Raw genomic sequence first — 57671 nt, 5'->3', positions numbered from 1 at the left:
AAACAGCCATGAAGGGGAGGGCTGTGGTTGCCATAGCTGCGCTAGCACGCGCGCCAACTGCACCCTTTGTTGTTCACCGCCAGAAAGCTGGCGATAGTCCCGCTGTGCCAGCTCAAGGCAATCGGTCTGCGCCATAACCTGTTCTATCGCCTGCTGCCTGTCACGCTGACCATGTGGAGAGCGCCCCATGCTAATCACTTCTTCCACGGTGAAAGGAAAAGCCAGATCGCTATATTGGCGCATCACCGCCCGTACTTTTGCCAACTGTTGTGGTAGCCATTGCTCCAGCGGGCGATCGAGCAGCCAGCATTTGCCGCAGCTTGGTGTCAGGTAACCGGTCAACAGACGCAGTAATGTCGACTTACCCGCACCGTTCGGCCCGATAATCGCCAGCATTTCACCGCTAGCGATGCTGAGTGAAACATCGTTGATTAACCAATGTGAACCTAGGCTATAGCACAAATGCTGGGCTGTCAGGCTTGCGGTTCTATCCATTTATTGGCTCCCGCTGGCGCATCACCAACCATAAAAAGTAAGGCCCGCCGATCAGGCTGGTCATCAGCCCTACCGGCATTTCGGCCGGGGCCACCAGAGTGCGCGCCAACGTATCGCTGACCAGCAGCAAACATGCGCCACCCAGTGCGGAGCAGGGAAGCAGCCAACGGTGATCACCGCCGAGGCGCATGCGTACCAGATGCGGCACCACCAGGCCGACAAAACCAATCACGCCACTGATCGCCACTGCTACGCCGATCAGCAGTGCGCTCAGCAACAGCAACTGCAATTTGGTACGCTGGACATCCACTCCCAGATAGTGGGCTTCTTCATCGCCCAACTGCAACAGGTTCAATCGCCGTGCCTGCCGCAGTGTAAGCAGCGCAGCGGGCAGGATCAACGAGACGGCGATGATCAACATCGGCCACTGCGATTGGCTAAGGCTACCCATCATCCACAGGGAGAACTGACGCAACTGCTGATCGCTACTGACATAAGACAGTACTCCGATGGCTGCCATGCACAAGGCATTGATGGCGATGCCTGCCAGCAGCAGGCGTGACAGGTTGCCGCGCTCGCTACGGCTGATGGCGTAAATCAGCAGCAAGACCAGCAGACTGCCAATGAAAGCCGCCAGCATCTGACTGTATAAGCCGATAACGGTCGGCAGCGCCAGTGGCATCACGATAATTAGCGCCACAAATAGTGCGCCGCCACTGCTAATGCCCAGCAGGCTGGGATCGGCCAGCGGATTGCGGAACAACCCCTGCATTACCGCGCCGGAAACCGCCAGTGCACAACCGATCACCACTGCCAGCAGTACACGTGGCAGGCGGATGTGCAGCCAGATATGCCACGATCTCTCGCTGAATGGCTCACGCCACAGGGTGAGGAATGACAATGTCAATGCCCCCATATTGGCGGCGACCAATACCAGCAAAGTCAGCAACACCAGTAGGCCGGCGATAGCCAACGGAGGGGAAGGGCGGCTGCGCATTACTTTTGCTCCGCCGCTTGGCGCAGCTTGGCCAAGGTCGCTGGCATTTCTAGGCCAAAGCCCAGCAACGCCATGTCATCAACGATCAGCACACGGCGATTTTTACCCGCCGGCGTTAGCGCCAGACCTGGCAAAGACCACAGTTGTTGCCAACCGCCGATCGAACGCACGCTATCGGTGGTGATCAATAACAAATCCGGCGCGCTGGCGATGACGCCTTCTTGCGACAGCGGCCGATAACGTTCGAATCCCTGCATGGCATTTTTCAACCCGGCGGCGGTGATCACCGCATCGGCGGCGGTATGCTGCCCGGCGGCCAGCGGCGTCATGCCACCATGGTTCATCACAAACAGCACCTTGACGGGTAAAGGGCTGGTGTTGACCGCCGTCAATTGTTGCAGGTAGCGGATGCTCAGTTGCTTACCCTGTTCGCTGCGCTGCACTGTATCAGCGATCACGGCGATTTTTTTTGGCACCGTTTGCAGGGTCGTGTCGCCTGGCACGCTGACCACCTTAACGCCGCTTTCGGCCAACTGTGTGAGCACTAGCGCCGGCTGTGCCAGTTCAGTGGTCAGCACCAGCGTTGGTTTTAGCGACAGAATGCCTTCAGCATTCAGTTGGCGCATATAGCCGATGTCCGGCAGCTTTTTAACCGCTTTTGGCTGCAAGCTGATGCTATCGCGGGCGATCACGTCATCACCCGCGCCAAGTGCGAAGACAATTTCAGTAACGTCACCGCCTATCGAGACAATACGTTGCGTTGCCGCAGTGGTTAGTGGCAGTGTCAGCGTGATCACCAGCACCAGACAACGGGTCAATGAAGGTTTCATGCGGCAACGTCCTTGGCTTGCAGCGCGGCGATCTGCTCACGCCAGTGAGTTTGTTCCGCTTGCCCTTCTGTACGTTGTCCGTAGAGCTGGGCGATCTGCGTACCATCGGCGGCAAACAGTTCCAGGCTGGTGACGATGCCGTCTTTGGTCGGTTTACGAGTGACCCAGCTTTCGGCGATCGCATTTTCGTCCAGGTGTAAGTTGAAGCGGCGGTTAACTACATTGATCCAGCCTTTCAGCGACATCAAGCGTTCGATCTGGCCGGTGAAGATTTGCACACAGCCACGGTTACTGACAAAAATCATAATTTCGTTTTGCCACTGTTGAGCGGTATTTAATAACTGCGTCAGCGCACCGTTATCCACCTGAAAGGCCAAATCGTCGCCAACGGCGCGAAACGCCTGTTGACGCGTCAGCTTATTGCGGTTTAGCAGCGGGAAAAACTGGTGAACGTCGGTCATTTCACGCCATTCGCGGTCGATTTTTTCGGCGTCCAGTACTGTGCTGAGCGTAACGACCTCAGCCGGGTGCAGTATCAGGGGCGGGTTTTCCTCGTTCCTGTGGCGTTCAACCAACGCCATCCAGCCTGGCAAATCAGTTTCGTCGGTGGTGTACACTTTATGTAACGCATCGCCCTGATGGTCAAAGAACTGAATGCTATGGCGCACGCCGCATTTGCTCGTCTCGCTCATGGAGAAGGCACTGGCCCACTGGTTGAAGAACAGACGCAAGTCCAGTTCACGCGGATTGAGGATCAGACCGGCATGGCCGTTGAGATGCTGGTTATGGTAGCGCCCCATCAGCTCATGCACTGCATAATGGTTGCGAGTAATGGATTGGGTGACGCCGATGTGTTCGAGGTCGGCGAGCAGGATGCGGGTATTAGCCTGCAAGCGGTGAGCATCATGGCCGACGCGGGCATGGATCAGCTCCGCTTCGCTTACGCCAAGGAGCCTTGCCAAATCGCGCGCGTATTTTCCCGGATGATCGATTTTGGCCTGTTGGTAGCGTTCATAAAGGGTATTATTCATCAATTAATTTCCTCTGCCGTAAATAGGGGAACGGGGCGTCATTTGCCCCGCCAGATGCTCAAAATTACCACTGGTAACTTACCAGCAATTTGGCATTGCGCCCCTCCTGCGGGATGCCTTGTGGTGAATAGTATTCTTTGTCGAAAGCGTTGCTCAGCATGAGGGTAGAAGTGAAATTTTTCGCGTGACCACGCCCTTTATAGCTAAGATAAAAATTGTTGACACCATAGCCAGCTTGTTCAGTTGTGGCGGTCGTCACAGAGGTCATTCGTTGGGCAAAGGTAGCGACTTGGCCGATCGACAAGCCGGTTGCACCCAACGGAACATCCAGTCTGCTGGTGATGGTATCGGGGTTGATGTTGCTCAACCAACCACTGCTTGCCTGGTCTTTACCACGGGTGCGGTTATAGGTTAAATCCCAATCAAATAGCGGCGTGTGGTAGCTCAACACCGCATCCCAACCCCAAATTTTTGCGTGATCTATATTGATGGAAGAAGTAGTGCAACTGATGCAATAAGGGCCTTGCGGGCCAAATCCCAGCTTCATGGTGACATTGGTGGTGATGTAGTCTTTGGCCTTGGTGTCGAAATAGCTGGCTTTGAACTGCAAGCTATCGTCAGCCAACAGTAAATCGTCAAAGCGCAGCCCAAAACCATACTCCTGGGTTTCGTTGGTTTCGGGTTTCAAGCGCGGGTTTGGCACCCAGTAGTTGGTTAAGGTCGTCGGTCCCCGAGATTTCGAAAAATGTTTGGAATCGTTATACATTTCACCCATGGTTGGTGCACGGAAGGCTTGCGAATAGGAAGCGAACAGCATCAGCCAATCGGTCGGGGTGATGCTGATTGCGCCGCGCGATGACCATTTGTCGGCATCAACATCGGGGTAACTCTGGCTGGAGCCTTTGTAATTATCATAACGCGTGCCAGCCAACAACGTGATAGGCAGATCGCGTAGCGTAACCTCATCTTGCAGCCAGCCAGAGGCGAAATGGATTTTCGCCTGTGGAAAGCCTTCGGCAGCACCATCTGGCGTTTGCGCCTGCTTATAAGCCTCAGTACCGTAGGTAAATAGGTGAGAGGCAAAGGTATCGGCAAACAGGTGAGTATGGTTCTTTAAGCTGGCACCGTGAGTAGTTTGTTGGCGACTTTGGTCTCCGTTACCTAGGGTATGCGCATTTATTTCTACTTGGGAATAATAAATTTTGGCGTCAGCATCCAGCCAATCCTGGCCAACCGGGTTTAGCCTGTAACTCAGTGCCATATCATGCAAAATAGTTGAGCGGTCGGTCATCAGGTTGTCGTGCCCACTGAAGGATTGCTGAGGGTTATTCGGTTGTTGAGCACGGTTGTTGTAATAGCGCAGGTTACCGATTAATGATTGGTTATCATCGATCTTCCAGGTGCCTTTGGCCAGCAGGTGGCTGATGGTTTCATCGTTTGGTGCATCGGAACCGTTACCCTGATGCAGGTTACCGACATCACTGATGCCGAACGACAATAAGCCGTCAAGGTGGTCAGTCTTGCCGTAGGTACTAGCACCCATGCCCAGACTGTGATCACCGCTGCCTGCGGTAGCGTATACCCGGTAGCCGGTATCATGGCTCGGTAACAGCAAGTCTGCGGCATCGACGGTTTCATAAGATACTACGCCGCCCAACGCACCATTACCGTACAGCAGGGCTGAAGGGCCACGCACGACTTCAACGCGTTTCACCAATCTTGGATCCAGAAAGATCCCGTCGATATGGCCGGTATCGGTACCCTGGCGAATGCCATCCACCAGCGTTAATACGCCACGGCGATCATAGCCACGCATCATGAAGCCCTGGCCGTTGCTGCGGCCAGTGCCAGTAATGCTAATGCCTGGCACGCGTCGCAGCATATCGGCTGCAGTGCTGGCGCTTTGGCTTTCAGGGGTGTTGCTTTCGATCACCGTTACCATCATTGGCACGTCAAAACTGCGGCGCGGATTGCCAGTGGCGTTCACGGTTATCGTGTCGTCAGTGGCTGGGTTCCTTTTGGCTGAGGCCGGGGCGGAAGAAGAGGTTGTGTTGGTGTTTTGTGCAAAGGTCACCGTAGGCAGAGTGCAGGCAATGGCCAGACTCAATGCGGAAAAACGTAGCCGGGTGGAAATGGTTAAGGGCATTGGGCAACTCTCCGTGTGTTTGAACATATCAATAGTTATGTCTAGCTATCTGGATCACAGTCAACGGGATGGCTGACATTTAAAGGATCTTGCGTTATTTAGAGCTTATCCCAGCACAGGAACATTGTTGCAGCCCGCTTGGACACTGACAGCGCACAACAACCGATGCATACCGGGAGTCCGTGAGGATGGCGAGCACTGCACAGGGCCACATGGCAAATAAAACAGCCTAATGGGATAGGTTCTTAGTCAGGAAGCATTTCCCGGCTTTAATCTGCCACAACTGATAGCGTTGATCTTGATGGATAAACTGCCAGACCATCGGTATCGAGCAATAGTGCACTGTTATAACAAGGGAACGTATCCACGCTGCACCTGCCGGTGGAGGGTGGAGAGCGGCTGAGATTGTTTATCGTTATCCACCTCAAATGAAAATTATTATCAAATTGATAATTATTATCATGTGGTTGGAAAAAGACATCAAGGAAAATTTTTTTATTGAGGATCACCCAACCACCATCACCATGGCGCTGGAACCTACACGGATCTTGTGGCAGATATCGATCCCTTTCTCTTCGCTGATAAAGGTGTCATGCCCGGCCACTGACAATATTTGTTTGATAAATTCCAAAGGCAGGACTTGGCCGTGAAGCAGGAAGAACAGGTAAAGCTTGGCGTATCTCCGGGTAGAATTTCCATCGATAAAGAACTGACTGGTTCAACCGGCAGCGGCGTTCCCTTTGTTGTACATAGCCATTATCCCCTGATACCTGGCGCTTATGCCGCGCCAGTGTTTCGTTAAGGTGTCATCCGCGATCTAAAAAGTGACAGTTATATTATTACAGACGAGCAGAAAAGAATGACCTGATTTCCGCCCGGGTGCAGTATCTGGTGTCTGGGGCAAATGACAGCAAGGATTTTGAGTTCTGGCTGCGGTTCAAGGCTGCCGGAACGCCTGTGGTCATCGCTCACTTGGACAATAACGATGGTGATACTAATCGCATAAAACGGGAACTGACAGCCGAGAAAAATCCACGAATAGCAGAACATATAAAAGAATACTGTGCATTTGAGGAAGAAGTACTAAATGCCAGAGGAGAGAATGAAGGGAACTGCTTTTATTCCAGGTTCAGCGTGCCGAGAACCCGTTCCGAATTATTTATGATAATACGGATGGCTGCCCCTCTCCTGAAGGCAGGGGGGGGGGGTGCTGATGGGATGAATATCTCTGCTGACAGTCTTACACTGGGGCTGAAAAATAATTATATTGGCGTAAGAAGAATAAAAAAAACCCACCATAAATGATGGGTTAAAGACTACACACAGCAATTAATACAACTATATTACAATAGTAAGTTACTATGAGTCATTAGGAATCATCCCAATAAATAGCAGCATTTTATTTTATGACTCATAGCGACGGGAAGTAATAAGACAGACATAATAGAAATACTGCCCGGCGAACTGGGCAGTAGTGGGAGGGTTAGCTCTCTTCCAGATTTCTCGCCACATCTTGCAGCGTAGTGGTCGGCTTAGCTGCTTCATCCATCCAGGCGGTGAGTAGGCGGTAGGACACCGCGAGTACCACCGGGCCGATAAACAGGCCGATCAAACCGAAGGCCAGCAGGCCGCCGATCACCCCTAACAGGATCAGTAGCGTTGGCAAATCAGCCCCCATGCGGATCAGCATTGGCCGCAGCACGTTATCCAACGTGGCGACCACGCAACTCCATATCACAAGTACCGTAGCCCAAGTGGTATCACCGCTCCAGTACAGCCAGATGATGGCTGGCACCAGCACCAGCAGCGGTCCCAATTGTGCCACGCAGCAGATAAAGATCAGCACCGTCAGCCAAGTGGCGGCGGGGATACCACTCAGTGCCAGGCCGATCCCTCCCAACACTGACTGCACCAGTGCTGTCACCACCACACCCAGCGCCACTGCACGAATCGCTTGCCCGCCCAGCAACACCGCTGCATCGCCGCGCTCAGCGCCCAAACGCACCGCAAAATGGCGGATACCCAGCGCCACCTGCTCACCACGCGCATACAGTATCACGCTAAACAACAGCATCAGCGTGCAGTGCAGCAGCAGGCGGCCGATATGTGCCGCCTGCGTGACAAACCAGGTGGCAGTTTGGCCAAAATACGGCTGCATTTTTGCCAGCAGCGCGGCACCGCCAGCATTGACCAAGGCATGATAACTGTTATAGATCTTGTCACCGAACATCGGTAGGGATTGCAGCCAGACAAACTCAGGCATATGCAGCTTGCCGAGCGTGCTGGCCCAAGCGATAACCGGGCCGCTGTTATCCACCAGGCTCCCGATCATCAGAGAAATTGGCAGGATGAACAGCAAGATCAGTAGCATCGTCATGGCCATCACTGCCAGCGAGCGTCTCCCCCACAGCAGCTTTTGCAACTTGATCAGCAATGGCCAGGTTGCGATCACCACCATCGCGGCCCAGGCTAAGCCGAGAATAAACGGCTGGATGACCCAAAAACTGGCGATGATCATGGTGGCGATAAACAACACACCAAAAATAATCCGTGGTAAATCGTATCGGTGTTGCGGTTGTGTCATCAATGGGTCTCTTTCTCGTAAGTTAATTCCGTGGCACTGCATTATCATGGTTCATCTTCGCCAATTTTCACAGCGCACTGCACATTTTTGCGATGGAATTGGGAATAATGTGTATGCCTACACTAACCGAGTAGGTCAGCAATAAAAATAGGGTGGGTCTGAATAACGACCTGATGTTGTGCCTATCCCAGTAGGTAGTAGGCCTACATTATTGTAGCCAGTTTGCACACCGACAGCGCGCAACAACCGCAGCGTACAGGGAGCATGTGAGTATGGTGAGTATTGCTCAAGGCCAGAATGGCAAATAAAATAGCCTAATGGGATACGCTCTTAACGTGCTTTAGCGCATAAAAATAAGTAGCCAGGGTTAAAAAGCCAATGATCCCAGCGATTTCTCAGACACCCCGCCTCGTTAAACGGGCGTGCGATTTTTTGGACGCACTGAAGCAACATGGATTTAACGGCGATACTGCCACCCGCTACGCTGATCGGCTGGCGATGGCCACCGATAACAGCGTTTATCAGATGCTGCCCGATGCTGTGGTGTTTCCTCGCTCTACCCACGATGTGGTGTTGATCGCCCGTCTTGCGGCGGAAGAACATTTCACGGCGTTGACCTTCACCCCACGAGGCGGTGGTACCGGTACCAACGGCCAGTCGCTCAATACTGGCATAGTGGTAGACATGTCGCGCTATATGAAGCGCATTATGGAAATTAACCTCAAACAGGGTTGGGTGCGAGTTGAAGCTGGGGTGATCAAAGACCAGCTGAATCAGTATCTGCGGCCATTCGGGTACTTTTTTGCACCGGAACTCTCCACCAGTAACCGCGCCACGCTAGGCGGCATGATCAATACCGATGCCTCCGGGCAAGGTTCGTTGGTCTATGGTAAAACGTCCGACCATGTGCTTGGCCTGCGGGCGGTACTGCTGGGCGGCGAATTGATCGACACCTGTGCGATGCCAACGCCGCTGGCGGAGATGACGGCTCTGGAAAAAACCGCTGAAGGACGCATCTACCATCAGGTACTGAAGAGCTGCCGTGACCAACGTGCGTTGATCCTGGAGAAATTCCCCAAACTCAACCGATTCCTGACGGGGTACGATTTGCGGCATGTGCTGAGCGACGATCTGCAAACCTTCGATCTGACGCGTATTCTGACCGGCTCCGAAGGCACATTGGCGTTTATCACCGAAGCGCGACTGAACATAACGCCGTTACCGCAGGTGCGTCGGCTGGTTAACGTTAAATACGACTCCTTTGATTCAGCGCTGCGCAACGCGCCCTTTATGGTCGCCGCCAAGGCGCTGTCAGTGGAAACCATCGACTCTCAGGTGATGAACCTGGCACGTGAGGATATCGTCTGGCATTCGGTGAACGCGCTGATCACCCCGGTGCCTGATAAAGCCATGCTGGGTTTGAACATCGTCGAATTTGCCGGTGACGACCAGGAACGGATCGACAGACAGCTAAAGAGGCTGTGTCGGCGGCTTGATGAATTGATCGCTGAGCGGCAGGGAGGCGTGATCGGCTATCAAGTCTGCGACGATCTGGCAGGTATCGAACGCATCTACCACATGCGTAAAAAGGCAGTCGGCTTATTGGGCAATGCCAAAGGGCAAGCCAAGCCGATCCCATTTGTCGAAGATACCTGTGTGCCACCGCACTGTCTGGCGGATTACATTGCTGAGTTCCGCCAACTGTTGGATAGCCATAACCTGAGTTACGGCATGTTCGGCCACGTCGATGCTGGTGTGTTGCATGTTAGGCCAGCGCTCGACCTATGCGATGCACAGCAGGAAGTGCTAATGAAGCAGATTTCCGATCGGGTGGTGGCGCTGACCGCTAAATACGGTGGCCTGCTGTGGGGGGAACATGGCAAAGGGTTCCGCGCCGAATACAGTCCAGCGTTTTTCGGGGAAACGCTGTATGAAGAATTACGCCGTATTAAAGCGGTATTCGATCCAAATAATCGACTCAACCCAGGCAAAATTTGTGCGCCAATGAATGAAGACGCGCCATTGATGAAAGTAGACGCCATCAAGCGTGGTACGTTCGATCGGCAGATCCCCATCGAGATCCGCACATCAATGCGCGGCGCGATGGCGTGCAACGGCAATGGCCTATGCTTCAACTTTGACGTGCACAGCGCGATGTGCCCATCGATGAAGATCACGAGTAACCGAGTTCACTCGCCCAAAGGGCGAGCAGCGCTGGTGCGTGAGTGGTTGCGCTTACTCTCAGAGCAGGGTATTAATCCGTTGTCGCTGGAGGAACAGTTGCCGCAGCAACGTTTCAGCTTCCGCACCCTGATCGAGAAAACCCGCAATAGTTGGCACGCAGCTAAGGGCGAGTACGATTTCTCGCACCAGGTGAAAGAGGCGATGTCCGGCTGTCTGGCTTGTAAAGCCTGTTCTACCCAATGCCCGATCAAAATTGACGTGCCTGACTTCCGTTCACGTTTTTTGCAGTTGTATCACACCCGCTATTTGCGACCGCTACGTGACTATGTCGTCGCCGGGGTGGAGAGCTACACGCCGCTGATGGCTAAAGCACCGAAGGTGTTCAATTTTTTCTTGCGCCAGCCTTGGGTGCGCGAAATGAGCCGCAGTGCCATTGGCATGATCGATCTACCGATGCTGTCCAGCCCTACGTTGCGTCAGCAGCTCTCCGGCCATAGCGCCATCACCACAACGTTGAAGCAATTGGCAGGGCTGAACGCCGCACAACGTGCACGATATGTGCTGATCGTACAAGACCCGTTCACTAGCTACTACGATGCCAAGGTGGTGGCAGACTTTGTCCAACTGGTGGAAAAACTCGGCTTTAAATCGGTGCTACTGCCGTTCTCACCGAACGGTAAGGCGCAACATATCAATGGATTCCTGACGGGCTTTGCCCGCACTGCACGCCATACCTCCGATATTCTTAACCGCGTGGCGCAACTTGGCATGCCGCTGGTGGGGGTCGATCCGGCGTTAGTGCTATGCTACCGCGATGAATATCACGAGATCCTAGGTGAAAAGCGCGGCGACTTCCAGGTACAGTTGGTGCATGAATGGCTACAGCCGTTGCTGGCTGAACGCACCATGCAGCCAGCAACGGGTGAACCTTGGTATCTGTTTGGTCACTGTACTGAAACCACCGCTCAGCCAGTCAGCGGTCAGCAGTGGGCGGCGATTTTCGCCTGCTTTGGTGCCAAATTAGAAAATGTCAGCGTTGGCTGTTGTGGTATGGCTGGTACTTACGGCCATGAGGTGAAGAATGTGCTGAACTCGCGTGGTATTTATCAGCTATCGTGGCATACGGCGCTACAGCACCTACCGCCACAACGCTGTTTGGCGACGGGCTATTCCTGCCGTAGCCAGATAAAGCGCCTTGAAGGCAGCAGCGTGCGCCATCCATTACAGGCACTTCTGGAGATCATTGTGTGAAATTGTGGAAACGTGAAACGTCTCTGGAGCAGTTAAACCGTATCAGCGAAGGCTGCATGATCAGCTACCTGGGAATTGAATTTACCCAACTTGCAGAGGACTTCCTCGAAGCCACCATGCCGGTGGACAAACACACTCGCCAGTCGTTCGGGCTGTTGCACGGCGGAGCCTCGGTGGTACTGGCGGAGTCGATCGGCTCAATAGCGGGTTATCTGTGCAGCGCGGACCCGCAAAAAGTGGTAGGGCTGGAAATCAACGCCAGCCATCTGCGCGCGGTATTTGATGGCCATGTGCGTGGCGTATGCCGGGCGCTGCATGTTGGCCGCCGGCATCAGGTGTGGCAGATTGAGATTTTCGATGCGTGCGGGCACCTGTGCTGCACATCGCGTCTGACTACGGCAATAATTGACTGATTTTCGGGCCACCAAGGGCCAGACAAGGCCGATTACTGTCGCTGAACGCATTTTATGACAGACGAGAGGCTAAAATGAGTATTTTCTATGAATTTTTTGTTGGCAATTTTTTGCAGAGCTGTAAAGCTTGCACCCCAGTGGGGTAAGCGCTACGCAGATACAGGGTATGGAGTAAATTCAGAGGGATAAGATCGACGCCTTTGCACCAAACTGCGCAAAGCACCGTGACTGTCACGGGGGCTTGCCGTGCGAGGTCACGAAAACCTCGCTTAAGGCTGGTACCCCTGTAAAACAAACGGTTGAAGTGACACGCCTTATCACTAACATATAATCCACCTGACTCAGTGGTGATCAGACACAAATGTAAGGTAGACCCTATGCAAACGGAAAATGTTGGCACTTTTTCTTTGAATGACAATGTTTGGCAAGGCATTACGCTCAGCGACAGCGCCGTACAACAAATTATTAAACTAATGCAGCAGAAGCCACAGGCGAAAGGGCTACAGCTAGGGGTGAAGCAATCCGGTTGTGCCGGTTTTGCTTATGTGTTGGATCTGAGCTGTGATCCGGCCGATGACGACCTACTGTTTGAACGCGGTGGTGCCAAACTTTACGTGCCATTAAAAGCCATGCCGTTTATCGATGGCACCACAGTGGATTTTGTTCGCGAAGGGTTGAATCAGATGTTTAAATTTAATAATCCTAAAGCTCAGCATGCTTGCGGGTGTGGCGAGAGTTTTGGTATTTGAGCGATGTAATTAACATGACACGAAGCAATGTAGAAATACCTAATGAAATGCAAGCTTGGGTCAGCGAAGGTGGTTATAAAGAAGGTTTCTTCACTCAACTGGCTACCGATGAGTTGGCCAAAGGTATCAATGAAGAGGTAGTGCGCGCCATTTCGGCCAAGCGCAACGAGCCTGCGTGGATGTTAGAATTCCGTCTTGAAGCCTATCGAGCCTGGCTCCAGATGAAGGAACCGCACTGGCTCAAAGCCAACTACCCACGCCTGAACTATCAGGATTACAGTTATTATTCGGCACCCTCCTGCGGCAGTTGTGACGATGTTTGCGCGGGGCAACCCGGGGCAGAGCCGCCACAAAACGCGGTGGCGGAAAAAGACTACCTGACCCACGAAGTGGAGTTGGCATTCAACCAGCTTGGTGTGCCGGTGCGTGAAGGTGGCGAGGTGGCAATGGATGCCATTTTTGACTCGGTTTCCGTTGCCACCACCTACCGCGAAAAGCTGGCAGAGAGCGGGGTGATTTTCTGCTCGTTCGGCGAAGCCATTCAGGAATATCCCGAGCTGGTGCGCCAGTATTTAGGCCGTGTCGTACCCGGTAACGATAACTTCTTCGCCGCGTTAAATGCGGCGGTGGCCTCGGACGGCACTTTTGTGTATGTGCCGAAGGGGGTGCGTTGTCCGATGGAACTATCGACCTACTTCCGCATCAACGCCGCCAAAACCGGCCAGTTTGAACGTACCATCCTGATCGCCGATGAGGGCAGTTATGTCAGCTACATTGAGGGCTGCTCCGCCCCGGTGCGCGACAACTACCAATTGCACGCTGCGGTAGTGGAGGTGATTTTGCATAAGGATGCCGAGGTGAAATACTCAACGGTGCAGAACTGGTTCTCTGGCGGCGAGAAGCAAGGTGGCATCCTAAACTTCGTCACTAAGCGCGCACTCTGTGAAGGTGCCGGCTCAAAAATGTCCTGGACTCAGTCGGAAACAGGCTCGGCGATCACTTGGAAATACCCTAGCGTGATCCTGCAAGGCGATAACTCGATTGGCGAGTTTTTCTCGGTGGCACTGACCAGCGGCTACCAGCAGGCGGATACTGGCACCAAGATGATCCATATCGGTAATAACACCAAATCGACCATCATCGCCAAGGGGATCTCCGCCGGTCACAGTGAGAATACCTACCGTGGCTTGGTAAAAATCCTGCCAGGGGCGGAAAATGCGCGTAACTTTACCCAGTGTGACTCGATGCTGATCGGGCCGCATAGCGGTGCCCATACCTTCCCCTATGTTGAGACACGCAATAATAGCGCTCAGTTGGAGCATGAAGCCACGACGTCGAAGATTGGCGATGACCAGTTATTCTACTGCCGCCAGCGTGGCATCAGCGAAGACGACGCCATCTCAATGATCGTCAATGGCTTCTGTAAGGACGTCTTCTCTGAGCTGCCGTTGGAGTTCGCCGCCGAAGCACAGGAACTCTTGGCTATTAGCCTGGAACACAGTGTGGGCTAACCGCCAAATTTTTAGCGCAGCAGCGCGACCTGAGGACAGTGCATGTTAAGTATCAATAATTTGAAAGTCAGCGTAGAAGGCAATGAAATCCTCAAAGGGTTGAATTTGGAAATTAATCCGGGCGAAGTCCATGCCATCATGGGGCCAAACGGGTCGGGCAAGAGCACGCTCTCCGCCATGTTGGCGGGCCGTGAAGAGTATGAAGTGACAGCAGGTGACGTCACTTTTAAAGGCAAAGATTTACTGGAGTTAGCACCAGAAGAACGCGCTGGTGAAGGGGTATTTCTCGCATTCCAATACCCGGTGGAGATCCCCGGCGTTAGCAACCACTTCTTTCTGCAAACATCGGTCAATGCAGTGCGTAAATATCGCCAACAGCCTGCACTCGATCGTTTCGACTTCGCGGACTTTATCGAAGAAAAAATTGCACTGCTTGATATGCCGACTGATCTGCTGACCCGGTCAGTCAATGTCGGTTTCTCCGGTGGTGAGAAAAAACGCAACGATATTCTACAGATGGCGGCGCTGGGGCCGACTTTGTGCATCCTTGATGAAACTGATTCCGGCCTGGATATCGATGCGCTCAAGATTGTCGCTAACGGAGTTAACTCGCTGCGAGATGGAAAACGCGCGTTTATTATCGTCACCCATTACCAGCGCATTCTGGATTACATCAAGCCGGACTACGTCCATGTTTTGTCTCAGGGGCGTATCGTCAAGTCCGGCGATTTCACGTTGGTGAAACAGTTGGAGGAGCAGGGTTATGGCTGGCTTGCCGAGCAACAATAATTCACGCGTGTTGCAACAGTGGTCTAGCCTGTTTGAACGCCGCAGTGGCGAGCATTCCGCCCATGCCCTGGCACACTGGCAACAGGTGCAGAGCCTCGGCTGGCCAACGCGCAAACATGAAAACTGGAAATATACCCCGCTGGAAGGGCTGTTGGATCAGCAATTTATTGAACCGTTGGCCAAACCGGTCACTACGGCGCAATGCGATGCGCTAGCGCTGAATATTGAGGCCTATCGTCTGGTGTTTATCGATGGTCACTTCAGCGCTGCGCTCAGCGATCGCCATTTGGGTGAGTATCGCTTCGAGCTAGCCACCAACGGCACCCCACAGGCGCTGCCAACTCCCATTCAGCCGGAGATTTTCCTGCACCTGACGGAAAGCCTGGCGCAAGAAACCAGCATCATCCACCTGCCTGCTGGCAAAGCCGCCACACGGCCACTGTACCTGCTGCATATCAGCAGCGGGAACGGAACTGAAGGCGAAGTGAATACCGTACATCATCGCCATCACCTGGCGATTGCGCACGGCGCGCAGGCTGAAGTGATCGAGCATTACGTCAGCCTGGGTGATGCTGCACATTTCACTGGCGCGCGGTTGACGGCCAATGTGGCCGATAATGCCGAGCTACTACACTGTAAGCTGGCGTTTGAAAGCTACCCGAGCTACCACTTTTCCCATAACGATCTGGTGATTGGCCGTGATGCACGGGTGAAAAGCGATAGCTTCCTGTTGGGAGCCGGATTAACCCGTCATAACACCAGCGCACAATTGAACGGCACAGGTGCCAACTTGGCGATCAACAGCCTGGTGTTACCGATCGGCAAAGAGGTATGTGATACCCGCACCTATCTAGAGCATAATCAGGGATACTGTGAGAGCCGCCAGTTGCATAAAACTGTGGTCAGTGACAGGGCCAAGGCGGTATTCAATGGCATGATCAACGTGGCCAAACACGCGATCAAAACCGATGGCCAGATGACCAACCATAATCTTCTGCTGGGCAAAGCGGCGGAAGTGGACACCAAGCCGCAGTTGGAGATCTACGCCGATGACGTCAAATGCAGCCACGGGGCCACCGTTGGACGCATCGATGTGGCGCAGTTGTTCTATATGCAATCACGCGGTATTGACAAGCATGCCGCACAGCAGATGATCATCTTCGCTTTTGCCGCCGAACTGACCGCAAACATTGCCAACGAAACTCTCCGAGAATGGGTGCTGGCGCGCATTGCCCAGCGCCTGCCGAGGGAGAACGCATGAGTTATCCGATTGAGCGCGTGCGCCGCGATTTTCCGTTACTGGCGCGGGAGGTTAACGGCAGTCCGTTGGCCTACCTCGACAGCGCCGCTAGCGCGCAGAAGCCGCAGGTGGTGATCGATCGCGAACTGGACTTCTACCGCCATGGCTATGCGGCGGTGCATCGTGGTATCCACACCTTGAGCGCCGAGGCAACGCAGCAGATGGAGGCAGTGCGTGAAAAAGCGGCGCAGTTTATCAACGCTGCCTCGGCGGAAGAGATCGTATTCGTCAAGGGTACCACTGAAGGTATCAATTTGGTGGCCAACAGCTTTGGCCGCCACTTGCTGCAACCGGGCGACAGTATCATCATCACCGAGATGGAGCACCATGCCAACATCGTACCTTGGCAGATGCTGGCGCAGGAGCACGGGTTAAATCTGCGAGTCTGGCCATTGCAGGCGGATGGCACCTTGGATCTGGCTCTGCTGGCGGACGTGATCGACTCATCCTGTAAACTGCTGGCGATAACTCAGGTGTCCAACGTGCTGGGCACCGTCAATCCGCTGCGTGATATTATCGCCCGTGCTAAAGCGCAAGCCCCCGCTTTGCATGTGTTGGTGGATGGCGCGCAGGCGGTGATGCACCAGCAGGTTGACGTGCAGTCGCTGGACTGCGATTTCTATGTCTTCTCTGGCCACAAGCTGTACGGGCCTTCCGGTATCGGTATTCTGTACGGCCGTCGGGCGTTGCTGCAACAGATGCCACCATGGGAAGGGGGGGGGGCGATGATTCAACAGGTTAGCTTAAGTGCTGGCACCACCTTCGCCGAGCCACCGTGGCGTTTTGAGGCCGGCTCGCCGAATACCGCTGCTATCATTGGGCTGGGGGCGGCGATCGACTACGTGAGTGCACTGGGTCTGAAGGCGATCCACAACTACGAACAATCGCTGATGCACTATGCACTTGAGGCGTTGCAGCAGGTGCCGACAATCAAAATCTACGGCCCGGCGGATCGTGTCGGAGTGATTGCCTTTAATTTGGGTGAACACCATGCTTATGATGTCGGTAGCTTCCTCGATCAGTATGGCATTGCCATTCGTACCGGCCATCACTGTGCGATGCCGCTGATGGCGTTTTATCAGGTACCCAGCATGTGCCGCGCCTCGTTGGCGCTATATAATACACAGGAAGAAGTGGCGCGGTTAATGGCCGGTTTACAACGCATTCATCAGCTATTGGGCTAGTGTCAGCTAGGCATAACGGAAAGAAACCTCATGGCGAATCTGCCGGACAAAGATAAATTGGCGCGTAATTTTTCCCGCTGTCTGAACTGGGAAGAGAAGTACCTGTATGTGATCGAGTTGGGAGCAAAACTGCCCGCGTTGAATGATACCGAGCGGCAACCCGGCAACCTGATTTCCGGTTGCCAGAGCCAAGTGTGGATCGTCATGAGCAGCGACGAGCAGGGGCGGGTTGAATTTCATGGCGACAGCGATACGGCGATCGTCAAAGGGCTGCTGGCGGTAGTGTTTATCCTTTACCGCTCGTTGACGCCACAGCAGATTGTCGATCTCGACGTGCGGCCATTCTTTGGCGAACTGGCGCTCAGCCAACATTTGACGCCATCGCGATCACAGGGGGTGGAAGCAATGATCCGTGCTATCCGCCGTAAGGCTACGCAGTTACTCTGAAGCGATGGATAAGACTTTGTTGTTGTATTAGCTTCGTCACTCCTTGAGCAACCACTGTTCTGATTTACCACCACTAAATTTGCCAAAGAGCAGCGACTGACCCCTCTGTAAGTTTGACGCAACAGTGAATAACGGCAAAAAAACGGCGCACAGAGTGCGTAATGCTTGTCAGTTAAGCTTTTGAGGACGCCGCAACGGGTAACGTTGCGGCTTCTTTTTTACCGCTCTTGGATAATGTCTTTGCCGTCGGGCTGACAGGACGAAGCTTTCAGCCATCGCCAGGATTTCATTCATCACTTTCGGCACCTTTCCCGGAGCCACCGCTGGCAGTATGCTCAGTTGCGCTGTTAGATACAGTGCAGCCTGTTTAAACCCTATCTGGTAAGGCTCCACGTTTTTCAGGCTGTAAGCCATCTGTGCCATCATGAACCTCAGCAGGTTATAAGCCAGCACTACACCCCAGAGTTCCTGTCTTATTAGCTCTGGCTTTCTGCTTCTCAGCGTCAGTTCATTTTGCAACAGATGCTGTTTCATTTCTCTGAAGCCCTGCTCGATTTCCCAACGCTGCCCGTAAAGGTCAACGATATCAGCTTTAGGGTAACGTAACGGATCGCACATTGACGTCAGGATCTGTATTGTTTTTCCGTTGATTTCTTTACTTATCAACCTCGCCGTCAGTGTTTGAGGCGCATCTTTCCATTTCTTACGGGCCTGAGGGGGTAAGCTGAGTTCGACCAGTTCATGTCCTGCACCCAGCTTCTCGCGCACCTGATACTGCGCGCCTTTGCGCAGTGGGATCATCCAGTGTTTTTCTGTTCCTGATGACCACCAGTGGTGAAGCAACCCGAGTGCATAGAAGCCTTTATCCAGTATCGTCAGTGAGTGGTCCTGCGTCTGCCCGGCCAATTGAGCGGCAAGGTCAACTTCGCTGGTTTCTGACACGCTGCCAAAGCTCACACCGGATAACAGATGACTGGTCACTTCCATCTGACAGACCATACGCAGCTGTGGCCAGTCGGACTGGGCATACTCATTAGCTGTTTGTCCAAAAGCAGCATCATTTTCCGGCGTGTCCGGTGTTCTCCACAGAGTGCCGTCTACAGCCATCAATGTCAGACCGTTCCAGTGGGATAACGGTGTTTTCTCGAACCAGAGTTGGCGTGTTTTCTCGAAAACCAGTCTAACCACATCTTCCCCGAACCGCTGACGGGCTTGTACCACGGCGCTGGGTGCGACAAAAGGACGCTTACCCGGCAGCATAATATCGAGATGTGAAACCAACTGATTCATGGAAAATGAGCGGAACAAGGACATACCGGCGACAGCCCAGACCATCATCTCCATGGGGAGACGGCGCTTGCGAAGCGTCACGACCCCGGTATCAGCCAGGCACTCATCGATAAGCTCAGGTGAGAGCAAATCAGACAGTGCAGCAAACTCTTTAGGAGAGAATTTAAGAACGGCATCAAGCGCCTGACTCAGTAACATAAAAAAATCCGTAATCTCAGGGAGATTACGGATTTTCACACAGAGGTAGGATCGTTCAAGTGATCCTTAACTGATCGGCATTACGCACAGAGTGCGCCGTTTTCAATAAACGAAGTCATCTTACTTTTTGTAAGTGTGAACTTGGTTGTCCAGACGTTGATTAGCGCGCGCTGCGTCATCTTTAGCAGCTTGAACGTCAGAACGGATTGCAGTTACATCGTTGCTGAGCTGATCAACTTTAGCGTTCAGGGTTTGAACGTCAGTAGACAGTTGTTCGATTTTAGTATTGCTTGAGCAGCCTGCCAGCAGAGTGGAACCTAGGATTACTGAGCCCAGTACCAGTTTAGTACGATTCATTATATCACCCTCTAGATTGAGTTAATCTCCATGTAGCGTTACAAGTATTGCACAAACTTTTTTCGAAAGAGAATAATTTTTTTAAATTAGGGTACTTTATTTTTAATGTTAGCTCGAGCTAACATTTTCTCCGAAAAAATAGTGAAAAAAATGAGTAAAAACAGCCAAGTTATATAAGACCACTCGGATTTTTTATCCGCAAAATCATGTCCAGTGCGTGGTTGCGTTTTCAGAAAATAGTTTACCGTTGCTATGAAAACGCCGCATAGCGCGTAATGCTTGTCAGTTAAGCTTTTGAGGACGCCGCAACGGGTAACGTTGCGGCTTCTTTTTTACCGCTCTTGGATAATGTCTTTGCCGTCGGGCTGGCAGGACGAAGCTTTCAGCCATCGCCAGGATTTCATTCATCACTTTCGGCACCTTTCCCGGAGCCACCGCTGGCAGTATGCTCAGTTGCGCTGTTAGATACAGTGCAGCCTGTTTAAACCCTATCTGGTAAGGCTCCACGTTTTTCAGGCTGTAAGCCATCTGTGCCATCATGAACCTCAGCAGGTTATAAGCCAGCACTACACCCCAGAGTTCCTGTCTTATTAGCTCTGGCTTTCTGCTTCTCAGCGTCAGTTCATTTTGCAACAGATGCTGTTTCATTTCTCTGAAGCCCTGCTCGATTTCCCAACGCTGCCCGTAAAGGTCAACGATATCAGCTTTAGGGTAACGTAACGGATCGCACATTGACGTCAGGATCTGTATTGTTTTTCCGTTGATTTCTTTACTTATCAACCTCGCCGTCAGTGTTTGAGGCGCATCTTTCCATTTCTTACGGGCCTGAGGGGTTAAGCTGAGTTCGACCAGTTCATGTCCTGCACCCAGCTTCTCGCGCACCTGATACTGCGCGCCTTTGCGCAGTGGGATCATCCAGTGTTTTTCTGTTCCTGATGACCACCAGTGGTGAAGCAACCCGAGTGCATAGAAGCCTTTATCCAGTATCGTCAGTGAGTGGTCCTGCGTCTGCCCGGCCAATTGAGCGGCAAGGTCAACTTTGCTGGTTTCTGACACGCTGCCAAAGCTCACACCGGATAACAGATGACTGGTCACTTCCATCTGACAGACCATACGCAGCTGTGGCCAGTCGGACTGGGCATACTCATTAGCTGTTCGTCCAAAAGCAGCATCATTTTCCGGCGTGTCCGGTGTTCTCCACAGAGTGCCGTCTACAGCCATCAATGTCAGACCGTTCCAGTGGGATAACGGTGTTTTCTCGAACCAGAGTTGGCGTGTTTTCTCGAAAACCAGTCTAACCACATCTTCCCCGAGCCGCTGACGGGCTTGTACCACGGCGCTGGGTGCGACAAAAGGACGCTTACCCGGCAGCATAATATCGAGATGTGAAACCAACTGATTCATGGAAAATGAGCGGAACAAGGACATACCGGCGACAGCCCAGACCATCATCTCCATGGGGAGACGGCGCTTGCGAAGCGTCACGACCCCGGTATCAGCCAGGCACTCATCGATAAGCTCAGGTGAGAGCAAATCAGACAGTGCAGCAAACTCTTTAGGAGAGAATTTAAGAACGGCATCAAGCGCCTGACTCAGTAACATAAAAAAATCCGTAATCTCAGGGAGATTACGGATTTTCACACAGAGGTAGGATCGTTCAAGTGATCCTTAACTGATCGGCATTACGCATAGCGCGGCGTTTTTATCAAAACAAGTCTGTCACCTTTTATATTATAGCAGGTGCACCGAGGTGGTATTGGTGGTGCCGCTTGGCACCAGAGCGCCGGAAACCATCACCACCACATCGCCTTTTTGCGCCAGACCGCTGGATAGCGCCGCTTCTTTACCAATGCGGTAGAAGTCGTCGGTAGAGGCAATTTCTTTGACTCTCATCGGGATAACACCTTTGCTCAGGATCAACTGGTGGGCAGTGACTTCATTGGTGGTCAGTGCCAGGATCAACGCATTAGGGAAGTATTTACGCACCGATTTGGCTGATTTGCCGCCGCTGGTGGCAACTACGATCAGCGGCGCGTCCAGTTTCTCTGCGGTTTCGACCGCGCTACGGCAGACGGCCTCAGTGATGCGCAGCTTGCGGCTGTCGTTGAGTTTGTCAATACGGCTTGGCATCACGCGATCAGTGCGCTCACAGATGGTTGCCATGATGGTGACTGCCTCCAAGGGGTATTTGCCCTTGGCACTCTCACCAGATAGCATGACGGCGTCGGTGCCGTCCAGAATGGCATTGGCCACGTCGCCAGCCTCCGCGCGGGTAGGGCGCGGGTTTTTGATCATCGAATCCAGCATTTGGGTGGCGGTGATCACCACTTTGCGCGCGTGGTTACATTTTTCGATCATCATCTTCTGGGCAAAGATCACTTCTTCTACCGGGATCTCAACCCCCAGATCACCACGGGCGACCATGATGCCATCGGACGCTTCGAGGATTTCGTCGAAGTTGTTAAGACCTTCTTGGTTTTCAATCTTGGAAATGATTTGGATTTGCTCACCGCCGTGGATTTTCAGGTGCTCACGGATTTCCAGCACGTCAGAACGCTTGCGGATAAAAGAGGCAGCAACGAAGTCCACGCCTTGTTCACAGCCAAAAATCAGGTCATGCTTGTCTTTTTCAGCCAGTGCAGGTAGTTGGATGGAAACGCCCGGCAGATTAACGCCTTTGTTTTCACCCAGATCGCCGTTGTTCAGCACCTTACAGATCACTTCATTCTCGGTTACCTTGATGACTTCCATGCCGATCAAGCCATCATCAACCAGTACGGTATCGCCGATTTTCAGGTCGGCTGAGAAACCGGTGTAGGTCACCGCAACGCGTTCGCTATTACCGATGACGCTTTGATCGGTGGTGAAGGTAAAAGTCTGGCCGGCAACCAGAGAAGCATCTTTGCCGTCTTCCAGTTTCATGGTACGGATTTCCGGACCTTTGGTATCCAGCAGGATGCCGGCATTGAGTCCGGTTTTGTCCATCACGGTGCGCATTGTATGAATGCGTTTACCGTGCTCTTCATAATTGCCGTGTGAAAAGTTGAGGCGCATGACGTTCATGCCCGCGTTCAGCAGCTTGGTGAGCATTTCTTCTGATTCGGTTTTGGGGCCGATGGTACAAACAATCTTGGTCTTTTTCATGACAGAGTTTTCTACAAGTTGTGATTAAAAAAACGAATAAAACCAGCAGTAGAGCTGTTGGTATGGAATTTGTCTTTTGCCTGATGGTGCAAAATAAGGTTTAAGGATAGGTGATGACAGTCGAAATGGTGCGGAAAAGTTCGACCCGCGCTGGAGTGTACAGGGGGCGATGCCGCGCAACAAGATGAGATGAAAATGTATTGTTATGACGTTTTTGCAGATCAAGTGTTGAAGCCATTCAACTGAAAGACGTTGCATATTATAAGGCTAAGTGGTGGGAAACAAAATAAAAACCTAGGATGGCCCGCTACTGCGTGCGCAAATAAGCTTAGGAACCAGGAATAAGGAGAATAAATCCAGACAAAACCATAACTTGGTGCGTCCGAGTGGACTCGAACCACCGACCCCCACCATGTCAAGGTGGTGCTCTAACCAGCTGAGCTACGGACGCACTACACAGGCTCAGGATTTGGTGCGTCCGAGTGGACTCGAACCACCGACCCCCACCATGTCAAGGTGGTGCTCTAACCAACTGAGCTACGGACGCATCTTTTCCTGTCTGTCATGGCTGACAGCGGGGACGAATATTAACGAGCTACCTGTGAGTTGGCAAGGGGGAAAAGGCAATTTTATTCGGTATTTCACGCGATTGCTGTGCGAGTGAGCAGCAAGGTGCCCTTTTCACAAAGGCTGTTAGCGGCTCGATCGTTGTAAGATCAACATGGCCGGTTGTTTATGTAGCCAACGGATGCGCAGCACCACCATGATAGCGGCGAAAGTCAAGCCGATGATAAAACCGATCCAGAAGCCACTTGGCCCCATTGCTGGCACCAGGATATCGGTTAGCGCCAATAAGTAGCCGCATGGCAAGCCCAGGATCCAGTAAGCGATAAGGGTGATGAAAAAGATCGCGCGAGTGTCTTTATAGCCGCGCAGCACACCGCTGCCGATCACCTGAACAGAATCCGATATCTGATAAATTGCTGCTAACAGCATAAGCTGCGAAGCCATCGCCACCACCGCTGGATTGCCGTTGTACAGCAGGGCGATCTGCTCACGGAAGATGGTGGTAAAGAGTGCAGTGCAGGTAGCCATGATGATGCCGACGCCTATGGTGGTATAGGTGGCCACCCGTGCCCCCTCAATCGAACCTTCCCCAAGGCGGTAACCAACGCGGATGGTGGCACCAACGCCGAGAGACAGCGGCAATACGAACATCAGGTTGCTGAAATTAAGTGCGATCTGGTGGCCGGCAACGGCCACGATCCCCAGTGGTGAAACCAGCAGCGCCACTACGGCGAAAAGCGTTACTTCAAAGAACAGTGCTAGTGCCATCGGCATGCCAATGCCGATCAGGCGTTTCAATGCTGCCCAGTCCGGCCTAGGGTGTTCGCTTATCAGCGGTTTGATGTCGTGCTGCGAGGGTGCTCGTTTGACGTACCAGCGTATCATAAGGAACATGAGCCAGTAGACGCTGCCAGTGGCCACGCCGCAGCCAACCCCCCTAATTGCGGCATGCCAAATTTGCCGTAGATAAAAATGTAGTTGATCGGAATATTGATCAGCAGGCCGATAAAGCCGATCACCATGCCTGGTTTAGTTTTGGACAAGCCTTCACACTGGTTGCGTATCACCTGGAAGAACAGATAGCCCGGAGCGCCCCACATGATGGCATGCAGGTAGCCGAGTGCTTTGCTTGCCAATTGTGGGTCGATGCTATGCATGGTGTCGATGACCCACTTGCAGTTGTAAAGTAAAACGATCAGCAGCAGCGATACGCCGCCAGCTAACCAAAAGCCTTGCCGTACCTGATGGGCAATGCGATCGCGCCGGCCAGCACCGTTAAGCTGGGCAATCACGGGGGTTAATGCCAGCAGCAGCCCGTGACCGAACAGGATCGCAGGTAGCCAGATTGAAGTGCCGACCGCCACTGCAGCCATATCCGTGGCGCTGTAGGCCCCGGCCATAATGGTATCCACCACCCCCATGGCGGTTTGTGATATTTGCGCGATGATTACCGGGATGGCGAGAACCAATAAATTACGCGCTTCTAGGAAGTACTTCTGCACGCATACACCTTTCTGTTTTATTTATGAGTGGGAGGGTTGCCGTGAGCAGACAACAATAATTAAACTTTATCACAGTGGAATTTTGTCAAAAGAGTCTACCTATTCGGCGTGTTTAAGCAAATATTGCGATCAAAGAGTTTTCAGTGGGTTTGGTTTTACGCGTAAACTGGCATAAACGCGTTAACTCGTTCAGAAAAAAGAGGCATATATGTTCACCGGTATTGTACAGGGCACCGCACCCTTGGTCGCCATTGATGAGAAACCCAACTTCCGCACCCATGTGATTGAAATGCCTGCCGAACTATTGTCTGGGCTAGAGTTAGGTGCCTCGGTTGCCCATAATGGTTGCTGCCTGACGGTGACCGCCGTGGAAGGCACGCGCGTCAGTTTCGATCTGATCAAGGAAACGCTATGCCTGACCAACCTTGGCGAATTGGCGTTGGGTGACAGGGTCAACATCGAGCGTGCCGCCAGATTTAACGACGAAATTGGCGGCCATCTAATGTCCGGCCATATTATTTGCACGGCAGAAGTGGCCAAGATTTTGGCTTCGGAAAATAACCGCCAAATCTGGCTACGTATGCCCAATGCGTCACTGATGAAATATATCCTGCATAAGGGGTTTATTGGCATTGACGGCATCAGCTTGACCATCGGCGAGGTGGTGAATAACCGGTTCTGCGTGCATTTGATTCCCGAAACGTTAGAACGCACCACGCTGGGTAGAAAACGTTTGGGCGACAAAGTGAATATTGAGATCGACCCGCAAACACAGGCGGTAGTGGACAGCGTTGAACGGGTGCTCGCTAGCCGTGAAGCAAGGTTATCGGCGACGTTCAAGGACTGACAAGCTGGCGAGTAATAATGTATCACTATCAGTGGAGCAAACGGCTAACGTTTATCAGGAAACGCTGGTATTAGCGCACAGACGCCGTTTTATTGCCCGATAAATTAGCCCAGCGATTAATAGTGGGCTAGCAAATTCACGCCGTGCCGCCAACTGCTTTTCCTCGTTGTAGCCAATAGCCCACCGCAGCCAACACCACTGTAGAAAACATCACCGACACTGTCGCCAACAATGGCTGCGAGATAAATGCCGATACCAGCATGCTGGCGACAAAGCACAGACCGAGCTGCAAAGTGTTTTGCAACGCTGCGGCTTTGCCACTGCTTTCCGGAAATGCCATTAACGCATTCGCCACCATTATTGGATAGCCAGCACCATTAACCAAGGCCATGATGCAGAACGGGATCAACAAAGTGGTCAGGGTTGGTTCGCCCAGCATCGCCACTAGATACAGTGCTGCGATGCTTGCGCCATAAGTTACTAACAACCATGGCAGCAAGGTTTTACCCTTAATGCGATTTAGTGTGGTACGGTAGCCATAACCCCCCAACAGGAAAGCTAAGGTTTGCGGCATATAGCTTAGGCCAATATCATTTGGGCTGTAGCCCATATCGCTGAGGATAAACGGCGAACCGGTCAGCCAGGCGAAAAATCCGGCCGAACCGGCGGCGAACATCGCAACGTTGCCGCTGAACACGGGCGATTTGAACAACTGCCAGAAGCTGACACTACTGTTGCTTTGACCAGCTGCGTTTTCTGACCGGGTGCTTTTCTTCAGCAGTAATGTTGGTAGCAGTAGCAGGATGGAGAAGCCCAATAGCACGGCGAAGATCATGCGCCAACTTGTCTGGTTCAGCAGCCAGGCACCCATCAGCGGTGCCAACGCGGGGGATAACGCGACCAACGGCATGATCGTGGCGAATATGCGCCTGGCTTTGCCCTCACGGTAGCGGTCAACCACCAGCGCCTGCCAGGTAACAGCGGCGGAGCAGGCACCAATCGCCTGAATAAAGCGCAATAACCATAGCTGCACAGCATTTTGTACCCATAGCATGCCGAGGCAACCTAAGGCGAACAGCACCAAGCCGAGCAGCAGTACTGGCTTGCGGCCCAGATGGTCGGAAAGCGCACCCCACAGTAGCTGTGCAAAAGCGAAACCCGCTAGAAATACGCTCAGGCTGACACTGATCGCACCGGCAGAGATCTGTAATTCCTGCTGCATGGCACTAAAGGCAGGTAGGTACATGTCGGTGGCCAGATAACCCAATATGCTCAGGCCAGCGAGGTAACCCATAAAGCCAAAGGAATTTCGCATGGTATTTCTCGTTAATATTGTGTGATCGCAAGTTTTAGTGTCGAGAAAAGAACGGACACCGACTGGCGCAGTCAGTTGAACATCGTGGATGGCTATTTGCTCATACAGCAGGCGGTGTTTAACGGCGGTAGTCGATGAATGGGCCATCGGCCACCGAACGGCGTTCAAGCAGTTTCGGGTGCACTTCGATCACCTGTGACTCCTCACGTTTACTGATAATGCGATCCAGCAACATGCTAAACGCCATTTCACCTAGGCGTTCCTTCGGCTGATGGATAGTGGTCAGCGCCGGGGTGAAGTACCTGGCATTACGCACGTTATCATAGCCGATCACCGAAATATCCTGCGGCACACGTAGGCCCAGTTCGTCAGCGGCGCAGATGGCTCCCATCGCCATGATGTCGCCACCGCAAAATACAGCAGTTGGCCGTTGTTTTTGTGACAGGATTTGATGCATTGCCTGATAACCGGATTCTGGCTCAAAGTCGCCCTGAACGATCCACTCATTGCGCATCTTAATATTAGCTTCCTCCATGGCTTTCAGAAAACCCTGGTGACGCCCGCCACCGGTGTTGCGCACCAGTTGGCCCGGAATGGCACCAATATCACGGTGGCCGCGCTCGATCAGATAGCGGCCAGCCAAGTAACCGCCCTCGAAGGCATTGTCGACGATGGTATCAGTGAAATCCCCCCGTGCAGCCCCCCAATCCATCACCACCATGGGAATAGGGCGATATTCTTCCAGCATGCTCAACAGTTGTTCTGGGTATTCCGAGCACATTATTAGCAGGCCATCGACGCGCTTTTGTGCCAGCATAGCCAGATAGGCGCGTTGTTTGTTCAGATTATTGTGCGAGTTGCACAAGATCAGCGTGTAGCCCTTGCTATAGCAGCTATTTTCCACTGCTTCGATCACTTCAGCAAAATAGGGGGCCTCACTTGATGTGGCCAGCAGGCCGATCGATTTGGTGTGATTGACCTTCAGGCTGCGCGCCACGGCGCTTGGCGAATAATGCAACTCCTTGATTGCAGCACAAACGGCCGCTTGAGTTTCTTCGGCGACGAAACGAGTCTTATTGATGACGTGCGAAACGGTGGTAGTGGAAACGCCAGCGCGTTTGGCTACATCTTTGATCGTTGCCATATAATAAATGACTCCTGAACTCACATTTTACAATATGCAAGTATAATGTTAATCGTTTACCTGCGTAGATCCTTCTCCAGAAAAGCGAAAACTGAGTTTTTAGAGTTGTGGCCTTCGGCGCTTAGTCTGGGGGAACACATGCCGATACGCAGTTGTGAACTGCGAATTTTGTCGCATATTGAGCAAAAGTGGAAGAGGGAGTCGGCACTATAAACTGGGAATGATAATAAGATTTTATTGGCGAATTGTGAGAATATAATTTGGCACATTAATTGTGCGCCTTTTATCCTTGAAAAAGCCTCCCAGAGAAGGAATAGTGATGGATACTGACCTGAAGATGTCGTTGCTTGCCACGTTATGTGTGTTGGCGGTGATTATTGTTTTCTGTTTCACCGCTGTGCTGAACTGACCGCTAGCATTAAACCTAAATAAAGGCGCAGTTACTGTGCCTTATCCAGGGTTCTTCAACGCATGCACAGCGTTAGCGAATGGTTTGTGGCGTGACTACCCGGCGTGCACCGATGTAGTGATTCTGCCAATAGTCGTTGTTGAGTTGGCTGATGCGGATCTCTTCACCGGATCGCGGTGACTGTATAAATTTGCCATTGCCGAGATAGACCCCGACATGATCGGCTACGTTGTGATTGTGAATGCGAAAGAACACCAGATCACCGCTTTCCAGTTCGCTTTTCTTGATTGGCGCAGCATGGCGTAATTGGTACATTTCTTTGGTGGTGCGTGGCATCTTGATTTTCACCACATCTTTATAAGCGTAGTAAATTAGACCACTGCAATCAAAGCCGGTATGGGGTGAACTGCCCCCCCAGTGATAAGGCTTGCCCATTTGGCCCATCAGCTTGGCCATCGCCGTCTGTTTGGCATGCTGATAACGTTTTTTATGTGCCAGGCTGAGCTTCAATGGTTTTACATCGTGTGGGTGTATAGTTTTGGAAATACCGGGTTGACGTTGGTGGTCATAGCGCTTTTTGTCACCCTTTCTCGGTGGGACTACTTTAACAGTTTTGGCTATTTTCTGGGTTTTGGCCTTCAACGGTAACCTAGCGCTAACTTTTACTTTTTTTCTGACTTTCACCGCTTTTCTTTTCTGGGGGTCATCTGGTTGCGCTTCATTAGCAGCGTGACTTTTGCGCTGCTCGGTGGTAGTACGCGCCTGCGGTACAGCATGCGCTAGATTGAAGAAGAGTTGTGTAAGTAGCAGCATGGAAAGTATAAGAATTAAGCGCATGTCAACATCACCAACTTTGACTTTAAACGGATACCGAAGGCTGACAGTATTCCCGAATTTTTCCATATACAACAGCGAAGACATTATAAATAGTGATCCATATTGTGAGAAAAAGTTAACGGCATATTTTTTTATTTAAAATCAATTAATTAGTTTTTTAAAAACACGAACAGAATTTTGTGGATTAATTAAACACCGACTGAGGGGGGAAATTATGGGTTAAATGGTCGGATTAAAAATGTTATTCTGAATCCATATTTTAACCCGGAACGGTGTTTGCTGATAAGACGCGATCAGTAGCGGGTGATGCACTTGTAAAAGAGAGCATCTCTTATGACTACTACAGCCGTTAAAACAGCCCACATGATGCATGTGGTCGCTATGAGATGTCGATTGAGGAAACAAATAATGACGACAATGACGACGATTGAAAAAATTCAGCACCAGATCGCTGAAAACCCCATTTTGCTGTACATGAAAGGCTCACCAAAATTGCCAAACTGCGGTTTCTCTGCGCAGGCTGTGCAGGCGCTGTCTGCCTGCGGCGAGCGCTTTGCTTACGTGGATATTTTGCAGAACCCGGACATTCGTGCACAACTGCCTAAGTACGCTAATTGGCCGACTTTCCCACAACTGTGGGTAGACGGTGAATTGATTGGTGGTTGCGATATCATCATCGAAATGTATCAGCGTGGCGAACTGCAACAGCTTATCAAAGAAACAGCAGAGAAATACAGCGCGCAGCAAGACTCGCAGCCTTAATTGGCACGAGGTTTTTGTACCGCTATGTATGAGGTCGGGCGGTGCCAATGCAGACTGAGCCGCCCGACTATTGCTTAGCCGCCGAGATCGCCGAGGGTTAGTGGCCAGCCACCTAGACGTTTCCAGCGGTTAACTAGTTCGCAGAACAGTAAGGCGGTCTGCTCAGTGTCGTACAATGCTGAATGCGCCTGGCTACTGTCAAACGGCATACCAGCAGCGGTACAGGCTTTCGCCAGCACTGTCTGGCCTAGCACCAGCCCACTCAGCGCCGCAGTATCGAATGTGGCAAAGGGGTGGAATGGATTGCGCTTCAGGCTGGCGCGCTCGGCAGCAGCCATCAGGAAACTGTGGTCAAAGTTGGCGTTGTGCGCCACAATGATTGCCCGGTTACAGCCGCGATGCTTGATGCCAGCACGCACCGTTTTAAAAATGGCGTGCAGCGCATCATATTCACTGACCGCGCCACGCAGCGGGTTGTGCGGATCAATGCCATTGAATGCCAGTGCCTCCGGTTGCAAGTTAGCCCCTTCAAAAGGCTCGACATGAAAGTGCAGGGTTTCATCCTGCTGCAACCACCCCCCCTCATCCATTTTCAACGTAACGGCGGCAATCTCTAGTAATGCATCGGTTTTTGCATTAAAACCGGCAGTTTCTACATCTATAACTACGGGATAAAACCCACGAAAGCGGCCACTCAGGGCGTTAAGGTCACTTTTTTCGGCCATCAGTTTCTTATCTTCATCGGATGCAGCGCGCATTATGGCAAATTTTGCCACCGGTTGCAGGCGCTTATCACCTAGGTAAAAAAAGAAAGCTGCCATTGCACTCTGGATAAGTGTTATTTACCGAGGCCGTCACTGGCATGTTTATTCTCGATCAGTTCGATTTTATAGCCGTCTGGATCTTCGATAAAAGCGATGACTGTGGTGCCACCTTTGACTGGGCCGACTGCACGGATTATCTTGCCGCCGACGCTACACAAGTGGTCACATGTGGCTGCGACATCGTCCACGCCCAGCGCCAGATGCCCGAACGCAGTACCCATTTCGTAACTGTCTACGCCCCAGTTATAAGTCAGTTCAATTACTGCACCTGCGCTTTCATCACTGTACCCGACAAACGCCAGCGAGTATTTATATTCTGGATTCTCACTGGTACGCAGCAGACGCATGCCGAGCACCTTGGTATAGAAGTCAATCGCGCGTTGCAGATCACCGACGCGTAGCATGGTATGGAGTAAGCGCATAAATCCTCTGATTGGCTGTGGCGGACGCGGTGAAGAGAAGCCAGTATAGCTTCGTCGCACAAGGGGGTTCAATGTGAATCGAAGGATAATCTGGTGTGACGACGTCACTTTTACAAGCCGCAAGTCAACGATACTTTTGCAGCGTTGAAGGGCAGGCTCATGGCGTTAAAATCGCATCGGAGTTGTGACTAGGATGGGTCTTGCCAGCAAAATCGCCCATAGCAAGGTAACTCATGCGCTTGGAGAGCCTGGCAAAAGAAGGAAGCTTAATACTCAAGGTTTACTGATTAATTTAACCTACCTGTGATGTTATAAGTGCTTATTTTTCTAATTTTCCAATGAATTACAGTGTAATGCTAATGATCCAGGTAGAGACTTCGTCTTGGTATGTTCATTAGTAGTGCTTATAATAAGCGTCCTCAAAAAAACGCCAGCGCAAATGGCAAAGGTGTAGACGATCACTATTGAAAGATATTTTTATATCTCGCGCGATATTAAATCGCTAAAATACTTAGAGAATTGTTGTTAGCCAGATCAGAAAAATCCATCAGCATGGGATGTCCGATCTCGCTGGAAAATATTCCGTCTCGTAACAAAATGCTTCACCATTTTCAGTAAAAAGCGTTAAACATGATTGAAGGAAGTCGATACGCTCAATACCAAATCGAGTGTGGAAAAGAGAAGTGTTTAGCCATGATGTTCACATTATCAATATCTACGACACTCACATGTTGAATATTTGCATAACGAACTGTCAATAGCTGATAAAAATAGTGGCTATTTCCACAATATACATTATATACATTTGTGTTTTTAATATGAGTTACCCAGAATAGGCTAGACATTTGGAGATAAAATTAGCATGCTAATTATAAGGAGGGGTAAATGGAATCAACATTAGGTTCAGATTTAGCACGATTAGTACGTGTTTGGCGTGCGCTCATCGATCATCGGCTCAAGCCGTTGGAGCTAACCCAAACGCATTGGTTTACTTTGCACAATATTGATTGTTTACCGCCGGATCAGTCACAGATCCAACTGGCTAAAGCGATTGGTATTGAGCAGCCATCACTGGTTCGCACTCTGGACCAATTGGAGGAAAAAGGACTGATTACGCGTCACACCTGTGCCAATGACCGTCGAGCGAAGCGCATTAGGCTCACTGAAGCGGCCGATCCAATCATCAGGGAAGTAGATAGCGTCATAACCTCAACACGTAGCGAAATCCTTAATGGCATTAGCATCGATGAAATTCAGCTATTGGTAGGTCTGATTGGCAAGTTGGAACGAAACATCATCGAACTGCAAAACAAATAATAATATTATTTTATAAGATTACATTTCACGGCACCAGAAATAAAACCGGAGGTATAACCTCCGGTTTCGGATTGATGACAAACCTCAGATGATGTTTATCTGGGGTTTGTTTTTTTGAATTGATGATATTCAACCTATTGATTTATCTTACTTGGGTGAGGCGATTCAATAACCGCCACCGGATCTGAACGCACCTTGTCAGCAGTCTTAACCCCCGGTTTTTCCGTTTGTGGCCAGCTTACAATGGCGAGACGGTGATGGTATCGCCCCTCTGAGCCATACGCACACGCTGCCCTGGTCTGAATTTGGTCGTGCCAAGCTTCTGGACTACCACCACGTTCTCTTTTTGATCGGTTTTAATTTCCAGTTCAAGGCCATCGGTGCGACCTGCCGCTCCACCAATCTGATCACCTGCTACGCCACCAGCGACTACACCTGCTGCGGTCGCTAAGCTGCGACCAGAACCGCCGCCGATGGTGTTACCGAGGAAACCACCCAGTACGGCACCACCAAGGGTGCCAATCATGTTGGATCCGCCTTGGTTTTGGATCTTGACAGGACGCACAGAAACCAGCGTACCGTATCGTACGGTCTGCACCTGCTTGGCCTGTGAGGCGCTGTAAACGTCGCCGGACATGGAATCATTGGCACAACCCGCCAGAGTCACAGTGGCGATGGCAACGACGATAAGACGCTTGATCATATAAAACTCCTCATTTAATAGTCCATAATCTGGGGAATATCTCCAAGCCAGATTCAGTTAAAATGATAGACAAAGTATGGTTTAAAGCAACGTATATCACCGTTCCCCACTTTCCATTGTTGCATACAGCTTAACCTTCTACTCTTCAACCAATAATAAACCGTGGTTTAGCATTATGACAGCGTTGGAGAACATTCTATTGCAGGTTGAGCCGTTATTTAACATGGGTAATCGAAGCCGACCCAGCTTGGCAAACCAATATCAGGCGCATAGTGATAAAAAAGGCATAATAATTCATGGCGCTAATCTTTTAATTCTGATTTATTTGTCGGGTCAACTGTTTGCTTCCCCATGCGGGGCTATAGGATTTTGCTATGAAGTCAGGCCATTATATAGGTGTTATGTCTGGCACCAGCTTGGACGGAATCGATGTGGTATTGGCTGTGGTCGATGAACACAGGGTGGCACAGCAGGCCAGCTATAGCTGCCCAATGCCGATCCAATTGAAGCAAGATATTTTGGCCATGTGCCAGGGACAGCAGACCACGTTGGCCGCCATTGGTCAGTTAGACGCTCAGTTGGGAACGCTATTTGGTGAAGCGGTGCTCGGCCTGCTAAAGCAAACTGGCATTCCGGCGCAACACATCACGGCCATCGGCTGCCACGGCCAGACGGTGTGGCATGAACCTGAAGGGAATACGCGGTTTTCGATGCAATTGGGCGACAACAACCGTATCGCTGCGGTGGCCAATATCACCACTGTTGGCGATTTCCGTCGGCGCGACATGGCTTACGGTGGCCAGGGTGCACCGCTGGTGCCAGCGTTTCATCAGGCGTTGTTGGCGCATCCGACAGAGCGCCGCGTGGTGTTGAACATCGGCGGTATTGCCAACCTCTCCTTACTGTTGCCCGGCACACCGGTGCGTGGTTTCGATACCGGTCCGGGCAATATGCTGATGGATGCCTGGGTTTGGCGACACTTTTCACAACCTTACGACAAGGACGCTGTGTGGGCGATGCAGGGGCGCGTTTATTTGCCGCTGCTACAGCAGATGCTGGCTGACCCCTATTTTGCGCGGCCTGCGCCAAAAAGCACGGGTCGCGAATATTTCAATATCGCCTGGTTGGATCAACAACTAGCGGGATCACCGGCGATTAGCCCGCTTGACGTATTGGCCACACTGGCGGAGTTGACGGCCATCACCCTTTGCGAGCAAGTGCAATTGGCCGGGGGGTGTGAGCGTCTGCTGGTATGCGGTGGCGGGGCGCGCAATCCGTTGCTGATGGCCCGGCTGTCGGCGATGCTGCCGGGTACCGAGGTCAGTTTGACCGACAATTTCGGCATCAGCGGTGATGATATGGAAGCGCTGGCGTTTGCTTGGCTGGCGTTCCGCACGCTATCTGGCCTATCTGGCAACCTGCCGTCGGTAACGGGTGCCAGCCGTGAAACGCTACTGGGTGGAATTTATCCGGTTTTGCCTTTAACTGACTGTTAGCTCCGTTAGGATAGACATGCATGGATTGATTTTTCTAAGAAGCAATAACATGAAAAAGGTCATCTTAGTCACCGGCGCGTTAGTGCTGTCAGCTTGCAGTTATTTTCTGCCACAAAACAATCAAACGTTATATTATCAGTGCGGTACCACGCCGCTGACGGCAGCATTGGACGCTAAAGCGAGCGAGGTTAGCTTTTTGCTGGGCGGTGAGTTATTGCACCAGAAAGAGGGGCTGGCGTTAAGTATAACGATGGCAAGTACACTTTCTAATCCAAGGGGAAACGCCCATGTCGAGTGTAACGGCAGGGTAATGATAAGTGACTGTGTACAGGCTAGCTGAGTGGCTGATGGTGGCATTAGAGCGCTTCAGCATGTAACCACATTTTTCGACTGGTTGGTAAAGCTTATGAATGGAAACAATGGGTTTGATATTGCGAACCTGCGTTGTGAATACACCAGAGGCGGCCTGCGTCGCAACGATCTGAGTGTCAATCCGCTTGACCTGTTCGAACGTTGGTTGAAGCAAGCCTGCGATGCACGTCTGGCCGATCCTACCGCCATGTGCGTTGCTACCGTAGACGAAAATGGACAACCTTATCAGCGCATCGTGTTGTTGAAACATTTTGATGATAAAGGGTTAGTGTTTTATACCAACCTGGGCAGCCGCAAAGCGCAGCAACTGGCGCAAAATCCGCATATCAGCCTGCTGTTCCCGTGGCACATGCTTGAACGCCAGGTGATCTTCCTCGGCAGAGTGGAACGCCTGACAACGCTGGAGGTGCTGAAGTACTTTCACAGCCGACCGAAAGACAGCCAGATTGGTGCTTGGGTTTCCCAACAGTCATCGCGCATCTCCACACGCGGCGTGCTGGAAAGCAAATTCCTCGAACTGAAGCATAAATTCCAGCAAGGTGAGGTACCATTGCCGAGTTTTTGGGGAGGATTTCGTGTAAAAGTCGATTCAGTCGAATTCTGGCAGGGCGGTGCCTACCGTCTGCATGACCGTTTCCTGTATCAGCGGAGCGGAAATGACTGGAAAATTGACCGCCTAGCGCCCTGAAGAAAGAAAATCCCTGTTGAGCGCTGGCACTGGCATCGGCAGCGCTTTATCCTATGCGCTACCCTGATTTTTTTTCGCTGCAGGGCGAAAGAGCTTGTACCGGCAAAGGTGCATTCGTTTATACATGGAGTCATTGATGGCAAGCAGCAACTTGATTAAACAACTGCAAGAGCGGGGCCTCGTTGCCCAGGTAACGGATGAGGAAGCATTAATAGAGCGACTGGCGCAAGGGCCAATTGCACTGTATTGCGGTTTCGATCCGACTGCGGACAGCTTGCATTTGGGCCATCTGGTTCCCTTGCTGTGCCTGAAGCGTTTCCAATTGGCAGGTCATAAGCCGGTCGCGTTGGTGGGGGGGGCCACCGGCTTGATCGGTGATCCTAGCTTTAAGGCAACTGAACGCAAGCTAAATACCAGCGAGACGGTGAGCCAGTGGGGGGAGAAAATCCGCCAGCAGGTTTCTCCGTTCCTTGATTTTGACTGCGGTAGCAACAGCGCCATCGCCGCCAACAATTATGATTGGTACGGCGGCATGAACGTGCTGACTTTCCTGCGCGACATCGGCAAACATTTCTCTGTGAACCAGATGATCAACAAGGAAGCGGTCAAGCAGCGTCTGAATCGTGATGACTCTGGTATCTCCTTCACTGAATTCTCCTACAACCTGTTGCAAGGTTTTGATTTCAGCGAGTTGTATCACCGCCATCAGGTAGAGTTGCAGATCGGCGGTTCTGATCAATGGGGCAATATCACCTCTGGAATCGATCTGACCCGGCGCATGCATCAGAAACCCGTGTTCGGCCTGACTGTGCCGCTGATCACCAAAGCGGATGGCACCAAGTTTGGCAAAACCGAAGGTGGCGCAGTCTGGCTATCGGCAGAGAAAACTAGCCCCTACAAATTCTACCAATTTTGGATCAACACGGCAGATGCCGATGTTTACCGTTTCCTGAAGTTTTTCACCTTCCTGAACCTGGCAGACATCAATGCGTTAGAAGAAGAAGACAAGAACAGCGACCAGGCACCGCGCGCCCAGTACGTGCTGGCGGAGGAAGTGACTGGCATGGTGCACGGTGCCGAAGGTTTAGCTGCTGCTAAGCGTATCACTCAGAGCCTATTTTCCGGTGTGTTACACGACCTGACCGAGGCGGATTTTGCCCAGTTGGCGCAGGACGGCATGCCAACTATCAAGCTTTCAGGGGATGCTGATCTGCAACAGGCGCTGGTGAATGCTGAATTGGTGCCGTCGCGCGGCCAGGCGCGCACCATGATCGTTTCTAATGCGGTGAGCATCAACGGCGAGAAGCAATCCAACGCAGAATACACCTTCAGCGATGCAGACCGCCTGTTTGGCCGTTACACGTTGCTGCGTCGCGGTAAAAAGCATTATTGCCTGGTGGACTGGAAATAATTAGAACAAGATGCTTGGCGGCCCCTTTATTTTTAGCAAGGCACGGTGAGATGAAAAACATTCTTTCTATCCAGTCACATGTGGTGTTTGGTCATGCCGGTAACAGCGCGACGGTTTTTCCCATGCGCCGCATGGGTGTTAACGTCTGGCCGCTAAACACCGTGCAATTTTCCAATCATACCCAGTACGGCAAATGGGCTGGCTGCGTGATGTCGGCTAACCACCTCAGCGAAATCGTTCAGGGGATCGCCGATATTGATCAACTGAAGCATTGTGATGCGGTACTGAGTGGCTATATCGGCTCGGCGGAACAAGGTAGCCATATTTTAGCGATTGTGCGTCAGGTCAAGCTAGCTAATCCGAACGCCTGGTATTTCTGCGATCCGGTCATGGGGCACCCTGAAAAGGGCTGTATCGTGGCACCGGGTGTGGCTGAGTTCCACTGTCAGCAGTCGCTGCCGTGCAGCGACATCATCGCGCCAAATCTACTGGAGCTGGAACTGTTGAGCCAGCGGGAGATCTGCAATGTGGGCCAGGCGGTGAGCGCTGCTCATGCTTTGATCGCCCAAGGGCCTAAGCGAGTGTTGGTCAAGCATCTAAGCCGCGCCGGTTATCGTCAGGATTTTTTCGAAATGCTGCTGGTAACGGCGGATGAAGCCTGGCACATCAGCCGACCGCTGGTAGACTTCGGTACGCGGCAGCCAGTTGGCGTGGGCGACCTGACCAGCGGCCTGTTATTGGTGAATTTGTTAAAAGGAAAGACACTGGACAAGGCATTGGAGCACACCGCTGCCGCAGTGTATGAGGTGATACTGACAACTCAGCAAATGGGGGAATATGAACTGCAGGTTGTTGCCGCACAGGATATGATCGTACAACCGCGCTGTGAATTTAAAGCGGTGAAATTGTAAACAGCCCCTGAACCGGGGCCGTGATATTTACCGGACACAGCCTACTTCAACCCTTCGGCGTTTAATGCCGCAATGACTGCTGGCCGCGCGGCGATGCGATCAAACCAAGCAATCAGATGGGCATAGTGTTTGGTATTAAACTGCAAGGTCATCGCCCAGCGCAGCACGGTAAACAGATAGGTATCTGCCACGCTGAAACGGCTTCCTAGCAGGTAGTGCTGTTTAGCTAGCACTGAGTCCAAATAGTTGAACTGTTGCTCAAGCTTGGTTCGTGCGATGGCCTGGTACTCATCTGGCGTTTTAGGATTGAACAGTGGACTGAATCCCTTGTGCAGCTCGGTAGCAATGTAGTTCAGCCATTCAATCGCATGGTAGCGCGACAGGGTGCCTGCCGCTGGCATCAGATCGCGATCCGGCACGCGGTCAGCCAAATATTGTACGATGGCCACGCCCTCGGTCAGCAGACTGCCGTCATCAAGCAGCAATGCTGGCACTTGTCCTTTAGGGTTGATGCTCAGATAATCTGCACCGCTCTCGGTTTTCTTCTGCACCAAATCAACTTTTTCCGCCGTAAAATCCAGGCCAGCCTCACACAGGACGATATGCGCAGACAGAGAACAGGCACCCGCTTTATAGAACAGTTTCATCGCTAGCTCCTCGGTAGTGATCGGTGACAGATAGGGTAAACCTCTTATTTTGGTGACTGTTTCATGATAGCGAATGTCAGTCAGCAGCGGCCAGCGCCTTCATGTTGGTATCTTCGGCGGTGTCCAACGTCATGCGGTACAGCTTAGGCGCGGTCAGTATCATCAGGATAGCCATTACTGCGGTGGCAATACCGATTTGCATAAACACATGGCTGTAGATGGCCAACGAAGTGTGAGCATTGTGGATGTCAGTCGGCACTGCGGTCAAAGCAGCAACTTTACCGGCGATCAGTGCAGCGGCAGCGCTGGTCAGGAACCAAGACCCCATGATGAAGCCCATCAGGCGCTGTGGCGCCAGATGGGCCACCATCGCCAGACCCAGGCCGGAGATCATCAGTTCACCGATGCTTTGTAGCGCATAGCTCAGGATCAGCCAGTTCACGGAAAGAATGCCATGATCGTCGGCAAAGCTGGCACCCCACGGCAGTACCAAAAAGGCGCAGGAGCATAGCACCATACCGAATGCGAACTTGTGCGGCATAGGCAAGCGGTCACCCATCTTATTGTACAGTGCCGCCAGAATCGGGCTAGCCAACATGATCCAGAACGGGTTTAGTGCCTGGTATTGCTCAGGTTGAAACGCGATACCGAGGATATTGTGTTCAACATTGTGAATAGCGAAGAAGTTCAACGAAGTGGGCATCTGGCTGTACAGTACAAAGAACACTACCGCTTCCAGCATCAGCAGGAAGGCGACAATCATCTTGCGGCGTGCGGCACCGTGCAGCGTAAAAGTCTCTTTGGTGAAGATGACGACAATGCCAACCGAGATGATGGCTAGCGCCCAGCGGGCGATCATCTGGTTGTGCAGCAACCAGTTGGAAACCGCGACCAGGGCGATCACACCGACCAGCACTGCCAGCAGCTTCATTAGGTGCAGTGGTTTGAAGTCCGGCTTGGAACCGTATTTTTTTACCCACTGGCGACAAAGCATAAAGTTGACCAAGGTGATCAGCAAACCCACCACACTCAGGGAAAAGGCAACGCTCCAGCCGTAGTGCACCGCCAGCCACGGGGTAGCCAGCATCGAGAAGAAGGAACCGATATTTACCGACATATAGTACATGGTGAATGCGCCATCGAGGCGTGGATCATGCCGCTCATAGCAGGTAGAGAGCAAGGATGACGGGTTGGCTTTGAATAGGCCGCTGCCCACGGCAATGGTTGCCATGCCCAGATAAACCCAGAAAACCTCATGACCGGAGTAGGCTACCATGGCGTAACCGAGCGCCAGTACCAATGCGCCCAGCACGATCACGCGTTTGCTACCCAGCACGATATCGCCCAGCCAGCCGCCAATGGCGACAAAGCCAAACACCAGCGCGCTGAAGGAGGAGTACAGGGTGATAGACTCGGCTTCGCTGAGGCCAAGCATCTTGACCAGATAAACCGCCATGATGCCTTGCAGGCCGTAAAAACCGAAGCGCTCCCAGAGTTCGATCGAGAAGATCAAATAGAACGCCTTAGGTTGTTTGAAAGCATTTAGGCTAATGATTCCCGTTTGTTCACTGCTGCTGTTGTTTGCTGTTGACATTGATACCTCTAATTTTTCACGGCCCGACTCGGAAAGACGGGAAAGGGTAAAAGATGATGCGTAACTGCATCTTTCCGCATTGTTATAGGATCGAAGAGTGGCGATTAATGTTCACTATCTTTACCAACGAAACAAGGGGATTATCATATTCAGTTACACATAATACGGCCATTTATTTTCACGGCTTTTCAATGTTATCTTTTATTATTTTCTGAATTTTTATTCCGACATAAAGAATCAGGTTAATTGATTGTGCTGAATTGTTTTTTTAATCTAAAGCTGGGAAAGTGAATCTCTCTTTAGAATAACATGCCCATGAAATATTGGGTGAATATAAAAAAGCGAAATGGCATTTATAATAACGGAAACGTGACATTCTCCACAATATTGGGCTGAATTTTCACTTGAAATATCGCTACAAGGTTTTTTCTACTGAAATTTTCATCATGCAGCAACATTTACTGCTCGATATCACATATTTGATAAAAACACGCAGTGACTGGGAAGAGAACCAGGAGGAAGCGAAGGCAGTTTGGTTGCTCGGAGCATTAAGCGCCGGGGTAAACCTTTTCTTTAAACTCGCACAGATCTTCGATAACGCAGGAACCACAGCGGGGCTTTCTCGCAACGCAGGTGTAGCGCCCATGCAGGATCAGCCAGTGGTGGCAGTCGACCTTGAACTCGGCAGGAACCACCTTCAGCAACTTTTCCTCGACCATATCGACGTTTTTTCCCGGTGCGAAATGCGTGCGGTTGCAGACGCGGAAGATATGGGTATCTACGGCAATGGTTGGCCAACCAAAGGCGGTGTTCAGCACCACATTGGCAGTTTTACGGCCTACGCCTGGCAGCGCCTCCAACGCGGCGCGGTCTTCGGGGACTTCACCGCCGTGCAGTTCCAGCAACCTGCGGCAGGTTCTAATCACATTTTCAGCCTTGCTGTTGAACAGGCCGATGGTCTTGATGTACGCCTTGACGCCATCGACACCCAGCGCCAGCAGGGCGGCCGGCGTATTGGCGACTGGATACAGCTTTGCCGTCGCCTTATTGACGCTGACATCAGTGGCCTGTGCAGAAAGCAGCACTGCAATCAGCAACTCAAACGGCGTGGTATACACCAGCTCAGTGGTCGGATGCGGGTTGTTGTCGCGCAGCCGGGTAAGAATTTCCAGTCGCTTGAGTTTATTCATCGGACTTTCTCTGTGCATTCTACTGCCAACATTGCGACGGGAATGCTGGCCTGAGCCTTACGTACCTTCATCTTCTCGTCTATCAGGTACTTCAGCGCCAGCAGCAGACCCAGGCCGATAAAGGCCCCTGGCGGCAGCATTGCTAGCAGAAATGGGCTATCAAAATGCACTACCTCGATACGCATCAACTTTGCCCAACTGCCCAGCAGCATATCGGCACCATCAAACAGCGTGCCTTTGCTTAGCAGCTCGCGCATCGCGCCTAACGTCACCATTACGCTAGTCGCACCGAAACCGATGGCCATACCATCTAGTGCCGACAGGCCAATAGACTTCTTAGCCGCTACTGCCTCAGCGCGGCCAACCACGATGCAGTTGGTGACGATCAGCGGAATAAAGATCCCCAAAGACTGGTAAAGGCCAAAGGTGTAGGCGTTGATCAGCATTTGCACGATACTGACCACCGCCGCGATAATCATCACATAAATCGGGATGCGTACTTCACTTGGCACCCAGCGGCGTACCGCCGAAATGGAGGCATTGGTCAGCGTCAGTACTAAAGTGGTTGCTAGGCCCAGCCCAAGGGCGTTGGTGACCGTGGAGGTCACCGCCAACAGTGGACACATTCCCAGCAGTTGCACCAGCGCTGAGTTATTCTTCCATAACCCCTGAACAATCAGATCTTTTGCTTCACTCATTTGTTGGTTCCACATACCGATAGGCTACCCAGTTTAGGTGGCAACGTTTCCATATACAATGCCGTGCGCCGCACGGCATTCACCACGGCACGTGGGGTAATGGTCGCACCGGTGAATTGATCGAACATACCGCCATCCTTCTTTACAGCCCAGTGTTTATCACCTGAGCTTTCGATCTTCTTGCCGCTAAAGAAGGCGATCCAATTCGATATGCGCAGTTCAATTTTGTCGCCTAAGCCTGGCGTTTCGTGATGCTCGATCACCCGAGTGCCAAGCACGGTGCCGTTGAAGTCAGCACCGACCAGCAGTTGAATGGCACCAGAGTAACCGTCGGGCGCAATGGTCTCTAGCGCTGCGGCGCTTGGCTGACCATTTTTGCGCGCCAGATACAGGTGATGTGGGCCGCTGTTGCCCAGTATCGGATCGCTGACCAGAAAGCACTCGGCTTGCATATTATTGTCGTAATTCTCCGGCGGCACGACCTGATCGAGCAATGCTTTTTGCTGCTGTGCCGCCTGATGCGCGATGGTTTTTTGCGTCAGGCTGTTAACTACAGCAGTCAAACCCGTGGTGACCGCAGCGAAAACCGCCAGCGTAGTGCCATGTTTCTTCATTGATTTCAGCATCATGGCTCCTTAGCGATGACCGTAAACGCGCGGCTGCGTGTAATGGTCGATTAGCGGTACGGTGATATTAGCCAACAACACGGCGAAGGCCACGCCATCCGGGTAGCCGCCATAAACGCGGATCAGCCATACCAGCACACCAATTAGCGCGCCGTAAATTAGGCGCCCCCTCGGCGTGGTTGAGGCGCTGACCGGATCTGTGGCGATAAAAAATGCGCCGAGCATGCTGGCACCGGAGAACAGATGAATCAGCGGCGATGCCTGGTGAGCCGCATCGCATCCCCAAGCCAGCCCAGAGCAGATGGCGAGCGCTGCCAACATGCTGACCGGGATCTGCCAGTGGATCAGCTTACAGGCGAGCATGAACAGGCCGCCGACGAGAAAACCGAGGTTGACCCACTGCCAGCCAATGCCCGCCAGCACACCACCAAACAGCGGCTGCTGTAACACCTGTTCAACGCGGTAGCCGCTGCGTAAACCGGTTTTGAAAGTATCCAGTGGCGTGGCTTGGCTGACGCCGTCATAAGCCATCTGAAACGCGTGGATGTCAGCCCCCTGAGCACTATGCCCACTAAAAATGATCAGCCAGGTATCTTGGAATGACAGTGCCGTGGCGCGTAGTTCGTGCGGCGATAGCCAACTGGTCATCTGTACCGGGAAGGAGATCAGTAGCACCACATAGCCGACCATCGCCGGGTTGAACGGGTTCTGCCCCAGGCCCCCGTATAATTGTTTGGCGATCACGATGGCACAAAAGGTGCCGATGACGATCATCCACCAAGGGGCTAACGGAGGCAAGCTGATGCCGAGCAGCAGGGCGGTCAGTAGCGCGGAGTTGTCCGCCAACCGATGGCGCACCGGTAGTTTGCGCAACGCCAGAATGGCCGCTTCCGCCAGCAGCGCGACTATCATCGCCAACGCGGTTTGAATGAGTGTGCCGTAACCAAAGAAGCCTACCTGCGCCGCGATACCAGGAATACAGGCCAACATTACCCACAGCATGATGCGGCGGGTGTTTTGCGGGTTATGGGTGAAAGGTGAACTGGCAATGTGTAAGCCTTTGGCGGCTGTAGATGATACCGGCCTGAACTTCATAGAGTAACGACACCTTTTGCCAAACTTGTGGCAGTTCTATCGCCCTGCACGACAAGGCGCTGTAAAAATTTATCGCTGGGCATTCTACCTGATTCATTGCCAGGGTAATACGCTTTAATCGGGTTACTCTTCATTGGTTTCAGAAGGCGAGGCTTCCCGTGCTGCTTTCTTGGCTTTAGCACGGGCGATGGCTGCTGCTACCGCTGCCTTGCGCGGATCTGCTTCAACCACAGCAGGTGCTGCTGGGTTTGGCACAGGGAGGGGGGCCAGCGCCGCTTCTTTTTTAGCTTTCACGCGTGCCAGTGCAGCAGCCACCGCCGCTTTGCGCGGATCTTCGCTTGCGCTGGCCTGGGTTTCCTGCTGGGCGCGGCGTTCGCGCGCCTGTGCCTTGCGTGCTTCACGGGCGGCGGTGATCTCGCGATTATCCGGCTGCTGGCCATGAACCGTCGTGGCTGTTGCCTCAGCGTTTTTGCTGCGCACCCGTGCCAGTGCGGCTTGCACTGTATTCTGATCGTCATTGGTCAGTTTTATGGCCGCTTTCTGGTGACGCTGTTCACGTGCTAGCTTCTCACGTTCTATACGCGCCAGCTTGGCTTCATAACGTGCTTTGGCTTCGGCGGTACGTGCCGCTGCCTGATCGATGGCCTTAATCTCGGCCTTTTCTTGCCGGTAGTACTGCACCAGCGGAATATTACTGGGGCATACGAACGCACAGGCACCGCACTCGATGCAGTCGGACAAATTATGGTTACGCGCTTTGTCATGCTCCTTGCCACGGCTAAACCAGTAAAGTTGCTGCGGTAACAAACCCGCAGGGCAGGCATCCACGCACAACCCGCAACGGATGCAAGCCTGCTCAGGCACTTGCGGCGACATTTCATTGAGCGATGGGGCCAGAATGCAATTGCTGATTTTAACAATAGGTACGTTGAGGGCGGGAAGGGTAAAACCCATCAATGGCCCCCCCATCACTACCATCGGTTGCGCCTGCGGTTGGAAACCGGCATAGTCTAATAGATGCTGTACTGGCGTACCTATGCGCGCCCACAGGTTACCTGGCTTACTGAGCGCCTCGCCGCTCAGGGTGACCACGCGTTCAATCAATGGTTCACCGTTGACTATCGCGCGTTTGATGGCGAAGGCAGTACCAACGTTCTGCATCAACACACCGATGGCAGAGGAGTGCTTGCCGTGCGGCACTTCTTTTCCAGTGAGGATTTTGGTCAGTTGCTTGGCCCCACCGGAAGGGTACTTGGTCGGGATCACCCGCAGCGCAATACCTGGTTGACCATGCAGTGCTTGCTTTAGCGCCGCAATGGCCTCTGGTTTGTTATCTTCGATACCGATTAAGGTGACTTTCGGTTGCAGCACATGGCGCAGGATCTGCGTACCCTCAATAATTTGGTCGGCATGCTCTTGCATTAGACGATCGTCGGCGGTGATATAAGGCTCACACTCGGCGGCATTAAGGATCAGCGTCTCCACGCTGCTGATGCCGCTTTGCAATTTGCTGGCGGTGGGGAAGCCAGCCCCCCCCAGGCCGGCAATACCAGCTTGATGGATGCGCTGAATCAGCTCCGCCGCTGATAGTTGGCGGTAATTCGCCACCGGATCGCGCTGACCCCAGCGGTCTTCGCCGTCAGCCTCAATGAACACGCACAGCTCTGCCAGCCCAGAGGGGTGGGCGGTGATATGCGGCTTGATGGCGTTGACGGTGCCGGAAGTCGGGGCGTGTACGGGAACCACACGGCCTTGACCGACAGTCAAGGGTTGGCCTTTCAGCACTCGATCACCGAGGGTGATGCACAACTCGCCCTCCGGCCCCAAATGCTGCTGTAGCGGGATCACAAAGGTCGTTGGCAAGGGAACGGCACGCAGTGGCACGCAGCAAGATTGCGCCTTCATTTCCGGCGGATGTATTCCACCGTTGAAATCCCAGATCCGGTCTTTTTTAAATGCGTCGAACAGCTTAAACATGTTGCTCCACATGAATCACTTGCACTGGGATGGTCTTCATATCCCACTTCCAGTTAGCGGGAGTGGTAGCGATCGGTCTCATTTCAATACAGTCAGTAGGGCAGGGGGCGACGCACAGATCGCAACCGGTACAGAGGTCTGCAATCACCGTGTGCATGGCACGAGTAGCCCCCACAATGGCATCTACCGGGCAGGCTTGAATGCACTTGGTACAGCCGATACAGTTGGCTTCATCGATATAGGCGACCTGTCGCACCGGTTCGGCGGCAGTTTCGCTGCCCAATGGCTGTGGCTCTACGTTGAGCAACTCAGCCAGTTTTAGCATCACCGGCTCGCCGCCAGGAGCGCACTTGTTGATCATCTCACCGTTGGCCACCGCCTCGGCATAGGGGCGGCAACCGGGGTATCCGCACTGGCCGCATTGGCTTTGCGGCAGAATATCATCGACCTGTTCGGCTACCGGATCTTCTGCTACCTCAAAGCGCCGTGCGGCATAGCCCAGCGCCAGACCGAACAGCAACCCGAGCGCACTGAGCACCGCAATAGCAACCCACAATGCGCTCATTAGCCTTTCACCAGCCCGGTAAAGCCCATAAAGGCCAGCGACATCAACCCGGCAGTGATCAGCGCGATCGCGGAACCACGAAACGGTGCTGGCACATCGGCAACAGCCAAGCGTTCGCGGATAGCAGCAAACAGCACCATCACCAGAGAAAATCCAGCGGCAGCGCTGAAGCCATACACCGCAGACTGTAGGAAGTTATAGCCCAGGTTGACGTTAAGCAGTGCTACACCGAGCACTGCGCAGTTGGTGGTGATCAGCGGCAGGAAGATGCCCAGCAGGCGATACAACGCTGGACTGGTTTTGCGCACCACCATCTCGGTAAATTGCACCACCACTGCGATCACCAGAATGAACGACAGCGTGCGTAAATACACCAGATCCAGCGGAACCAGGATAAAGGTATTGATCAGCCAAGCGCTGACAGATGCCAACGTCATAACAAAGGTGGTGGCCATCCCCATGCCGATGGCACTTTCCAGCTTCTTGGATACGCCGAGGAAGGGACACAGGCCAAGAAACTTCACCAAGACGAAGTTGTTCACCAGTACGGTACCGACAAACAGGAGCATGTATTCGGTCATTACGATACCTAGAAAAATAAAAGCCGCCTATTATCGGGAATCTGCGGCGCAACGACAACCTTCTATAGCAAGGTTATGGCGATTTTGGGTTTATTCTAGCCAAAATTTGCACAATAATCCGCTGGGTCGCTTCCCTGAGCTAAATGAACAGACCCTATAAAGCAGCTCTACTCGGTGGTATTGATAAGGAAAATATCGCTATTATTTCGCCTACCCACCAAGGATGTATGGCAAATGTTGCCACGTGCTAAGCGCCTAAGTGGGATAGGCTCTAAATACCTGTTACGTTACCTTAATATTAGGGGCAGTTGGGGATAAGGCTCCTCAAGGCATAATGGCCTTTTTACAACATTTAATGCAAGGAAATCCACTTCATGTCTTGGTTGCAGCGTCTGCGTATTGATAAATTTTTGCTGGTGTTAATTTTGGTGGTGATCATCGCCTCGCTTTTCCCCTGTGAAGGGGGCTGGAAAATCTTCTTTGCACATCTGACTACCGCCGCAATTGCACTGCTGTTCTTTATGCACGGTGCCAAGCTGTCGCGCACGGCGGTCATTGCTGGCATGAGCCACTGGAGGCTACATCTGGTGGTGTTTCTCAGCACCTTTGCGTTGTTCCCCCTGCTAGGGTTGGCGATGAACCTGCTGGTACCGGGTGTGATGACGCCGACGGTCTACCTCGGTTTCCTCTATCTGTGCGCATTGCCAGCCACAGTGCAGTCGTCTATCGCTTTTACCTCGGCGGCGGGCGGCAACGTAGCAGCAGCGATTTGCAGCGCCTCGGCGTCCAGCATTCTCGGCGTATTCTTATCACCGCTGTTAGTTGGAGCGCTAATGCATACCCAGGGCGGCGATACCGATGTGTTGCAGGCTATCGGCGCGATCATGTTGCAACTGATAGTTCCCTTTGTGGTTGGTCATTTGATGCGACCACTGATCGGCAAATGGGTCGATCGCCACCGCAAACTGATTAATATTACCGACAGATCATCAATACTGCTGGTGGTGTATAGCGCCTTCAGTGCGGCAATAGTGGAAAACCTCTGGCACAAGATTGATGGCTGGTCGTTGCTGACCATTCTGATGATGTCGCTGCTGCTACTGGCGGTGGTGATGATGGTTAACACCTACGCCGCGCGTTGGCTGGGGTTTGATACTGCCGACGAGATCACCATCGTGTTCTGCGGTTCCAAAAAGAGCTTGGCGAATGGCATCCCGATGGCTAACGTGCTATTCCCAGCCGCTACGGTGGGGGTCATGGTGTTACCGCTGATGATTTTCCACCAGGTGCAGTTGATGGTGTGCGCGCTGCTAGCGCAGCGTTATGCGGGTAAAATGGCCAAACAGCGTGCCATACTGGACGCGACAAAATGAAAAACGCGCGCCCAGCTTGTGTCATCCCCCTTGAACTTTGGTGCGTAGCGCCTGCTTTTCCTGCTCGCTGAGGAACGCCATTTTCAGGCCGTTTTCCTGCGCCGTGCGTATCTCCGCCGGCGTCAAGCCAGCCTGTGGCGCGGCAACACGGTATTCGTGTTCGATTTCAATGCCTTGAACCGCCGGATCGTCGGTATTGATTGACGCCAACACGCCGTGGCGTAGGAACTGAGCCAGCGGGTGCTGCGCTAACGATGGCACTGTGCTGGTTTGCATGTTTGACGTCAGGCAAGATTCGATGCCAATACCTTGCTCTGCCAAGAAATCCATCAGCGCAGGATCTTCAATCGCTTTTACCCCATGGCCGATACGCTCGGCACCCAGCTTGTGGATCGCCTGCCAGATACTTTCCGACCCAGCGGCTTCACCGGCATGCACGGTAATACGCAAGCCAGCGTCGCGTGCGCGGCTAAAGTGGTTAAGGAACAGGCTACCGGGGAAACCCAACTCATCGCCCGCCAGATCCAGCGCGGTAATGCCATCGCGGTGCGCCAGCAGGGCAGCAAGCTCCTGTTGGCAGGCGGCTTCGCCGAAGGTGCGGCTCATGATGCCGATCAGTCGGATATCGATATCATACTCATGGCAGCCGGAGCGAATGCCATCAACCACCGCTTCCACCACGCCTGCCACCGGCAACCGATGTTTCATCGCCATGTAGTAAGGAGAGAAACGCAGCTCGGCGTAGTGCAGCCCAGCGTTAGCCGCGTCCTCGACGTTTTCGTACGCTACGCGGTGGCAGGCATCAAGATCGCCCAGCACTGCCACTCCCCAGTCAAGCTTCTGTAGAAAACTGATCAGATCCGGTTCAGCCTGAGTGATTTGTACGTGCGGGCGCAGCGCTTCAAGCTCCTGAGCGGGCAGGGGGAGGTTGAACTGGCGACCAAGATCGAGAATGGTTTGCGCACGGATGTTGCCGTCGAGATGGCGATGGATATCGGTCAGCGGCAGGTGGGGGGCGATCATGATAGGCACTCGTTATTTTGTTATAAGTAATGTGCATATCAGTATAAAAAAAAACGGATGGAAATTGCCATTGCCTGGTATAAATAAGTAATGCCAGGCTAAGTCTCGTCTTTGATGATGGCGGCTTCGCAGACCAAAAGCCCGTAATCAGCCCGGCAATGTGTAAGTACGGGCTGTTGGGGCAAGTCTGAGGGGCACTGCCTCGAGGTGAAGAGCCACTTATTTTGGCCAGCCCTTGTGAAACAGGAGATCGGGACGTTTTCGCTGCCAAGTAGTGCTACATTAGGCTTGCTATGCTTCGCCTGCCAGATGTCCATAAATGGCAGGCGTAGCGGTATTAGGAGCAGCTATTTAGACCTTGGGGTAGGTTTTATAATCACATTGGCGTGATAAAAATATTTATTTTTTCATCAGCAAAACGGGATAAAGAAAAATAATCACCATCTAATCTAAGTATTTACTTGATATTCTCAAAAATAAGCAGAAATTGAGCGCATTATAAAGACCCATACTTTTGTAAAGCTATATTTACAATGACTAAAGATGTCCCTCCCCCACAGATTAGGGAGAATTTAGCACAAAACTAATCATCTTCATCCAGAGTTCAATTTGCTGACCAATAAGAGCTGTAGCATTTCTCTGCGTTGCTGCTGTCCACTGGCTCGGTATTGACTCCCTCAACCCTGAGTTTATCTCTAAGGTGACAGGGGCTAGCTTTGTTAATGGGAGAAATTTATAAGAAAAATCTATAGCTGAATGGAGAATTTGCGACAAACTGAGTTGTTATTCTGTCCATTAAATCGAAAATATGGAATATTCAAAAGCCGTTTGATTTTTGGAAACGTCTTATGCAGCTTTTTATTAGACACCGGCATCAACCCACTCGCAGTGCAGCTATCTACAATAACCCTACAAAGGAGATCTTCACGTGTTCATGTTTCTTCCATTTTTGATAGCCTTTGGCACAGTGCTATGCATTGTGTGGGGCAAAAAAAAATTAAGTTACACCTTTTGGAGTATTCTGTTAGTGGTGGTTATTCTTACGTTTGAACATCATGCAACTGACGTTTTAAATCTGTCATTCTGAGAAATAGACATGGAAAACATTGAACAAAAAAACAGCCATTTCATCGTATTTATGAATTTGTTAGGACTTGTTGGCATATCCAGTGTTCTTTTAGTGGCATTTTACTATCAGCTAGTAAATTTTGAGTTACCCTGTCCACTTTGTCTACTGCAACGGGTGGGGTTGATCCTTGCTGGTTTTGGTTTTTTACTTAATATTCGGCAAGGTATCAACGTTTCCCACTATGGTATGGTTCTCATAGGTAGCCTTGTTACTGGCATGGTTGCGGTTCGGCAAATATTGTTACATATCACACCGGGTGATCCTGGATATGGTTCGACTTTCCTTGGATTACATTTCTATACCTGGGCACTGATAACATCAGTTCTGATAGTGATTGCCGTTGCCCTGATCATGATAATAAGTGACCTATCGCGTAAATGGATCGCCTTTCCCCGTTTACCAGCGGTTAATAAGATTGCATGTCTATTATTTGCACTATTGATCGTGGGTAACTTGGTTTCTACAGTACTTGAGTGTGGTAGCGGGCAATGTGCGGATAACCCGATTAAGTATGAATTATTGTCAAACTAACTCATTTCCCTAAATATCTCCGTATGAGATTTAAGGCCCCTCTGTGTCACTCTTGGCACCGAGGGGCAATCCTTGTGTGCGGAACGCTATTGCCGTGATTTCATTGCCTACAACAACATAATACTCAATTCAGTGTATGGAAAGGATGCTGGTCAATGTGGTGTATCTCAGGAAGTGCTTGATGAATTTACCAGGATATCGCCAATTGCCTGATGCCACTCGCTGTTTACTGGTCGCTATAATTTTAAAAAAAGTAGCAGTCAAATAGATGTAGATAAAAAACACCTTTATGAGGACAAACATGATGGAAATCAGCAGAGAATATAGGTGCAAATAAATTTTTCATGCAATTCAAATGGACGTGAATATCATATCGTCTTACGTGTCAGTCGTTTAAGATGCATGCGGAAATTAATATTATGTTGCCCAATTCACTGAGTAAATATCTTTGCGTTAAAATGTATTTTTTATGGGACTTCTCGCTCGTAACTTCCCCAGCCATCCGTGGTAATTAAACCCAGACTAAAGGGCTGCCGCAATATCAGAAGCCGATGGCAAGTTTAATCAGTTCTCGGGCCAAAACGTGCACCATAACCTATTTTATTTTTGTATCAAAAACATACCATCGCCAGTGGCAATTTTTCTTGTTGCCAACGAAGACCACTGTTCATCAACTAAATTAACCCTTTAAGAATCATCACCGATTCTCGGGTTATTCCTTTAAATATAAATTTTAGTGTGCCTAAAGATTTTGAAAACTTATGAGAGATTTATGGGGTTTTAATTTTTTATTTATAACCCACTATCATTTAGTTATAAAAATCTTATATCCCCATGGCTGGTAAAGTCATTTGGCCTAGCGCATACCTGAATGTCTTAGATAATAACTTATAAAGCATGACGATAGATAGCGATTAAAACCACCATATATCCTCTTGACAGGGCTATAACCAGAGCCTGACTCCGGCTATCTAAAGGAGATGATACCACCATGAATGCGCCAGAAAAGCTGTTGAAAGATCTGTTAAGCCGATTACTCAATATTCCGGTTGAACAACTCAGGGGCAACAGCGATCTTATTTACCATGGACTCGACTCAATGCGCACCATGCACGCCGCCAGTGAACTGCGACGTGGGGGGGTTGCCGTCCGATTCTCGCAACTCATTAACAAGCGAACCCTTGATGAGTGGCTTGCAGTTGTTCGGGGAGTCGGAGAAGCAGAGACTGCCGTGGGAGCAACGCCCACTTGCGATATGCCGTTCGAACTCGCCTCAATGCAGCACGCATTCTGGATTGGTCGTCAGGAGCAGCAACGACTCGGCGGCGTGACTGCCCACTTTTACGCGGAACTGGAAGGGAGGCAGCTTGATGAAGCCCGCTTACAGCGGGCATTTCAGCAGTTAATCGCCCGGCATCCGATGTTGCGCTTGCGCATTAATTGCGATGGTCTGCAACACATCGCCTCAACCACACCTTGCAAATTAATCGTACATGACCTCAGTAAGCTGAATGAGGCTGACGCAGAACATAACCTCGAACAACTGCGTCAGCGTTACACCCACCAGCAACTCGACATCGAAAAAGGCCACACCATCATGCTGTCGCTGTCTCATCTTCCCGGACAGCGCAGCCGGCTGCATTTAGATCTGGATATGATCGCCGGTGATGCTGCAAGTTTGCGCATCCTGCTGCGTGAGTTAGCCTCGTTCTACAATCAGCCCGATGAAGCGCTGCCCGAACTCACGTTCACCTATGCCAACTACCAACAACAAAAGCGCGCTGCATTGCAGCCGCAATGGGAAGCTGACCGTGAATGGTGGCAGCAGCAACTACCCAGCTTAGCCGGACCGCCCGCGCTGCCGTTACGTAGCACCAGTGATAAACCGCGCACAGAGCGCTGTCACTGCTGGTTGGATCAGCAACAGTGCGACAGATTAGCACAACTTAGCCAACAGGCCGGTCTGACCGTACCTGCGGTGTTGGCAACACTATTTTCAGAAGCCATCGGCTTGTGGAGCGCTGGCGCACCATTCCTGCTTAACTTGCCCGTGTTCTCCCGTCACACCGATCATCCTCAAGCCGAGCTGTTAGTGGGGGATTTCTCCAGTTCAGTACTGATATCGGTAGCGCCCGCCAGTCAGCCAGACTTTGTTGCTCAGGCTAAAACTCTCCAGGCGCAACTGCATCAGGCGATGGCGCACTCAGCCTACAGCGGTGTTGAAGTGCTGCGTGACTTGTCACGTCAGCAAAACGGCGAGCAGGTATTGGCACCCGTGGTATTTACCAGCGCGCTGGCGCTTGGTGAGCTGTATGAATCTCAGGTACGCCAAACGTTGGGCGAGCCGGTATGGTCTATCTCGCAAGGCCCGCAAGTCTGGCTGGATGCGCAGGCAACAGAGTATCAGAACGGTATCCTGCTGAACTGGGACGTGCGCGCCGACCTGTTTTTACCGCAGGTTGTCGAGGCGATGTTCGATTGGTTCCGCCAGCGGACTCATCAACTGCTTGATGAACCTGCAAGCTGGCAACAACCATTAACCGGAGTGCCACCTGTAGTGCCATTCCCGCAGCCTGAAATGCCTGCTACGTCGGTTGATACGCTGCATCATCGCTTCTTCCGCTACGCTCAAAAATATCCTGAAACCACCGCGCTACAGTGGGACGAAGACGAGCGGCTCAGCTATGGTGAGCTTGCAGCTCAGGCGCTGTCTGTGGCCGCTTTTTTGCAACAGCAGGGCATTGGCAACGGTGATGCCGTTGCCATCAGTATGGGGAAGGGAACGGGGCAGATTATCGCGGTATTGGGCGTATTAGCCGCAGGCGCAACCTATGTACCATGCGGTATTGATATCCCAGCGCGGCGCAGGGAGCAGGTGTATCAAACGGCGGATGTGCAACTGGTGCTCTGCGACCCACGTCCTGAATATCAACCAGCCTGGCCCGCAGAGAGCAAGGTAATTGCGCTGGCGCAGGCATTGACAACGCCGCCGTTGAAGCAAGCGGTGGCCACGCCACTTGATCAAGCGATGTATGTCATCTTTACCTCAGGATCAACCGGCACGCCGAAAGGGGTTGCCGTCTCACATGCCGCAGTCGCGAATACTATTGATGCAGTGGATGATTTATTCCACTTCACCCCCACCGATCGCACGATCAGCCTCTCAGAACTCGATTTCGACCTCTCTGCTTACGATATCTTCGCCAGCCTGAGCCTGGGGGCCGGATTAGTGATCGTGGATCAATCGCAGCGTCGCGATGCCCATGCCTGGCTTAAGCTGATTGAGCGCTGGCAGGTGAGTATCATCAGTTGTGTACCTGCACTACTGGAGATGATGCTTACTGCTGCTGGTCACACGCCGCTTCCGAAGCTGCGACTGGTGATGATGGGGGGGGATCGCATTCCGGCGGAAATGGCATCTCGTTGGTGGTCATTGACGGGAAATGCCGATTTTGTCGGGCTGGGTGGCATGACGGAAGCCGCCATTCACTCTACAGTGTTTAAGTTAGATCCGGGTGATACACGCTGGTCGACCGTGCCATTCGGGCGACCACTGACAAATATGTTTTGCCGCGTCGTCGATGCACAAGGGCGCGATTGCCCCCCCTGGGTAGGCGGCGAACTGTGGGTCAGCGGTCCCGGCCTCGCGCTGGGTTATCTAAAAGATGCGCCGCGCACGGCTGAAAAATTTGTCTTCGACGCGGGAAGACGCTGGTATCGCAGCGGCGATCGGGTGCGTTACTGGCCCGAGGGCATCATTGAGTACATCGGGCGTCGCGATCATCAGATCAAAATTCGCGGTCATCGCATTGAACTGGGCGAGGTCGAAGCTGCTCTGCTGAGTCATCCGCACATCACGCAGGTGAGTGTTGGCGTGATTGCCCCGGCAGCGCGCCAGCTTTGTGCCAGTCTTGTCGCGACAAAACCTCTAAGCAGTGAGCAACTGCGCAGTTGGCTGGCCGATATCCTGCCGGGATATGCCGTTCCTGAGCGCTATCAGCAACTGGACGAAATGCCACTGACAGCCAACGGTAAACTGGATCGCCGTGCATTACAGCAACGCGCCGAACAACAGTGGCTCTTCACCGAGCGCTGCTTCAATGCGCCGCAGGGTACGATTGAGCAGCAGGTAGCTGATCTGTGGCAACTGCTTTTGCAGGCGAAAGCGGTTGGACGCGACGACAATTTCTTTGTCCTGGGCGGTGACAGCCTTATCGCCACGCGTCTTATCGCGCAAATGCGTGAAAAACAGCTCTTTGCTCCGCTATCTGAGCTGTTTGCCACGCCTACGCTGGCGGCATTCTGTACTCACGTCACTCAGTTGCAACACACTGCCGAACAGCCGCTGGTCGCAAACGAAGCAGAGCGTTATCAGCCTTTCCCGCTCAGCGATATTCAGCGCGCATTCTGGATTGGACGCTCTGGCGAGATGACGCTGGGGGCGGTGGGTTCGCATTTTTATGTCGAGTTCGATGGACAGCATCTGGATGTCGACCGGCTGGAACAGGCGTGGCAGCAGCTAATTATACGCCATGACATGCTGCGCGTGCGCGTCACTGCCGAGGGTATGCAACAGGTGTCACAGCAGTTTGCCAACTGGACTATCGAGCAACATCTGTTTGATGAGCCGGACACAGCGGCATCGTCGCTGGCCCATCTGCGCGAGCAGTTATCTCATAAAGTTTACGATCCCACCCAATGGCCGTTGTTTGCGATCCATGTGGCGAATTACCCGCAGCAAGGCGAGCGCCGCCAGCGGTTATTCGTCAGCCTGGACAGCATGATGTTGGATGGGCGCAGCATCATGGTGCTGTTTACCGAGTGGGATCAGCTTTATCAGCAGCCTGACACCGTTCTGCCAAACATCGATATCCGCTACCGCGATTACGTACTGCAAAATCAACCCGCTGCTGAGCGTGTGCAACAGGCGCAAGCCTGGTGGCAGCAGCACCTTGCAGATTTGCCTGAACATCCCGCTTTGCCACTGGCCGTTACACCAGAAAGCCTGCAACAACCGCGTTTTCGCCGTTGGAGCCACGAACTCTCGCGCCAGCAGTGGCAGAAGCTGAAAGCTAGCGCCCAGCGCTATGGTCTGACGCCCAGCGTCGTGTTGGCGGCTGCTTACGGTGAAGTGCTGGCACGCTGGAGTAATCAAACCGCTTTAGCGATAAACCTGACAATGTTTGATCGTCAGCCGCGCCATCCACATATCAACCGCGTCGCCGGTGACTTTGCTTCCATTTTGCTGCTGGGCTACCAGCAAAGCGAAGAGAGCCACTTCCTCTCTGTGGCCCAACGCCTTCAGCGACAAGAGGGTGCGGCGCTGGCGCAGCGTGAGGTCTCTGGCATCTGGGTGCTGCGTGAACTGGCACGGCAGAAAGGGCAGGCGATGGCAACGATGCCGGTAGTCTTCACCAGCGTGATTGGCCTGGACAAAGATGCATCGCTCGATCTCTCTGCCGCGTTCCCGCCACAGGTCTATGCCATTACGCAGACGCCGCAAGTGTGGCTTGATGCCAAAGTCAGCGAGTCACGTGGGCGCTTGATGCTCGATTGGGATGCTATTGAAGCGCTGTTCCCGGCCAACATGATCGATACGATGTTCGCCAGCTACTGCCAGTTGGTTGAACAACTGGCAGCGCGTGACTGGCGACAGCCCATTACGCTGCCTTTGCCTGAGGAACAGCAGCAGAAACGCCAACGAATTAATCAGACCGATCATCAATTCCCCAACGCACAGCCGCCCTATCTACGCTTTTTCGCCCAGGCCAACCTGCATCCGCAGGCCACCGCGTTGATTTGGGGGCGCGATGGACAGATGGATTACGACACCTTGGCGCATCAGGCTCTGCGGGTGGCGGGTTATCTCAAACAACAGGGGATACGACCCGGCGATCGGGTCGCCATTACCCACGCCAAGGGGCCACAACAAATTGTCGCGGTACTCGGCGTACTGGCGGCAGGCGGATGCTACGTCCCTTCTGGCATCGCACTGCCTGAGGCGCGCCGCGCAGTGGTGTATCGCGATGCGGGCGTACGTCTGGTGCTGACAGATGATCACAGCTTGCACCAGCTTGGCTGGCCGCCGGGAAGCAAAGTGGTTGCTTTGAGTGAAGCATTGACGGCTCCAGCGCTGAGCGAACCTGTGATTCAGGCTGCTGAGGCGGCAAAATACATCATTTTCACCTCGGGTTCGACCGGTACGCCCAAAGGTG

50 protein-coding genes, 2 tRNA genes and 2 pseudogenes (2 of these 54 cut by a window edge) are annotated in these 57671 nt (G+C 52.3%); 23 read left to right on the top strand and 31 right to left on the bottom strand.

Going from position 1 to position 57671, the window contains the following annotated elements; all coding sequences use genetic code 11:
- The 6 genes from SYMBAF_RS06375 to SYMBAF_RS18080 all read right to left on the bottom strand — a co-directional run.
- Window positions 1-495, bottom strand: partial view of a heme ABC transporter ATP-binding protein gene (locus tag SYMBAF_RS06375; protein WP_040265889.1) — the 5' portion only. It extends 291 nt beyond the left edge of the window; only the first 495 of its 786 coding nucleotides appear in the window; the start codon lies at window positions 493-495; its stop codon lies beyond the left edge, outside the window.
- A complete protein-coding gene (locus SYMBAF_RS06370; protein WP_040265890.1) occupies window positions 488-1492 on the bottom strand; it encodes a FecCD family ABC transporter permease in 1005 nt (334 codons plus the stop codon). Before SYMBAF_RS06370 ends, SYMBAF_RS06375 begins: the two co-directional genes overlap by 8 nt.
- Window positions 1492-2322, bottom strand: coding sequence for a heme/hemin ABC transporter substrate-binding protein (locus SYMBAF_RS06365; RefSeq protein ID WP_040265892.1), 831 nt, complete (start codon window positions 2320-2322; stop codon window positions 1492-1494). The genes SYMBAF_RS06370 and SYMBAF_RS06365 overlap by 1 nt, the downstream gene beginning before the upstream one ends.
- Window positions 2319-3353 (bottom strand): hemin-degrading factor, encoded by a 1035-nt coding sequence (locus SYMBAF_RS06360; RefSeq protein WP_040265894.1) that lies wholly within the window; start codon window positions 3351-3353, stop codon window positions 2319-2321. The genes SYMBAF_RS06365 and SYMBAF_RS06360 overlap by 4 nt, the downstream gene beginning before the upstream one ends.
- Window positions 3354-3417: 64 nt before the next feature.
- On the bottom strand, window positions 3418-5499 hold the full coding sequence (locus SYMBAF_RS06355; RefSeq protein WP_040265896.1) for a TonB-dependent hemoglobin/transferrin/lactoferrin family receptor: 2082 nt from the start codon (window positions 5497-5499) through the stop codon (window positions 3418-3420).
- Window positions 5500-6004: 505 nt separating this feature from the next.
- Window positions 6005-6130 (bottom strand): hypothetical protein, encoded by a 126-nt coding sequence (locus SYMBAF_RS18080; protein WP_264082019.1) that lies wholly within the window; start codon window positions 6128-6130, stop codon window positions 6005-6007.
- A gap of 15 nt (window positions 6131-6145) precedes the next feature.
- On the opposite strand from SYMBAF_RS18080, the gene SYMBAF_RS06350 reads away from it, so the two are divergent.
- Together SYMBAF_RS06350 and SYMBAF_RS06345 are read left to right on the top strand one after the other, a co-directional pair.
- Entirely contained in the window at window positions 6146-6301 is a 156-nt protein-coding gene (locus SYMBAF_RS06350) for a hypothetical protein (RefSeq protein ID WP_162483247.1), read from the top strand.
- 89 nt (window positions 6302-6390) lie between these two features.
- The gene (locus SYMBAF_RS06345) at window positions 6391-6804 is read left to right on the top strand and encodes a hypothetical protein (RefSeq protein WP_152609147.1); all 414 of its coding nucleotides are present in this window, start codon (window positions 6391-6393) and stop codon (window positions 6802-6804) included.
- 178 nt (window positions 6805-6982) lie between these two features.
- Here SYMBAF_RS06345 and ydiK read toward each other — a convergent pair whose 3' ends face one another.
- On the bottom strand, window positions 6983-8083 hold the full coding sequence (gene ydiK, locus SYMBAF_RS06340) for an AI-2E family transporter YdiK (RefSeq protein ID WP_040265900.1): 1101 nt from the start codon (window positions 8081-8083) through the stop codon (window positions 6983-6985).
- 378 nt (window positions 8084-8461) lie between these two features.
- Between ydiK and ydiJ the strand changes: the two genes are divergently transcribed.
- The 8 genes from ydiJ (at window position 8462) to sufE (ending at window position 17911) form a co-directional block, all read left to right on the top strand.
- Window positions 8462-11518, top strand: a complete 3057-nt coding sequence (gene ydiJ / locus SYMBAF_RS06335) for a D-2-hydroxyglutarate dehydrogenase YdiJ (RefSeq protein WP_040265901.1) — start codon at window positions 8462-8464, stop codon at window positions 11516-11518.
- Between the two features lie 56 nt (window positions 11519-11574).
- The gene (locus SYMBAF_RS06330) at window positions 11575-11931 is read left to right on the top strand and encodes a hotdog fold thioesterase (RefSeq protein WP_052447835.1); all 357 of its coding nucleotides are present in this window, start codon (window positions 11575-11577) and stop codon (window positions 11929-11931) included.
- Window positions 11932-12308: 377 nt separating this feature from the next.
- On the top strand, window positions 12309-12680 hold the full coding sequence (gene sufA, locus SYMBAF_RS06325) for a Fe-S cluster assembly scaffold SufA (RefSeq protein WP_006708347.1): 372 nt from the start codon (window positions 12309-12311) through the stop codon (window positions 12678-12680).
- A 14-nt stretch (window positions 12681-12694) separates the two neighbouring features.
- Window positions 12695-14191 (top strand): Fe-S cluster assembly protein SufB, encoded by a 1497-nt coding sequence (sufB, locus tag SYMBAF_RS06320; RefSeq protein ID WP_040265903.1) that lies wholly within the window; start codon window positions 12695-12697, stop codon window positions 14189-14191.
- A 42-nt stretch (window positions 14192-14233) separates the two neighbouring features.
- A complete protein-coding gene (gene sufC / locus SYMBAF_RS06315; protein WP_040265904.1) occupies window positions 14234-14980 on the top strand; it encodes a Fe-S cluster assembly ATPase SufC in 747 nt (248 codons plus the stop codon).
- Window positions 14955-16241, top strand: coding sequence for a Fe-S cluster assembly protein SufD (sufD, locus tag SYMBAF_RS06310; RefSeq protein WP_040265905.1), 1287 nt, complete (start codon window positions 14955-14957; stop codon window positions 16239-16241). The genes sufC and sufD overlap by 26 nt, the downstream gene beginning before the upstream one ends.
- Window positions 16238-17464 carry a cysteine desulfurase SufS gene (gene sufS / locus SYMBAF_RS06305; RefSeq protein WP_040265907.1) on the top strand — a complete coding sequence of 409 codons (1227 nt, stop codon included), beginning with the start codon at window positions 16238-16240 and terminating at the stop codon, window positions 17462-17464. The genes sufD and sufS overlap by 4 nt, the downstream gene beginning before the upstream one ends.
- 30 nt (window positions 17465-17494) lie before the next feature.
- Window positions 17495-17911, top strand: coding sequence for a cysteine desulfuration protein SufE (gene sufE / locus SYMBAF_RS06300; protein ID WP_040265908.1), 417 nt, complete (start codon window positions 17495-17497; stop codon window positions 17909-17911).
- 168 nt (window positions 17912-18079) lie between these two features.
- On the opposite strand, the gene SYMBAF_RS06295 is transcribed toward sufE, so the two are convergent.
- From SYMBAF_RS06295 to SYMBAF_RS06265, 7 genes and pseudogenes are all read right to left on the bottom strand, one after another.
- A complete protein-coding gene (locus SYMBAF_RS06295; protein ID WP_040265910.1) occupies window positions 18080-19399 on the bottom strand; it encodes an IS4 family transposase in 1320 nt (439 codons plus the stop codon).
- A gap of 120 nt (window positions 19400-19519) precedes the next feature.
- Window positions 19520-19756, bottom strand: a complete 237-nt coding sequence (locus SYMBAF_RS06290; RefSeq protein ID WP_040265912.1) for a major outer membrane lipoprotein — start codon at window positions 19754-19756, stop codon at window positions 19520-19522.
- A gap of 282 nt (window positions 19757-20038) precedes the next feature.
- On the bottom strand, window positions 20039-21358 hold the full coding sequence (locus tag SYMBAF_RS06285; protein ID WP_040263997.1) for an IS4 family transposase: 1320 nt from the start codon (window positions 21356-21358) through the stop codon (window positions 20039-20041).
- Window positions 21359-21487: 129 nt separating this feature from the next.
- A complete protein-coding gene (pykF, locus tag SYMBAF_RS06280) occupies window positions 21488-22900 on the bottom strand; it encodes a pyruvate kinase PykF (protein ID WP_040265914.1) in 1413 nt (470 codons plus the stop codon).
- 374 nt (window positions 22901-23274) lie between these two features.
- Window positions 23275-23351, bottom strand: a tRNA-Val gene (locus SYMBAF_RS06275).
- Between the two features lie 19 nt (window positions 23352-23370).
- Window positions 23371-23447, bottom strand: a tRNA-Val gene (locus SYMBAF_RS06270).
- A 146-nt stretch (window positions 23448-23593) separates the two neighbouring features.
- Window positions 23594-24969, bottom strand: a pseudogene (locus SYMBAF_RS06265) (MATE family efflux transporter).
- 208 nt (window positions 24970-25177) lie between these two features.
- Between SYMBAF_RS06265 and SYMBAF_RS06260 the strand changes: the two are divergent.
- Window positions 25178-25816: a riboflavin synthase gene (locus tag SYMBAF_RS06260; RefSeq protein ID WP_006708353.1), complete on the top strand. Its 639-nt coding sequence runs from the start codon at window positions 25178-25180 to the stop codon at window positions 25814-25816.
- 136 nt (window positions 25817-25952) lie between these two features.
- Here the strand turns inward: SYMBAF_RS06260 and punC are convergent, their stop codons facing one another.
- Complete coding sequence (gene punC, locus SYMBAF_RS06255) at window positions 25953-27131, bottom strand: purine nucleoside transporter PunC (RefSeq protein WP_040265918.1); 1179 nt, start codon at window positions 27129-27131, stop codon at window positions 25953-25955.
- A gap of 118 nt (window positions 27132-27249) precedes the next feature.
- Window positions 27250-28275 (bottom strand): HTH-type transcriptional repressor PurR, encoded by a 1026-nt coding sequence (gene purR, locus SYMBAF_RS06250; protein ID WP_040265921.1) that lies wholly within the window; start codon window positions 28273-28275, stop codon window positions 27250-27252.
- 319 nt (window positions 28276-28594) lie between these two features.
- On the opposite strand from purR, the gene cydH reads away from it, so the two are divergent.
- Window positions 28595-28684 (top strand): cytochrome bd-I oxidase subunit CydH, encoded by a 90-nt coding sequence (gene cydH, locus SYMBAF_RS06245; protein WP_152609148.1) that lies wholly within the window; start codon window positions 28595-28597, stop codon window positions 28682-28684.
- Between the two features lie 72 nt (window positions 28685-28756).
- Here the strand turns inward: cydH and SYMBAF_RS06240 are convergent, their stop codons facing one another.
- Complete coding sequence (locus SYMBAF_RS06240; protein WP_040266264.1) at window positions 28757-29521, bottom strand: C40 family peptidase; 765 nt, start codon at window positions 29519-29521, stop codon at window positions 28757-28759.
- Window positions 29522-29938: 417 nt separating this feature from the next.
- Between SYMBAF_RS06240 and SYMBAF_RS06235 the strand changes: the two genes are divergently transcribed.
- Window positions 29939-30283 (top strand): Grx4 family monothiol glutaredoxin, encoded by a 345-nt coding sequence (locus SYMBAF_RS06235; protein ID WP_037388236.1) that lies wholly within the window; start codon window positions 29939-29941, stop codon window positions 30281-30283.
- Window positions 30284-30357: 74 nt separating this feature from the next.
- On the opposite strand, the gene rnt is transcribed toward SYMBAF_RS06235, so the two are convergent.
- Entirely contained in the window at window positions 30358-31041 is a 684-nt protein-coding gene (gene rnt, locus SYMBAF_RS06230) for a ribonuclease T (protein ID WP_040266266.1), read from the bottom strand.
- Window positions 31042-31121: 80 nt separating this feature from the next.
- A complete protein-coding gene (gloA, locus tag SYMBAF_RS06225) occupies window positions 31122-31529 on the bottom strand; it encodes a lactoylglutathione lyase (protein WP_040265922.1) in 408 nt (135 codons plus the stop codon).
- A gap of 885 nt (window positions 31530-32414) precedes the next feature.
- Here gloA and slyA point away from each other — a divergent pair.
- A complete protein-coding gene (gene slyA, locus SYMBAF_RS06220) occupies window positions 32415-32846 on the top strand; it encodes a transcriptional regulator SlyA (RefSeq protein WP_040265924.1) in 432 nt (143 codons plus the stop codon).
- Between the two features lie 238 nt (window positions 32847-33084).
- On the opposite strand, the gene SYMBAF_RS06215 is transcribed toward slyA, so the two are convergent.
- On the bottom strand, window positions 33085-33549 hold the full coding sequence (locus tag SYMBAF_RS06215) for an outer membrane lipoprotein (RefSeq protein ID WP_006708824.1): 465 nt from the start codon (window positions 33547-33549) through the stop codon (window positions 33085-33087).
- A 374-nt stretch (window positions 33550-33923) separates the two neighbouring features.
- On the opposite strand from SYMBAF_RS06215, the gene anmK reads away from it, so the two are divergent.
- The 5 genes from anmK (at window position 33924) to pdxY (ending at window position 38427) form a co-directional block, all read left to right on the top strand.
- The gene (gene anmK / locus SYMBAF_RS06210) at window positions 33924-35045 is read left to right on the top strand and encodes an anhydro-N-acetylmuramic acid kinase (RefSeq protein ID WP_040265926.1); all 1122 of its coding nucleotides are present in this window, start codon (window positions 33924-33926) and stop codon (window positions 35043-35045) included.
- Between the two features lie 16 nt (window positions 35046-35061).
- Complete coding sequence (locus tag SYMBAF_RS06205) at window positions 35062-35385, top strand: hypothetical protein (RefSeq protein WP_006708822.1); 324 nt, start codon at window positions 35062-35064, stop codon at window positions 35383-35385.
- 66 nt (window positions 35386-35451) lie between these two features.
- Entirely contained in the window at window positions 35452-36105 is a 654-nt protein-coding gene (gene pdxH / locus SYMBAF_RS06200; protein WP_040266268.1) for a pyridoxamine 5'-phosphate oxidase, read from the top strand.
- Between the two features lie 136 nt (window positions 36106-36241).
- The gene (gene tyrS, locus SYMBAF_RS06195) at window positions 36242-37516 is read left to right on the top strand and encodes a tyrosine--tRNA ligase (RefSeq protein ID WP_040265927.1); all 1275 of its coding nucleotides are present in this window, start codon (window positions 36242-36244) and stop codon (window positions 37514-37516) included.
- A 50-nt stretch (window positions 37517-37566) separates the two neighbouring features.
- Window positions 37567-38427: a pyridoxal kinase PdxY gene (gene pdxY, locus SYMBAF_RS06190; protein WP_040265929.1), complete on the top strand. Its 861-nt coding sequence runs from the start codon at window positions 37567-37569 to the stop codon at window positions 38425-38427.
- Window positions 38428-38468: 41 nt separating this feature from the next.
- Here pdxY and gstA read toward each other — a convergent pair whose 3' ends face one another.
- From gstA to rsxA, 9 genes are all read right to left on the bottom strand, one after another.
- Window positions 38469-39074, bottom strand: a complete 606-nt coding sequence (gene gstA / locus SYMBAF_RS06185; protein WP_040265931.1) for a glutathione transferase GstA — start codon at window positions 39072-39074, stop codon at window positions 38469-38471.
- 76 nt (window positions 39075-39150) lie between these two features.
- Window positions 39151-40668 carry a dipeptide/tripeptide permease DtpA gene (gene dtpA, locus SYMBAF_RS06180; RefSeq protein ID WP_040265933.1) on the bottom strand — a complete coding sequence of 506 codons (1518 nt, stop codon included), beginning with the start codon at window positions 40666-40668 and terminating at the stop codon, window positions 39151-39153.
- 548 nt (window positions 40669-41216) lie between these two features.
- Window positions 41217-41858, bottom strand: coding sequence for an endonuclease III (gene nth / locus SYMBAF_RS06175; RefSeq protein WP_040265935.1), 642 nt, complete (start codon window positions 41856-41858; stop codon window positions 41217-41219).
- Window positions 41855-42556: an electron transport complex subunit E gene (locus SYMBAF_RS06170; protein WP_040265936.1), complete on the bottom strand. Its 702-nt coding sequence runs from the start codon at window positions 42554-42556 to the stop codon at window positions 41855-41857. Before SYMBAF_RS06170 ends, nth begins: the two co-directional genes overlap by 4 nt.
- Window positions 42553-43182, bottom strand: coding sequence for an electron transport complex subunit RsxG (rsxG, locus tag SYMBAF_RS06165; protein WP_040265938.1), 630 nt, complete (start codon window positions 43180-43182; stop codon window positions 42553-42555). Before rsxG ends, SYMBAF_RS06170 begins: the two co-directional genes overlap by 4 nt.
- Window positions 43183-43191: 9 nt before the next feature.
- The gene (gene rsxD, locus SYMBAF_RS06160) at window positions 43192-44277 is read right to left on the bottom strand and encodes an electron transport complex subunit RsxD (RefSeq protein ID WP_040265940.1); all 1086 of its coding nucleotides are present in this window, start codon (window positions 44275-44277) and stop codon (window positions 43192-43194) included.
- Between the two features lie 123 nt (window positions 44278-44400).
- Window positions 44401-46254 (bottom strand): electron transport complex subunit RsxC, encoded by a 1854-nt coding sequence (rsxC, locus tag SYMBAF_RS06155; RefSeq protein WP_040265942.1) that lies wholly within the window; start codon window positions 46252-46254, stop codon window positions 44401-44403.
- Window positions 46247-46819 (bottom strand): electron transport complex subunit RsxB, encoded by a 573-nt coding sequence (gene rsxB / locus SYMBAF_RS06150; protein ID WP_040265943.1) that lies wholly within the window; start codon window positions 46817-46819, stop codon window positions 46247-46249. The genes rsxC and rsxB overlap by 8 nt, the downstream gene beginning before the upstream one ends.
- Window positions 46819-47400, bottom strand: a complete 582-nt coding sequence (gene rsxA, locus SYMBAF_RS06145; protein WP_006708052.1) for an electron transport complex subunit RsxA — start codon at window positions 47398-47400, stop codon at window positions 46819-46821. Before rsxA ends, rsxB begins: the two co-directional genes overlap by 1 nt.
- Before the next feature lie 374 nt (window positions 47401-47774).
- Between rsxA and SYMBAF_RS06140 the strand changes: the two genes are divergently transcribed.
- Window positions 47775-48773, top strand: coding sequence for a bile acid:sodium symporter family protein (locus tag SYMBAF_RS06140; protein ID WP_040265945.1), 999 nt, complete (start codon window positions 47775-47777; stop codon window positions 48771-48773).
- 21 nt (window positions 48774-48794) lie between these two features.
- Here the strand turns inward: SYMBAF_RS06140 and add are convergent, their stop codons facing one another.
- A complete protein-coding gene (gene add, locus SYMBAF_RS06135) occupies window positions 48795-49796 on the bottom strand; it encodes an adenosine deaminase (RefSeq protein ID WP_040265947.1) in 1002 nt (333 codons plus the stop codon).
- 934 nt (window positions 49797-50730) lie between these two features.
- On the opposite strand from add, the gene SYMBAF_RS17600 reads away from it, so the two are divergent.
- Both SYMBAF_RS17600 and SYMBAF_RS06130 read left to right on the top strand, forming a co-directional pair.
- Entirely contained in the window at window positions 50731-50883 is a 153-nt protein-coding gene (locus SYMBAF_RS17600) for a DUF5993 family protein (protein WP_228457221.1), read from the top strand.
- Window positions 50884-50892: 9 nt separating this feature from the next.
- The gene (locus tag SYMBAF_RS06130; RefSeq protein WP_040265949.1) at window positions 50893-51456 is read left to right on the top strand and encodes a disulfide bond formation protein B; all 564 of its coding nucleotides are present in this window, start codon (window positions 50893-50895) and stop codon (window positions 51454-51456) included.
- A gap of 467 nt (window positions 51457-51923) precedes the next feature.
- Here SYMBAF_RS06130 and SYMBAF_RS18355 read toward each other — a convergent pair.
- Window positions 51924-52004, bottom strand: a pseudogene (locus tag SYMBAF_RS18355) (IS1 family transposase); the annotation flags it as partial.
- 443 nt (window positions 52005-52447) lie between these two features.
- Here SYMBAF_RS18355 and SYMBAF_RS06120 point away from each other — a divergent pair.
- Window positions 52448-57671, top strand: the 5' portion of a protein-coding gene (locus tag SYMBAF_RS06120; RefSeq protein WP_052447822.1) for a non-ribosomal peptide synthetase. The gene runs 4400 nt beyond the window's last position; only the first 5224 of its 9624 coding nucleotides appear in the window; its start codon is at window positions 52448-52450; its stop codon lies beyond the right edge, outside the window.

Origin of the sequence: Serratia symbiotica (genome assembly GCF_000821185.2) — a bacterium.
In the GTDB taxonomy this organism is placed as follows: domain Bacteria; phylum Pseudomonadota; class Gammaproteobacteria; order Enterobacterales; family Enterobacteriaceae; genus Serratia; species Serratia symbiotica.
Note: the sequence above shows the minus strand (reverse complement) of the source record. Positions and strands in the feature narration are given on the sequence as shown.

Excerpts from the sequence above, each read along its gene's own strand:
- SYMBAF_RS06370 (WP_040265890.1), bottom strand. The coding sequence starts at position 1,492 with ATGCGCAGCCGCCCTTCCCCTCCGTTGGCTATCGCCGGCCTACTGGTG.
- SYMBAF_RS06365 (WP_040265892.1), bottom strand. The coding sequence starts at position 2,322 with ATGAAACCTTCATTGACCCGTTGTCTGGTGCTGGTGATCACGCTGACA.
- SYMBAF_RS06360 (WP_040265894.1), bottom strand. The coding sequence starts at position 3,353 with ATGAATAATACCCTTTATGAACGCTACCAACAGGCCAAAATCGATCAT.
- SYMBAF_RS06355 (WP_040265896.1), bottom strand. The coding sequence starts at position 5,499 with ATGCCCTTAACCATTTCCACCCGGCTACGTTTTTCCGCATTGAGTCTG.
- ydiK (WP_040265900.1), bottom strand. The coding sequence starts at position 8,083 with ATGACACAACCGCAACACCGATACGATTTACCACGGATTATTTTTGGT.
- ydiJ (WP_040265901.1), top strand. The coding sequence starts at position 8,462 with ATGATCCCAGCGATTTCTCAGACACCCCGCCTCGTTAAACGGGCGTGC.
- SYMBAF_RS06330 (WP_052447835.1), top strand. The coding sequence starts at position 11,575 with ATGATCAGCTACCTGGGAATTGAATTTACCCAACTTGCAGAGGACTTC.
- sufA (WP_006708347.1), top strand. The coding sequence starts at position 12,309 with ATGCAAACGGAAAATGTTGGCACTTTTTCTTTGAATGACAATGTTTGG.
- sufB (WP_040265903.1), top strand. The coding sequence starts at position 12,695 with ATGACACGAAGCAATGTAGAAATACCTAATGAAATGCAAGCTTGGGTC.
- sufC (WP_040265904.1), top strand. The coding sequence starts at position 14,234 with ATGTTAAGTATCAATAATTTGAAAGTCAGCGTAGAAGGCAATGAAATC.
- sufD (WP_040265905.1), top strand. The coding sequence starts at position 14,955 with ATGGCTGGCTTGCCGAGCAACAATAATTCACGCGTGTTGCAACAGTGG.
- sufS (WP_040265907.1), top strand. The coding sequence starts at position 16,238 with ATGAGTTATCCGATTGAGCGCGTGCGCCGCGATTTTCCGTTACTGGCG.
- sufE (WP_040265908.1), top strand. The coding sequence starts at position 17,495 with ATGGCGAATCTGCCGGACAAAGATAAATTGGCGCGTAATTTTTCCCGC.
- SYMBAF_RS06295 (WP_040265910.1), bottom strand. The coding sequence starts at position 19,399 with ATGTTACTGAGTCAGGCGCTTGATGCCGTTCTTAAATTCTCTCCTAAA.
- SYMBAF_RS06290 (WP_040265912.1), bottom strand. The coding sequence starts at position 19,756 with ATGAATCGTACTAAACTGGTACTGGGCTCAGTAATCCTAGGTTCCACT.
- SYMBAF_RS06285 (WP_040263997.1), bottom strand. The coding sequence starts at position 21,358 with ATGTTACTGAGTCAGGCGCTTGATGCCGTTCTTAAATTCTCTCCTAAA.
- pykF (WP_040265914.1), bottom strand. The coding sequence starts at position 22,900 with ATGAAAAAGACCAAGATTGTTTGTACCATCGGCCCCAAAACCGAATCA.
- SYMBAF_RS06260 (WP_006708353.1), top strand. The coding sequence starts at position 25,178 with ATGTTCACCGGTATTGTACAGGGCACCGCACCCTTGGTCGCCATTGAT.
- punC (WP_040265918.1), bottom strand. The coding sequence starts at position 27,131 with ATGCGAAATTCCTTTGGCTTTATGGGTTACCTCGCTGGCCTGAGCATA.
- purR (WP_040265921.1), bottom strand. The coding sequence starts at position 28,275 with ATGGCAACGATCAAAGATGTAGCCAAACGCGCTGGCGTTTCCACTACC.
- cydH (WP_152609148.1), top strand. The coding sequence starts at position 28,595 with ATGGATACTGACCTGAAGATGTCGTTGCTTGCCACGTTATGTGTGTTG.
- SYMBAF_RS06240 (WP_040266264.1), bottom strand. The coding sequence starts at position 29,521 with ATGCGCTTAATTCTTATACTTTCCATGCTGCTACTTACACAACTCTTC.
- SYMBAF_RS06235 (WP_037388236.1), top strand. The coding sequence starts at position 29,939 with ATGACGACGATTGAAAAAATTCAGCACCAGATCGCTGAAAACCCCATT.
- rnt (WP_040266266.1), bottom strand. The coding sequence starts at position 31,041 with ATGCGCGCTGCATCCGATGAAGATAAGAAACTGATGGCCGAAAAAAGT.
- gloA (WP_040265922.1), bottom strand. The coding sequence starts at position 31,529 with ATGCGCTTACTCCATACCATGCTACGCGTCGGTGATCTGCAACGCGCG.
- slyA (WP_040265924.1), top strand. The coding sequence starts at position 32,415 with ATGGAATCAACATTAGGTTCAGATTTAGCACGATTAGTACGTGTTTGG.
- SYMBAF_RS06215 (WP_006708824.1), bottom strand. The coding sequence starts at position 33,549 with ATGATCAAGCGTCTTATCGTCGTTGCCATCGCCACTGTGACTCTGGCG.
- anmK (WP_040265926.1), top strand. The coding sequence starts at position 33,924 with ATGAAGTCAGGCCATTATATAGGTGTTATGTCTGGCACCAGCTTGGAC.
- SYMBAF_RS06205 (WP_006708822.1), top strand. The coding sequence starts at position 35,062 with ATGCATGGATTGATTTTTCTAAGAAGCAATAACATGAAAAAGGTCATC.
- pdxH (WP_040266268.1), top strand. The coding sequence starts at position 35,452 with ATGAATGGAAACAATGGGTTTGATATTGCGAACCTGCGTTGTGAATAC.
- tyrS (WP_040265927.1), top strand. The coding sequence starts at position 36,242 with ATGGCAAGCAGCAACTTGATTAAACAACTGCAAGAGCGGGGCCTCGTT.
- pdxY (WP_040265929.1), top strand. The coding sequence starts at position 37,567 with ATGAAAAACATTCTTTCTATCCAGTCACATGTGGTGTTTGGTCATGCC.
- gstA (WP_040265931.1), bottom strand. The coding sequence starts at position 39,074 with ATGAAACTGTTCTATAAAGCGGGTGCCTGTTCTCTGTCTGCGCATATC.
- dtpA (WP_040265933.1), bottom strand. The coding sequence starts at position 40,668 with ATGTCAACAGCAAACAACAGCAGCAGTGAACAAACGGGAATCATTAGC.
- nth (WP_040265935.1), bottom strand. The coding sequence starts at position 41,858 with ATGAATAAACTCAAGCGACTGGAAATTCTTACCCGGCTGCGCGACAAC.
- SYMBAF_RS06170 (WP_040265936.1), bottom strand. The coding sequence starts at position 42,556 with ATGAGTGAAGCAAAAGATCTGATTGTTCAGGGGTTATGGAAGAATAAC.
- rsxG (WP_040265938.1), bottom strand. The coding sequence starts at position 43,182 with ATGCTGAAATCAATGAAGAAACATGGCACTACGCTGGCGGTTTTCGCT.
- rsxD (WP_040265940.1), bottom strand. The coding sequence starts at position 44,277 with ATGAAGTTCAGGCCGGTATCATCTACAGCCGCCAAAGGCTTACACATT.
- rsxC (WP_040265942.1), bottom strand. The coding sequence starts at position 46,254 with ATGTTTAAGCTGTTCGACGCATTTAAAAAAGACCGGATCTGGGATTTC.
- rsxB (WP_040265943.1), bottom strand. The coding sequence starts at position 46,819 with ATGAGCGCATTGTGGGTTGCTATTGCGGTGCTCAGTGCGCTCGGGTTG.
- rsxA (WP_006708052.1), bottom strand. The coding sequence starts at position 47,400 with ATGACCGAATACATGCTCCTGTTTGTCGGTACCGTACTGGTGAACAAC.
- SYMBAF_RS06140 (WP_040265945.1), top strand. The coding sequence starts at position 47,775 with ATGTCTTGGTTGCAGCGTCTGCGTATTGATAAATTTTTGCTGGTGTTA.
- add (WP_040265947.1), bottom strand. The coding sequence starts at position 49,796 with ATGATCGCCCCCCACCTGCCGCTGACCGATATCCATCGCCATCTCGAC.
- SYMBAF_RS17600 (WP_228457221.1), top strand. The coding sequence starts at position 50,731 with ATGTTTCTTCCATTTTTGATAGCCTTTGGCACAGTGCTATGCATTGTG.
- SYMBAF_RS06130 (WP_040265949.1), top strand. The coding sequence starts at position 50,893 with ATGGAAAACATTGAACAAAAAAACAGCCATTTCATCGTATTTATGAAT.